Here is a 57,671-nt window from a genome sequence, read left to right as displayed (position 1 = left end):
TCTGAAAGCCCTGACCCAGATCGCGAAGGAAAAAGGCCTGACCAAAGTATATATCCACGCCTTCACCGATGGCCGCGATACAGATCCTAAAGGTGGCCTCGGCTACTTCTCTGACCTGCTGCCTCACCTGGCACAAACTACCGGTCAGGTAGCCAGCATCACAGGTCGCTACTACGCTATGGACCGCGATAAACGCTGGGAACGCGTAAAACTGGCTTACGATGCCCTGGTAAATGGTACAGGTACCCCTGCTACCGATGTACTGGCAGCTGTAAAAGCTTCTTACGAAGCGGGTGTAACTGACGAATTTATCAAACCAGTGATCATCACTGACGCTGCTGGTAAACCAGTGACCACCATCCAGGACGGTGATGCCGTTCTCTGCTTCAACTTCCGTACTGACCGTTGTCGTGAAATCACCCAGGTGCTCACTCAACAGGCTTTCCCTGATTTCGATATGAAACCACTGAACCTGTTCTACACCACCATGACTGAGTATGATAAAACATACAAAGGCGTGCACGTGATCTTCGAAAACGATAACCTGACCAATACCCTGGGTGAAGTGCTGGAACAAAACAGCCGTACCCAGATCCGTATTGCAGAAACTGAAAAATACCCACACGTATCTTTCTTCTTCTCCGGTGGCCGCGAAAAAGAATTTAGTGGCGAACGCCGTCTGATCGTATCTTCTCCTAAAGTAGCTACTTACGACCTGCAGCCAGAAATGAGCGCATTCGAAGTAACCGATACCATCGTAGCTGAAATCAACCAGAAATCAGCTGACTTCATCGCCCTCAATTTCGCTAATGCTGACATGGTGGGGCATACCGGTATCTGGGAAGCCGCTATCAAAGCAGTAGAAACTGTAGATACCTGCGTAAGCAAGGTAGTTGCAGCTGCGCTGGCGAACGATTATACCGTGTTCCTGACTGCTGACCACGGAAATGCTGACTTCATGGTAAACGGCGACGGTACACCCAATACCGCTCACACTCTGAATCTTGTACCTTACTTCATCATCAGCAATGATTTCAAAGGTGAAGTAAAACCTGGTAAACTGGGTGACGTAGCACCTACCATCCTGACCCTGATGGGATTACCTATCCCTAAGGAAATGAGTGGTAATGTCCTTGTTTAATTGATGCACTGACAATACAAAAAGGCCGTTCTGTGAGTACAGAACGGCCTTTTTATTTTTCCCCATTACCTGTAACTATTCACGTAGGTAAACCGTTTTACGTTTTTAGTGCTCTCGACAGATTTGCTCATGCATCAGATGCGCCGTCTTTACGGCGCATTATTTTTTACCGCTTACTTTAGCAGCAGTTCAGTTTGCTGTTCCTTTCAATTCCTCATACTTCGCTACCTTTGCTGCATGAAATTTTTCTGGACATTACTGACTGGCACTATACTCTTTACATCCTGCAAAACCGGCTCTTCCACCCCTTCTCCAACTGGCAGCGGATACAGGGACCTAAAAGGCTTCTTTCAGGATGAGCTCAACGGACTGGAACTACAAAAACCCGGGTTATTCAAAACAGTTTCATTGAATACAAAGCATGATAGTGTCACTATCACCGCACCCGATTCCCTGCAACTACATAATATGCTCGCACCATTTATGGATGTAGACCTCCACAAACCAAGTTTGCAGGGTGCCTACGATACCATTTTGCTGGCAGATCAGTTCACCGGCAAGCGTTCCCTGATGTACAAGGCAAAAGATGATGCGACCCTGCCCCAGGAAATTATTATTGAATTGGACAATGCACAACATATCACTGCCGTACAACTGAACAGACATGTACGCAACCTCGTTTATGAATACGAACAAAACCTCGAGTATCAGCACAATCATCATATCCGGATCACGACAAGACAGCATATCGCTTTCCTGCCCGAAAAAGAACTGGATATTAAGATTGCGATGATGCACCTTTAATGACTTTATTGATCAGATGACAGCAGCGGAGTTTTCACAGATATCACATACCATTCCCCTTCAACCCGGTATTTATAAATACTATAATGAAGGTGGCGAGCTCCTGTACGTGGGCAAAGCGAAAAGCCTGCGGAAACGGGTGAGCTCTTATTTTGCAAAGAATCACGATAGCTTTAAGACCAGGAAACTGGTCGAACATATTCATCATATTGAGTTTACCATCGTTGGCTCTGAACAGGATGCTTTTCTGCTGGAAAACTCACTGATTAAACAGTTCCAGCCTAAGTTCAATATCAACCTCAAGGACGATAAAACATATCCTTATCTCGTGATCAAACATGAGTCCTTTCCAAGGGTGTTATTTACCCGGAATGTGATTAAGGATGGATCGGAATACCTGGGGCCTTATACTTCCGTGTGGAGAGTCAAAGAACTGATGGAAGTGATCAGGTACAACATTCCATTACGTACCTGTACACTGAATCTTTCTCCACAGAATATTGCAAAGGGTAAATACAAAGTATGTCTTGAATATCATCTGGGCAACTGTAAAGGTCCTTGCGAAGGCTTGCAGACAGAAGACGATTACAGAGAAGGCTTGTCGCAGGTAAAGAACATACTGAGAGGCAACCTCTCTCCAATATTGCAACTGTTTCGCACACAGATGCAGGAGCATGCTATGAACATGGAATTTGAGAAGGCAGAGATTATGAGAAAGAAGATTGAAAAACTACAGGATTATCAATCCAAATCCACCATTGTAAATACAAAGGTGGGCCATGTAGATGTCTTCTCTATCATCAGTGAAGGAAACCATGCATATGTGAATTACCTCCGTGTGTTGAATGGAACAATTGCGGATACAAAAACAGTGACACTGGAGAAAAAACTGGAAGAAGAAAATGAGGAGGTGTTGGCATATGCGATCAACTATCTGAGAGATGCTTTCAAGAGTGTAACAAGAGAGATCATTGTGCCCATTGAAATAGAATATCCGGAAGAGAATGTAATAGTCACTGTACCCAAAGGAGGCGATAAGAAGAAACTACTGGAACTCTCTGAGAAGAATGTTAATTACTTCAAAGAAGAGTTGCATCGTAAAAAGATCCTGCACCTGGAAGGCAAGAGTGATATGGAGAAGAAAAAGGTGTTGTATCAGTTGCAGGCAGATCTTGAACTGGTTGATTTACCCACGCATATTGAGTGTTTCGATAACTCGAACTTTCAGGGTGCATATCCGGTATCTGCCTGTGTAGTATTCAAAGATGGTGTAGCGTCTAAAAAAGACTATCGTCATTTCAATGTGAAAACGGTAGAAGGGATCAATGACTTTGCTTCGATGAAGGAGGTCGTATTTCGCCGTTATAGCCGCTTATTGGCAGAGCAGCAGCCATTACCACAGCTGGTGATCATAGATGGTGGTAAGGGACAATTAGGGTCAGCAATGGAAAGTATCAGGGCATTGGACCTGGTGGGTAGTATGACGGTAGTGGGGCTGGCTAAAAATGAAGAAGAGATTTTCTTTCCGGGCGATAAGGATAGTATCAAATTGCCTTATGATAGTGAGAGCCTGAAACTGATAAGAAGAGTACGTGATGAAGTGCATAGATTTGGCATTACTTTTCACAGGAATAAGCGAAGTAAAGGAACGTTTAAAAATGAGCTGGAAGGAATAAAGGGGATAGGGGAGAACACGGCAACGCAGTTGTTGAAAACGTTCAGGTCAGTGGCAAAGATTAAGTTGCTGGCGGAGGATGATCTGGTGAAGGAAGTAGGGGCGGCGAAAGCGAAATTGATTTACACTTATTTCCATCCATAAACCTAAAAGAGAGCGGGAATTGCGAATCGATTCCCGCTCTCTTTTAGCAAGAAAAAAGGGATCGCGCAATGCGATCCCTTTTTTCTTTTAATCTTTATCTGCGAGCAGCTATTAATACTGCCACATATCCTGTTCTTTGTTGAAGATCTTATCCTTAACAGCCTGACCTTCCAACAATCTCATAGTACCGTCTTTGATATAATCTTTAATCTCACGGTTATAAGTATTGTTTTCTTTGGTCACATAGCTGGTGAAGAAACGCATTTCAAACAGATCTTCCCAACTCATGGTAGCCGCATCGTTATTCTGGTTGTATACATCGTATTTAGCCAGGATAGGACGCATATCAGGATAGTACACCCAGAACAGCGGGATAGCCGCGCGGAAGGAACCATCTTCGTTCATACGGGATACCATTGGAGCGATACCGAGGATACGAACTTTCAGTTGGGACGCTTCTTTGTCGAATACCCAGATTTCTTTGATCTTATACTGAACTACAGTACGAGGATCGAATTCATCACGGGTAGTTACCATCTTCTCTTCACCTGTTACAGGGTCGATACTACGGATGGTTTTTTCTTCACCGCTCAGTTTATTCTGGATCTCACCGTAAGCGATAGGGGTAGTGAACCTGTCATCGATAGCGCTGAAGGCTTCTACCTGCTTGCTCTTGATAGCATCGAGCAGGATATTAATGAACAGCTGGCTTGTACCATTTTCATCCTCAACATTATATTGAAAAGGAAGATTCATCTTTTCGCGGGTATCTATCACCTGCCAGATCCTCTTTTCCCAGAATTCGTCATCTGAGCGAATGTGATCATAGGCAATAGGCGTACGGTCCTTGATGAAGTTCTTTTCAGAGATACCATCGGTACGCTGTGATTTGCGCGGTGTATCTACCGCCATACCGAAACCATCCGGGCGCAGTGATGTTCCTGGGGGTGGTGGAGGGGGCGGTGGCGGCGCAACGCTGTTACCTGTAGCAGGATTTACTACGTTAGCATCTTGGGTAGCTGCATCAGGGGTCGCCGATTTACGACGTGTACTACCTCCCCGACGTTGTGCATCAGCCTGAGATGCCAGCAGGAGTACCAGCATAAGGGAACACCAACCAATTTTGTTAAGGATGACTGCTCGCATAGAAATAATATTAGTTTATCTTGAAATTGATATTGCTCATATCTCTTACTTTACCATCCGGACCCTTTACACGAACGTTGTCGAAGTAAACCTGGTCACCTGGTTTCAGGCTACGGATAGCACCCATTACAGAGCTAGGGAAGTAAGCGGAATTTGCCTCACCTTCAACATAATCGCCGGAACGAGGTTGGATACCGATACGGTAACTAACTACATCGTATTTTACACCGTCGAATACGAAGTCTTCCAGATCAGCACGCAGACCGCCCTGTACTTTGAACTCAGCAGCTTTCATAGAAGGGCCTTTGCTCAGACCTACTTTCAGCACTGGATCAGGGATGTATTTGATACGAAACTCTTTGGAACCTAAAGTTTTTTGTTTACCATCGATATTAGCACTTACAGAGATAACTGCTTTACCTGGGGAGCTTACAACTACGGCATATTCACCAGTAGCTTTCTTCGTCATAGAACCCGCAGAGATGCTAGCGCTAACTGCTTCACCTGGTACTCCACCTGCAGATACTGAGATTGGGTTTGATAAACCAATGTACAGTACGTTCATTTTATCAGCAGAGATAGAAGTAGTAGAAGCTCCTACGCTATAAGGCTCATTGAAAGGCAGGGTCTCAGCAGTGCCATCTGGTTTCTTGATCGTTACAGTACCAGAGATAGTTTTTTCACCGATACCGGAAACTGGCATAGTATAAGTACCCAAACCGTCTACCGCAGTAATGTTTTGACCATTCACCACGATGTCTGGATTCACAGTGCTGCTGTAAGCACCAACTGCGATCTGAGCTGTCAGCGTTTGACCTTCCATCAGATTCTTGGAATTCAGGGAAACCAGTGGTCTGATCTTGTCGAAACGAATGATGTTTTTGCTAATCTGGGCCAACAGATCATCGATGATCAGTGACTCAGAGTTTTTAACGTCGTTCTGGAACTTACTCAAAATGGTAACAGCTGCGATAGTTGGCACCATTTCAAAGTGATAGCTGGTCCAGTCCTTCTTTTTTGGTCCGTGGCCGCCGTGAGACTCACCTACAACTATTTTCAGTGGTAAGGATTTGGCAAAAGCGGCAGTATCCTTAGGATCAACATAAGTCAGCAGCTGCGCACGCAGTTCTTTCAGACGTTTTTCCAGTTCAGGTCCTTGTTTGCGATTTTCCATGACGCGTGTTGGAGCGTCCAGGTCAGATTTAGATTTGATGTCACCATATTCGTCCAGTCCACCTGATTCTCTGATGATCGTGTTCTTTAACGTATCGAGATATACATACATTGCCTCAGACAGTTTTTTTACTTCTTCAGCTTTTGTTTTCAGAGGACCTACTTTACCTGGATCAGATTTCATCTGATCTTCGAAAGTGAGGTAGGTGTTTTCATTCTTGTCGGTAATCGACTTATTCGATGTAATAATTGAGTTGTTTACTATATTAAATGCGTTCAATATCTCAGCAGAAACGTTCAATGCAAGCATGGCCGTCAAGACCAAGTACATGATATTGATCATCTTCTGCCTGGGATCTTTAGGTAGTGCCATAGTTTGTTTTCAGATTAAATGATTGTCTGTTGTTAATTCCAAAACTATAAGCGTACCTTATCTACCTGCACCATGCATAGCGCTGAGCATGTTACCGTAAACGGTGTTCAGATTGCTCAGATTTTTAGCGAGCTGGGAGATTTGATCCTGAGTTTTACGCGCGTCATCTACGCTGCTGGTCATAGCTGAAGAAACTTTGAGCAGATTTCCGTAGAAATTGTTCATTGCTTTCAGGTGATTGTTAGTGTCCTGGAGTTCCAGTTCATAGATAGCATTCAGAGAAGCCAGATTCTTGGTCATACCCTGCATTTGCTCATGGAAGTTTCTGGTAGACTCAGAAGCACTGTTGAAAGAAGCAACAGCCGATGCTGCTGTAGTGTAAGCGTGAGCAACGTTTGTAATTGCGCTGGCAGCTTCCCTTGTTTTCTGGGTGTAGTCGCCTGTAGCCGCAACGACGTCGCTAATGTCCCTCATCTTATCGACGGTGGTACCTAATTTCTGGAAGTTCTCGCTCAGGCGTTGTAATGATACAGGAGTGATGTCAGCTTCTTCCAGCATCTTGTCCAGGCCAGCCAGAGCAGGGCTACCACCGGCAACAACAGAAACGTGAGTTTCGCCGCCGTGATCTCCGCCACCACTATCTGGTACGAATGCATATACAAAGAAGATTAATGCCTCAGTGCTCAAACCAACGATCAGGGCGATATCCGCGCCTGGCCAGTGTTGCAGTTTGAACAACGCTCCGATAATTACTACTGATGCCGCGATACAAACAAAGAAATTAAGCCATTTCGATGTAGTAGGATTCATAGCCATAGGTCAAAATTTACTGGTTAAAGTGTTAAAGGTTAAATTGTTGTTATGGAATAGTTGTTGCTCATCGATGATTTGCGGTTTCACTATGTACATCATACGGTTTCTCATGTTGAACATATTTTAAGTTGTTTAACATACACTACATGCCTGTCCCAAAGGCAACCGGAATAAATCCCGGTACAGCTTCGATCTGTGCCTGTGTCCTGCCCATCTATCCGTAATGCTGATTATACTATTGAATACTTGCCAGATTAATGGTGACCAAAATCATTTTTAGAACGGCTCAGGAATGCAATCGTACAACGGAAACCAATGTAAGATTTAGCACTATCCTGATACTCGTAAGAGCGGGTACCTGTTTGAAGGAAATATCCGATGTCTTTCCAGCTACCGCCTCTTACAGCTTTACGCTTCATTTTTGGTGGCGCATCATCCGTTACGTCCATACGGAGGTATGGGTTCATGTCAGATGTGAAGGAGTAGGCATTCTCATAGAAGATATCCTGTGTCCATTCCGCTACGTTACCAGACATGTTGTACAGTCCGTAGTCGTTAGGCCAATAAGCGTCTGCTCTTACAGTGTAGAAACCACCATCTTCAGGATAGTTACCACGACCTGGTTTAAAGTTCGCCAGCAGACAGCCCTTCTTGTTGCGGATATAATAACCACCCCATGGATAAGGAGATTGCTCTCTACCACCACGTGCAGCATATTCCCACTGTGCCTCGGAAGGTAACTGGAATTTATCTTCAGTAAACAGATTCTTAGAGATACGATAGTCTTCCCAGAACTTACTACGCCATTCAGCGAATGCGTTTGCCTGGTGCCAGGTCACGCCTACTACCGGATAATTATCAAATGCCGGGTGCCAGAAGTACATTCTCGTCATAGGCTCATTGTAAGCATAAGAGAAGTCTCTGATCCAACACAGGGTGTCAGGATATACAGCTACATCTTTCTTTACAATGAACTTAGAACGTGGCTTGTTTGCGTTCTCACGCAGCTTTGCCTGCTCCCAGTTGAAAGTTTCTATATGATACACCAGTTTATGTACGTCGAATTCCTTACGACCGTACAGGCGATCCTCCGGAGCATATGTCATTTGCTCCAGCTTATCAATGGTGCCTTTATCTTTGTAATTGATCTTCTGCTTCCAGTCGATCACATCCTGTCCACCATCACTCTTTACATGGCTAAGCAGAATGTGCGCGATAGAGTCTGTCACCCATTGTACGAACTGACGATACTCGTTATTTGTAATTTCCGTAGCATCCATATAGAAGCCGGAAATGGAAATAGACTTGTTACGAGCAGTGTACGCATAGTTCAGATCCTCATCGCTGGGGCCCATATGAAAGGTACCTGACGGTACATACACCATTCCATAGGGTACAGGAGGGAAATACTTCGGTCTGGGACTAACTCCAATCAGCTGTCCTTGTGCATTTTTGGGGGTTTTACTACCACCGCAGCTGGCTAGCAGGCTAACCAGCAATACTGCTAACAGACCACTTGAAAAATTAAGCTTCATAAGGGTAGCTTTCATTGAAAATCATTTATTTCGATACAGCGACGCAGTTCCATTGGCCGAAATGAGACTGCTTGCCGTCGCTAAGTTCTGAAACATGGCCGAAGTCTTCCCGGAATCTCCCGGTTAGACCGATAAGCCAACCAGCCATTCACATTTTTTGAATTTTAAATGACTCTAAAGCTGCTGATTTATAGACAACTCCAGATATAACTGGTTGCTCGCTTGTTGGTTTCTTTAATATCTTGCCCGATCAGGTCGTGTTCTCAGAATCAGCACCTTTTGCCCATCACTCACCCGTTTGAATCTTAAGTAAGATAACAAATGTAACGATTAATTTTAATCCGTAGTTAGTTTTTAGCCAACTTTTTCATTCGCTCATAGGACCGATGACAATTAAATTAAACGTATTTTTTAACATTTTATTATATCTGACGAAAAATCCTTTTTACCGTTTCCTTTTTACAGAGATATGGTCATGCAAGATACATAAATATTATTTCAAATTAATAATTTCGTCTATATAATTCACAGGTTTAATGCAATGATAATCTTCGCAAACATAGATCAGCGTCTCATCCGCCCGCTCCCTGTGTGACAGTAAGGGTTTTTCAGGATCATCATGCGTTGCTCCCAACAGTACCTTAAACGGAATATAACGCTTATTAGTATCCTCCATTCTCAACTTATAATCCGGCCCTACAATCGCAATTTCTTTCACGCCTTGTACCCTTTGCAACAGCAGTCCAGACCATACCCCCAATGACGTAGGATACCTCACCGTAGTTTGTGCCTGACCCGCCTGCATTTTTAAGGATCTTTCCGCCCATTCTTTTTGGTCGAATACAATACTCAGGTACCATAAGTTGGCTGCCATTACTGCATTGCCACTTGGCGTAGCTCCGTCGTATACTTCCTTCTTTCTGACAATCACATCAGATTGACTCTCAACAGTATAAAAGCAATATACACCGGTTTCGTCAGAAAAATGCTGCAAGACAAAACTTGTTAGGGAAAAAGCCTTGTCCAGCCACGTTTTGTCTCCGGTTACCTCCTGCAGGGCAATCAACGCCCTGATCAACCAGGCATAGTCATCCAGAAATGCCGGATATTTTGCCTGTCCATTTTTATAGGTATGATAAAAGGAGTCCTCTCCATCCTTCCGGAAATGTGTCCAGCAAAAATCTATCGCCTTCAGAGCCATGTCCCTGTAACTTTCTTCTCCTGTTGCAGCAAAGGCTTTACAGCAGGCATGTATCATCAGGGCATTCCAGCCTAATAGGAGCTTATCGTCCAATCCCGGCCTTATACGTTGGCTTCTTACCTCCATCAATTTGGCAAGGCCAATGGCCAGCTGTTCGCTCAGCGCTGTCTCATCCACCTGATTTTCAGCAGCAAAGGCCGACAGCGACTGTTTAATCCATAGTATGTTGGTCTCTTCCCAGTTTCCCTCTTCACTGATATCGTAAAAGCGACAAAATGCGTCTGCATCTAATCCTAATATTTCATCTATCTCTGCCTTGCTCCAGGTATAAAACTTACCTTCCACCCCTTCCGAATCTGCATCCAGCGCGGCGTAAAAAGCACCACCCGCATCCGTCATTTCCCGCTGTACAAAAGTCAGTGTTTCTGCTATTGTAATGGAATACAACGGATTGCCTGTTACCTGGTAAGCTTCACTCATCACATCTACCAGCAATGCATTGTCATAAAGCATCTTCTCAAAGTGCGGCGCCAACCATTTGGCATCGGTGCTATAGCGGGCAAAACCGCCACCGGCCTGGTCATAGATACCGCCCTGTATCATTTTGTCCAGCGACAGCAGCGCCTGATCCAGGGCCGCCTGTTCTCCGAAACTATGATAGTAGCGCAGCAGGTACTGAATGATAAAAGTGCCGGGGAACTTTGGAGCATTTCCAAATCCTCCCCATTCCTTATCAGCCTGTTGCATTATGTTGTTGAAAATAATATCACATTGGTTGCGAGTGAATTGTTCTTCTTTGGGAAGCAGGTTGATTGTGCTACCAAACTTGCTGGCCTGTACCAGGTGATCACGCATGTTAATAGCCTGTGTCTCAATGTCTTCCCTTCTGTTTTTGAACGCATCAGACAGGGCCAGCAGCAGTTCCTGCCAGGAGGGGCGGTTGTAAGCTTTCATGGGAGGGAAGTAGGTACCTCCATAGAATGGCAGTCGCTCCGGGGTCAGGAACATATTCAGGGGCCAGCCGCCAGATCCGGTCATAGCCTGCAGGGCGTCCATATAAATATGGTCCAGGTCTGGTCGTTCCTCTCTATCTATCTTGATATTAATGAAGTGTTCGTTCATGATCCGCGCAGTGGCTTCGTCCTCGAAGCTTTCGCGTTCCATGACATGGCACCAGTGACAAGCGGCATAGCCAATGCTAACTAATATTGGTTTGTCTTCTGCTATTGCCCTTTGTAAAGCCTCATCGCCCCAGGGGTACCACTCTACAGGATTGTGCGCATGCTGTAGGAGATACGGGCTCGTCTCGTTAGATAGTTTGTTCACGGTTATGGTCTTCCAGTAATTCCTTTTTCCAAAAATAAGAAGGGACAGCGATTGCTGTCCCTTAAGGTATATTAATTTCCTGTTTTTTTTACAGATTATTTTTCTATTTACCCTGATTAACAGGTAGAAAGCTGTTATTCTCAGTTAATTCTACCTGAAATTAGGAAGATTTATTTCTTGTTGGTAGTAGCCAGGTATTGTTCCAGGGCAGCTACCATAGAAGGAGCTTGTGGCGCAGGTGCTTTTACATCCAATCTGAGACCGGCCTCTTCTACCGCAGCAGAAGTAGTAGGACCGAAGGCCCCTATATGAGTGCCATTCTGCTCAAACTTCGGCATATTTTCAAATAGCGACTTCACTCCGTACGGGCTAAAGAACACAATCATGTCGTAATCTTTGCCAGACAATACTTCCTTTACATCGTTCGAAACGGTTTTGTAAAGGGTAGCAGTTGCGTATTCACATTTGTTGGCTTTAAGCCACTCTTCAATGTCTTTCCGCTGGCTGTCAGAACTAGGGAAAAGGAATTTCTCGTTATCGCGATGCTTATTCATCACTTCCAGCAGACTTTTGGTAGAACCATCAGCCCCATAGAATACCTTACGCTTGCGGTAAAGGATGAATTTTTGGAGATACAACGCAATTGCTTCTGTAATGCAGAAATACTTGCAATCCTGCGATACTTTGATTTTCATTTCTTCGCAAATGCGGAAGAAATGGTCTACAGCATTACGGCTCGTAAATATCACGGCTGTAAAAAGCTGTATGTCAATCTTCTGTTTCCTGAAATCTTTCGCGGACAGTCCCTCCACCCTTATAAACGGATAAAAATCCAACTTCACATTGAATTTTTTCGCTAGTTCAAAGTATGGTGATTTTTCTGTTTCAGGCTTAGGTTGGGAAATTAGAATTGACTGAATCTGTTTCGCTTGCAAATCTTTTTTTGGCCCGCCTTTAATCATACGTTTTTTTGCTCTTGTGTTAACAATAGGAGATCAATGACCGCCAGTTAACCAGACCAGCAGCACCTTTGTAATTATTAATACCGGCGCTACTTCGAATGCGCAAAGGTAAAGAAAAAAATGTAATCTGCTGAAAGATAAGTATTGCTTTACCACTGAATAGGACCTGATATACCTGTATGCGACCAATATTACTATAAAAAAAACGGATATGTACAGGAAGGCTTTTGCCAGTTCAGGCCTGCAAAAGGCCAGAATAACGAGGAATGGCACTAGCAGAATTCCCAATACTTTGTTGATCAGATACAAAATAAAAATATATGCATCTGCCAGCTCCACACTACCGAATAACCAGCCACAAAAACGCAACATCACATATTTTATACTATAGACCAGGGCAACCAAAACGATCAATGCCGGTATCACCATCCATGCATTACTGCCGGGTATATAGTTTTGGCGATACATGAGCAGATATAAGTACATGGCCAGGCTAATCACAAAAAATATATTCAGCAGCAAGTTGGGGAAAGGGCTCTGTGACAACTGATCTTTCAGCTGACGCTGGCTCAGGGTTGGGTTCAGAAAGGCCCTGAACAGATCTGTGAAATACTTCAGGTAGCTCAACCGGATTATTCCCAGTAATAAAACGACTCCTCCCATTACATATACCAGCCAGTCAAGGTCTCTGTATGCACGGACTGGATTGAGGTCCAGCCTGTGGGGCTTGTTCAGTTTCAGAAATATATTGCTGGCGGTCAATGTCTTTAGATACTTCTCATAAATCGTTTCCTGATGCAAAGGTACGGCCGGTACCTGCGGAATCGTATCAGTACGCAGGGTGTCAGTGCCGGCTATCACAGGGGTAGCAGACGCTGCCGGTTTTACACCCACACTATCTTTTTTTATTACAGGCACCTTCTTCTTCACCGGCTTCACGATTCCTGTATCCTTACGGACAAGGCTCTCTGTTGCCACAGGAGTCGTAGGCCTGACTGCCGCACTGTCTTGAGCAGCCATCCGTAAACAGGGTAATATGAACAGGAACAATAACCAGCTTCGCACCTCAAATATTTTTTTATGCTGAAATATGATTGCTGGCAAAGATATAAAATAAGTCCATCGTCTATAGGTGCTCTGCATCTTTTCTGTATGATCCGGGCTGTATCCCTTTGCGCTGTTTGAAATAATGTGATAAATGACTGGCATCCGTAAAGCCGAACTCGAAGGCAATCTGCTTCATCGTTACTGTACCCGAAGCTATCCGGTTTTCTATTAGCTTAATCCGGTAGTCGTTGACATAATCCCGGTAACTGACATCGAAGTTTCGCTTGAAATAAGCACTGAAATAATTAGGGCTTATGTTGAAGTGGCTGGCGATATGCCTGATCTTAGTTAATGAGGGGTCGTAGATATGCTGATGAATATATGAGATCATTTCCTCTTTGTCGGGCTGTCCCTGGTCGATTCTCACATTCATACGAATCATCGCCTCTCTGATCAGCCCGAAAACCGACAATACCTGGAAGTACATCAACGGTGAGTTCGATATATCCTTCTCCTGTTTCCAATAAATGAGCAGGTTATCGATCGTATTACGCAGCACCACTTTCCCAGCCTCATCCATTACCGGCTTCATTTCCTTGAGAAGGGTAAGGCGCATGATCTTTTCAGGAGAAGCAGACAGGGAAAGATAACTTCGTCCACTGAAATAACTGTCTGTAAATTTTATAAAAATAAACCGGCTCCGCTGGCCGATTTCAAAATAATGCTCATCCTCAGGAGAGATCAAAAACAGGTCTCCCACCTCATATGGAATTCTGTTATTGTTATGCTGGTGGATGCCATCACCCTTATATACATAAATCATTTCGTAATAAGTATGGCTATGCACCGGCAAATGGTAGACGTCTGTATCCATTTCGTCTATTTCAAGTGGCTCAAACTGTCTCCGCTTCATCTATTAAATTTACAATAATATATCCTACATATACCATTTTCGCCAAAGAATACTACAGGAACTTTGCAGATGAATACACCTGAGTGTAATGCTCTTTTAGCCTGTACTACTTACACTCCTATTGTTAATTAAATAATTAAATATGCAAGCAGCACAAAATGCTGGTGTTTCGTTGTCGAGAGTCCGTTCGACCATAGCGGAATTCGTTGCTTTTACCTTTATTGGATACTTTACCATTGGTCTTGCACTGGCGGTATTACCATTCTTTATTTATCACGACCTGGGTTTTAGTACAATGACTGCAGGTGTAGTGATCAGTCTTCAATACATTACGACTTTCCTTTTCAGAGGGTATGCTGGTAGCATCGTTGACAAACAAGGACCTAAACCCGCTGTGATAATGGGGATGATTGGTTTTGGCGTGAGCGGAGCGCTCCTGGTTGTCGCTTATTTCTTAAAAGGTATTCCTGCGCTGAGTCTTTCTTTGCTCATTGTGACCCGCCTTACGACTGGTTTTGCTGAAGGGATGATTGGCGCGAGTCCTATTAACTGGGCCATCCTCGCTGTAGGAGATGAACATACCAGCAAGGCGATCTCTTATAATGGTATTGGTAGCTATGGCGCATTGGCCATCGGCGCTCCTTTTGGTGCTATACTCCACCACAATTTTGGAATGAGCACTATGGCTGGTCTGATTATGATATGTGGTATCGTGGGATATTATTATGCCAGGGGTAAAACACCTTTGAAATCTACATCTACCGCCCCAAGACAACCTTTCATGGATGTATTCAAAACGGTGACACCGTTTGGTGTGTGCCTGGCGCTGGGAGGTTTAGGTTTTGGTACCATTTCTACTTTCATCACTTTGTATTATTCTCAACTGGGATGGCAGGGTGCTGTAATGTGCCTGTCTACCTTCAGTATCAGCTTTATACTGGGTCGTCTGTTCTTCGAAGATTACATCAACCGATATGGTGGTATGAAGACGGCGATCTTTTGTCTGCTCACAGAAGCCATTGGTTTGGCCATTCTCTGGCAGGCATATAGCCCGCATATCGCACTGGTAGGCGCTTGTATTGCCGGGTTTGGTTTTTCGCTGGTATTCCCTGCACTGGGAGTAGAGGCGGTGAAACTGGTGCCTGCATCCAACAAAGGGGCGGCTTTGGGTGGCTATGGCTTATTTATTGACCTTTCTCTGGGCATTACCGGCCCACTGGTAGGCCTTGTGGAGAGCACTTTTGGCATGGGACATATCTTTATGTTCAGCATGGTGATGGTGTTCACCGGGTTTATCATTGCCGTGCTCATAAATTACTGGCAGCATAAAGGCGAAATTCCTGTGCGCTAAAATCGCGGATAAATACCCACCTTTGCAGAATGGCGGGTATTTATTTGCATATTCCTTTTTGCAAGCAGGCTTGTTACTATTGCAATTTTCATTTCTCTACTTCATTGGCGCAGGAGCCAGCAGTAGTAACAGCCTTATTAAAGGAAATTGAGTTACAAACAGCATATCTGTCTGGCGAACCTATTAATACAATCTACTTTGGAGGCGGTACGCCAAGTTTGTTACCTGAAAAAGACCTGCTCCGCTTATTAGAAGCAATTCATAAAAACTTTACTGTCAATACTGGTGCCGAAGTGACGCTGGAAGCCAATCCGGATGATCTGACTCCTGAAAAGCTGCATATGCTGCAAAATGCGGGCGTCAACAGACTGAGTATTGGTATTCAGTCCTTTCACGAGGAAGACCTGAAATGGATGCATCGCGCACACAATGCTAAGCAGGCAAAAGAGTGTATTCTCCACGCGCAGGATGCAGGATTTGAGAACATGACAATTGACCTGATTTACGGCGGCCCAACCCTGACTGATGCAGGGTGGGAGTACAATGTACAGCAGGCAGTGGATTTGAAAGTTCCTCATCTTTCCTGTTATGCACTGACGGTGGAAGCAGGTACCGCATTAGATCATTTTATCAAAAAGAAGAAGATACCTGCCATAGATGCAGATAAAGCAGCCAGACATTTTGAGCAATTATTGAAATGGACAGAAGATGGTGGATATGAGCAATACGAGATTTCAAACTTTGCCTTAAAAGGATGGCATTCACGGCACAATAGCAGCTATTGGCAAGGGGCGCCCTATCTGGGTTTAGGTCCTTCAGCTCATAGTTTTGACACAAAGTCAAGACAATGGAATGTGGCTAATAATGCATTGTATATAAAAAGTCTGGAACACGGGAAATTGAACTTTGAAAAAGAGGAATTGACACCCGTAATGATGTTGAATGAATACTTAATGACATCGTTAAGAACTTCAGCAGGATGTGATCTAACCACCATTGCCGACAGATTCGGAAATGACAAAAAAGAAAAAATTCAAAAAGAGGTTGCTAAGTATTTGTATAAAGGCTGGATGCGTCAGGAAGGAGAGAAGCTAATGCTAACACCAGCAGGCCGGCTATTTGCAGATGGTATCGCCTCCGAATTATTCTTCTAAAAAAAACGCCCCCCAGGGCTGGGGGGCGGGAAAATATTTATTTAACTCCAAATTTGTAAATACACTCAGAAGTATAAGTAGCACCTGGTTTCAACACCACGCTTGGAAACGCCGGCTGATTCGGAGAATCAGGAAAATGCTGTGTTTCCAGACAGAAAGCTCCACGATGTACATATGTCTTATCATCCTTACCCTTATCGGTACCATCTAAGAAGTTACCACCATAGAACTGTACACCTGGCTCAGTTGTCCATACTTCTAAAGTACGGCCACTGGTAGGATCTTCTACCTTCGCTGCCAGAGACAACTCATTACCTTTCTTGTTAAGTACATAGTTATGATCATAACCACGACCAAATTTCAGCTGCTCAAAGTCTGCATCTACTCTCTCTCCAATCTTGGTCGGAGTTGTGAAATCCATTGGCGTACCTTTTACTGCTTCTAATTTACCAGTAGGAATCAGCGTGCTATCTACAGGAGTAAACTTATCTGCATTGATGGTCAGGATCAGATCATTGATATCACCATTACCAGCACCATGCAGGTTAAAGAAAGAGTGGTTAGTTAAGTTAACAACAGTTGCTTTATCTGTAGTAGCTGAATAATCGATTTTCAGTTCATTACTGTCAGTCAGCGTGTAAGTGAGGGTGATATCCAGGTTACCAGGATAACCTTCTTCACCATCTTTTGATACGTAGTGGAGTTTCAGTGAGTTAGGGGCAGTTTGCTCAGCATCCCAAACCACATCGTTGAAACCTTTTTTACCACCATGCAGGTGATTTTGGTTATTGTTGGTTGCCAGTGTATATTCTTTGCCATCCAGTTTGAACTTTCCCTTTGCAATACGATTACCGTAGCGGCCTACGATACCACCATAGTATCTTTCTTTGGTGCTAACATAGCGGGAGATGTTGTCATACCCCAGTTCTACATCTTCCAGCTTGCCCGATTTATCAGGCGCCAGCAGACTTACGATTTTACCGCCATAGTTTGTAATGGCAACCTGCACATTACCTTTACTTTTCAGGTAATACAATTTTGTCTGTTTACCGTCTACCGTGCTGTCGAAACGTGCAGCAGGTATCTTCCCTTCGATTGAAAGGCTGTCTTTAGTGGTCTGCATACTGTCTACTGAATTATTATTGGATTTTGTACCAGACTGGCAGGCGCTTAAGCTAACAGCGGCTGCCACCGTGAGTAGTGGAATAATGTTTTTCATGCATTGGAAGTTATAAGGGTACAATATACGCTTTTCTGTCTAAAAGCAAAGAGGGCCCGACATAATGATGTCGGGCCCTTTAACTATTTTTCAAGGTAGTAATTACCAACCCAGCAAATAAGAGAATATCAGCGGTGCTACGATCGTAGCATCAGATTCCACGATAAATTTCGGTGTATTGATATCCAGTTTACCCCATGTGATCTTCTCATTAGGTACTGCACCTGAATAAGAACCATAAGAGGTAGTAGAATCAGAAATCTGGCAGAAGTAACCCCAGAAAGGAACATCATGCCATTCCAGATCCTGGTACATCATTGGTACCACACAGATTGGGAAGTCACCAGCGATACCACCACCAATCTGGAAGAAACCTACACCTTTACCACCGGAGTTGTGTTTATACCAGTCAGCCAGCCAGATCATGTATTCAATACCGCTCTTCATAGTAGAAGGCTTCAGTTCACCCTTAATGCAGTAAGAAGCGAAGATATTACCCATGGTGCTATCTTCCCATCCTGGTACTACGATAGGAATATTCTTTTCAGCAGCAGCAAGCATCCAGCTATTCTTTGGATCGATCTCGTAGTGTTCTTTCATCACACCACTCAGCAGCAGCTTGTACATATATTCGTGCGGGAAGTAACGTTCACCTTTATCTTCCGCATCTTTCCAGATCTTGTGGATATGTTCCTGTATGCGGCGGAAAGCTTCTTCTTCAGGGATACAGGTGTCAGTTACACGGTTGAAACCATCCTGCAGCAGGTCCCACTCTTCCTGAGGGCTCAGGTCACGGTAATGAGGAACTCTCTTATAGTGCGTGTGCGCTACGAGGTTCATGATATCCTCTTCCAGATTCGCGCCGGTGCAGGAGATGATGTCCACTTTCCCCTGACGGATCATTTCCGCGAAGGAGATACCCAACTCGGCAGTACTCATCGCACCCGCCAGAGATACCAGCATTTTGCCCCCTTCCAGTAAGTGAGCTTCATATCCTTTAGCAGCATCCACCAGTGCAGCCGCATTGAAGTGGCGATAGTGGTGCTGGATAAATTGAGAAATTGGACCTTTGTTCATTTCCGTTGTTGAATAAGTTTAAATCTTGAAACAGAGGGGCAAAGGTAAGGATTTTGAAAAGATTTCAATTCAGGCGCAACAGGGGAGCAGGTTATCATTTTGCTAATGACTATAAAAATTTTGCTAGTGCCTGTAAAAACAAAAACCGGGGTAATAAATACCCCGGTTTCCAAAAATTAACAATAGTCTTCTTTAACTTAAAAGCAGGTTATGCTTTTTTCAGGCGCTGGTGTACGCTCAGGTCGCCGTTAGCACTTGCTTTGATCACCTTCCAGGTATTGTTACCTTCCAGTGTTACATAATACGCTGTATTACCATCACTCTGGAACTCTACTACCCAACGGATAGCTTCGTTTGGATAACGCTGCGCCAGTTTTGAAGCAACAGACAGCGGGAGGTTGGCTGCGTCAACATAACGACGCGTAGCCAGCAGATGACCTTCTCCATCAAAATAAGCCGTTACGTTACGCTCATTCAGCATGAACTTAGCCATAAAGGTCTTGTTGTCATCACTGTACCATTTGATGGCGGATGCTCCGGTAAACTCCTTATTCAGAGCGGTTTTCAATGTACTGGATGCTTCCAGCTCATTGGCGCCGGTACCTGCAAAAGAGTAGATCGAGGTAAATAAAGCAATTGCTACCAGGAGCAACAGCTTTTTGAAATGGCCAAAAGGCCTTACACCCACAGGTGCAATGTGGTTACTGATTTTTGAACTGAATTGTTTCATGGCGGAAACTTTATTTTGTTTGATGAGTCAAAGGTACATGGTTCCTGGCTGGTAGGTCAAGGCTTTTGTTACAAATGGAGAGTCACTGGATAAGATGTGCGCAATCTCCTGTAATGTTGGGGCGATATTCCTTTACCGGACACGATATACAAGCGTTACCATAGAAGAGTTGCACTGGAAGAAGGAAAGTTGCAGGCGTCACCGTTAAGCTTTTGTTAAACTGGACAAGGAAAATAAAATCTATCTTCGCTATATGAATTTTCTCGCTCATGCATATTTATCATATCACCAGCCTTCCATCACTATCGGTAATATGATTGCCGACTTTGTGAAAGGAAAGCACTGGCAGGATTATGATACAGGTCTACAGCAGGGCATTCGGTTGCATAGGCTTATAGATTCTTTCACGGATACACATCCTGTCACACTGGAAGCGAAGAGATTCTTTCAACCCGGCTGTGGCAAGTACAGCGCCGTATTCATCGACATTGTCTACGATCATTTCCTGGCCAACGATACAACCCGGTTCCCCGGCAATACACTGGCCGCCTTTGCACAGGAAGTATATACTACACTAAAGGAACGATATTACCTGTTACCCATTGGTTTTCAGGAAGTATTCAGGTATATGAGTGAACAAAACTGGCTGTTGGGTTACCAACACAAGGATGGTATTTACAAAACTTTCAGCGGCATTGTCAGAAGAAGCCGTTACCTGGAAGTAACTGCCGACGTACCTTTTGCAGCACTGGAAGCAAACTATGATGCACTCGCTGCCAGCTACCAGACCTTTTTTCCGGACCTTGTCACCTTTGTGCAAAATGTACCGCCAGCACCTACATCTGTATAACTTTAATCGTAGGTTTGCGCAACTATATTTTTTGAACAATTAAGAGCTATTAATGAAGCAAGTATTCATCGCCACACTGATTACCCTGTTTGGTTGGAGTGCTGTGTTTGCACAGGACAAAAAACTGCCGCCACTGGATTCCAGCCCTATGGACATGGCGTATTATCCCGTAATGTATCCTTATGTTGTGAGAGTAAAAGGAGAACCAGGCGCCCTCGTGGCCCGCGTGATCTACAGCCGGCCACAGAAGAAGGGAAGAAAGATCTTTGGCGATCTGGAACCATACGGTGAACTCTATCGCCTGGGTGCGAACGAAGCTACTGAAGTGGAATTCTACCGCCCGGTTTCAATCGGTGGCAAACTGGTGCCAAAAGGTCGCTACACCATGTATGCCATTCCCAACGAAACAAAATGGACCATCATCATCAACAGAGATAGTGACATCTGGGGAGCATTCAAATACAGCGAAGCAAAAGATGTAGTAAGGATCGATGTACCAGTGACCAAAATGGATACCCCGGTAGAACCTTTTACCATGGTATTTGAGAAAGCTGATTACGGTGCTAACCTGATTATAGCATGGGATGTAGTGAGTGTAAGCCTGCCTGTGAAGTTTAGCAATGCTGCTCCTGTAAAAAAATAAAAGGCGGTAAGAATACCGCCCACGAATTTTAACCATATCCTATGAAAAACCTGAACCGAAATTAGACGGAAATACTGCGGGAATACTACGGTATCCGCTTAACGTATAAATTTAGTTCGTGAACGTAGCGAATTCATCCGTGTAAATGATTCAGATGGCTGTTTTTGATTATATGGCTTTTTGGTATACGTAGTTCTACGCATTTTGCCGTTTGTGGGATGTACTGAGGATCGTTACCTTTGGTCCTTTCCTAATAAACTACAAAATCTTACAGGCATGAAGCTGGGAACTAAACTCATTCACGCGGGAGTAACGCCGGATCCGTCTACCGGCGCCATTATGACCCCCATATTTCAGACCTCCACTTATGTTCAAAGCGCCCCCGGCCAACACAAAGGATATGAGTATGCCCGTACCCAGAACCCAACCCGTGACGCCCTGCAAAATGCACTGGCAGCCATAGAAAATGGGAAATTCGGTATCTCCTTCGGTAGTGGCCTGGCCGCTACTGATGCAGTCATGAAACTCCTGAACCCCGGTGATGAAGTCATTGCCAGCAATGATCTTTATGGTGGCACTTACCGCATCTTCACAAAAATATTTGAGCGCTATGGCATCAAATTCCATTTCATAGGTATGCAGGATGCGCAGAACATCCGTAATTATGTCAATGCCAATACAAAGCTGATCTGGATAGAAACACCTACCAATCCGCTGCTCAACATCATTGACATTGCCACCTGTGCACAAATTGCCGGCGAACATAAAATACTGCTGGCGGTAGATAATACCTTCGCCTCTCCATACCTCCAGAATCCACTGGATCTGGGTGCGAACATCGTTGTACACTCTGCGACCAAATACCTGGGGGGCCACAGCGATGTGGTGCATGGCGCCATCATCGTGAAAGATGAAGACCTGGCCAAACAGCTATATTTCATTCAAAACAGTTGCGGAGCAGTACCTGGTCCACAGGATTGTTTCCTCGTGCTGCGTGGGTTGAAAACCCTGCATGTACGTATGCAAAGGCATTGTGAGAACGGGGCTGCGGTGGCACACTTCCTGCGCCAGCACTCCAAAGTAGCCAAGGTATACTGGTGCGGTTTTGAAGACCATCCAAATCATGCTATTGCTAAAAAGCAGATGCGTGGTTATGGTGGCATGATCTCATTTACGCTAAAAGATGATAGTATAGAAGCTGCGACAAAAGTATTGAGCGGTACCCACCTGTTCTCCCTGGCGGAATCACTGGGTGGCGTGGAGTCCCTGATAGGGCATCCTGCGTCTATGACGCATGCCTCTATTCCCCGTGAAGAGCGTATCAGCAATGGTTTAGTTGATTCGCTGATTCGATTGAGTGTAGGTATTGAAGATGCGGACGACCTGATCGCAGACCTTTCAAAAGCTATTGGATAATTGAAATCGCTTCTGCCTCAGGCAGGAGCGATTGTTTTTTGGGGACATTTGTTTTCACAATTTTACTTATTTTCAATGCGTCATGCTGCAATCTTATGCGAGCCAACAGACAAACCTAACCGAATAACCACCATGAAATTCCAGCAACTGAAGGCGTTTTTGGATACCAAAGCGGCATATTACAATACTCCGGATTTTATAGCCGGAGATCCTATTACGATACCGCACAGGTTTTCCAAACTACAGGATATCGAGATCGCAGGACTTTTTGCAGCCATACTTGCCTGGGGTAACCGAACCACCATTATCAATAAATGCACTGAACTGATGAAGTTGATGGATAACGAACCCTACGACTTCATCAAAAACCACCAACCCAGAGAACGTATAAAGCTCATGCAGTTTTGCCACCGGACATTCAACGGGATAGACCTGCTCTATTTCGTCGAGTTCCTGCAGCACTACTATAGCAACGTCACTTCCCTGGAATTTGCCTTTAGCGGCCACATAACCACTAAAGACGAAACCGTTGAAAATGCCCTCATAGGGTTTCATAAGATATTCTTCGCCATTGAGCACCCGGAAAGGACCCGGAAACATATTTCCACCCCTGCCAGGAACTCCGCCTGTAAGCGCCTGAACATGTATTTGCGCTGGATGGTCAGAAAAGATGAAAATGGCGTGGATTTTGGACTATGGAAACACATCCGCCCTTCACAACTGGTATGTCCTGTAGATGTGCATGTAGGAAGAGTCGCTACCAGGCTGGGATTAATCTCATCAGCCAAGTCAGACTGGCGTACTGCACTGGAACTGACAGAAAAGCTAAGGCAGCTGGATCTGGAAGACCCTGCCAAGTACGACTTTGCGTTGTTTGGCCTCGGCGTAATAGAAAAATATGTTTAAAATATATAGCGTAATGATGAAGCGATTTTTTGTGTCAATGGCTCTGGGCGCTACCATAGCCATGCCGGCATTTGCACAACAACAGGATGATAAAAGAGATTATGTAGATCTGAGCTACAATTTTCTCAAAGGCCAACAGTTCGAGCTGAAACAGGAAAGCCGCAGCGAAACCTATACGACAGTAGATGATGTCATGCAACGCGTAACACGCGATTTCAATAATACCATTGCTATCGAGGTGACCGAAACTTCAGACGGACATGCTACCCTGACTTTCAAATACAAAGAGCTGAAGTTCAATTTCAATGCACGCAATCAGAACATCCTGGTGGATGCTGCCGTGCCTAATGAAAAAGAACCTTTCCAGGCTGCCCTGAAAAGTATTATCGATCAGCCATTCTCTGTCGATATATCGTCCTCAGGATACATCAATAAAGTAATGGGACTGGACGATCTGCTGGACAAAGCATCGGCTACCTTCACGAACCTGAAACCAGATGAGCAGACTGCTTATAAAAAGCTAATGAAAGACCAGTTTGGTGGCAATGCATTCCGTACCTGGTTAGAACAACTGCTGGTGATCTATCCGTTGCGTAGTATCAAAACAGGTACCCGCTGGGAAGAGAACGTACCTATCCGTACCGGATTGGTAGGCGATATTTCCCTCTACTGGAACCTGCAAACATGGGATAGCCAGACGGCAAAGATCAATGGTACAGGTAAGGTCAACACAAATAAAGTAGAGACTTTTACAACCGATGATGGTATCGAAGCTACTGCTGAAATCAATGGCGATATCATGACGAATTATCTCATAGACCGCACATCAGGATTCCCTAGTATTGCTTCGCAGAATACAGAGATGAATGGTACGTATACTTACAAAGCGAATAAAGCGAAGAAGATTAAAAGTGATGTGAAAGTACCGGTGAAGATTGTGACGAATGCGTCTTATAAAATTAAAAGAATGAAATAACTAAATAAAGAAATTAAAGCAATTAGCAGAACCATTTTGCTGAAGCAAAATGGTTCTGCTAATTGCAAAAAAATTGCTGCTGCCAATGGCAGCAGCAATTTTTTTAAAGAATAAGATGAATAAATTAATACGGATACAATGCAGCTTTTACCAGAAACAACATTACAACTTGCCGAAGATACTTCCCTCACAATTCCTGATCACATTACCTACGAACAGTTAAAAACATTACTCGCTGCAAAGCTTGAAGCCATGATCAATCAAGACTTTCAGCAGTTCTTGCTATTGCTGTATAAAATCGATGTGGCAGAAAATAAAATAAGACAGGTACTGGCTGATGATACAACCGGAGAGGTCTATCATAAAATTGCGGCCTTGCTCATAGAGCGTCAGCAGCAAAAAATTATCTCCCGCAAAACCTTTACCAGACCCGCCAGCGATGACGATGAAGAAGAAAGATGGTAACCTATTTATCAAACATCAGTTCACGCACTTTCGCTTTATCTTCTTTCTCTTTCTCTAATTCAAATGATGTTTTGAATACCCAGTCCCACAAAGAAGAACTCACACCAAATCCTTTCTCTTCTGCCTTATAGTGATGCAGATGATGATTGCGCCACAATGGTTTCATAAATTTAAACGGTGGATTCCATGCATGAATCGCATAGTGCATGCTGCCATAAATCAGGTAGCCTAACATAAATCCCGGAAAGAACATATAAGTATACTGTCTCAGGAAAATATACTGCACACCAAATATCACAGATGCCAGTATCAGACTGGGCACAGGTGGCATAAACAACCGTTGCTTGTCGCGTGGATATTCATGGTGATTACCATGCATCACATAGATAAACCGTCTTACTTTGGGATTCTCACTACTGAAGTGAAACAAGTAGCGGTGCATGATGTATTCAAAAAATGTCCAGAATAACATTGCACCAAAAAAGATCGTTAATACATTAGTGATGTTAAATCCTAATGAGGTGTTACTATAATAAAGGCTATACCCGATAATTGGGATGTACATGCCCCAAATCACCAATGGATGTGTTTTGGTGAGCATTTCTAAATATCTGCTCTCAAAAAGCCTCGCCTGTCCTTTGTTCTTAATCTTATCAAACTTCATGACTCCCTTTAGATTTATTTGCAAAATTAAAAGCCTTAAAACCCTTTATTCTTCTCGTTATATCATTTGCCAAAAATTCATATCCGCTAATATTATGCCGATATTGCCTCCCCTTTTCTGTATGTATTTATGAATTACATCAGGGTCCTTTTTCTTCCTTATTCATATTGATAAATTATCTCACCTGTATTTAAAAAAAGGGATACCTTGTATATCCATTCTCAGTCCCTGCGGGTATTATTAAAGATTCTCACATATGATATTGATCGTTCCTTTTTTATCCTTAAAGAAGAAAAACTTAACATCCCTATCACAATAAATTGCCGTGTCATAATGTGGATTTGCTACCTCAGCAGGGTAGTCTGATAAATATGTATACAGCAAAAGATCATCAATTGTTGAGAGATTGTCCTTTCTCAATTTCGATATTCTCACTGAAATCACCTATCAATCCACTGCGGGCAGATGACCCATTAAAATGTATAAGCTATATTTACAAATCATACAACCAGAACGTTAATTTTATGAAACTTGTTACTTACCTCCGGGAAGAGAGCGACCAACTGGCAATATTAGTAGACAACCAGCTCTACAATACCCAGGACCTTCACCCAAATCTCCCCAGCAGTATGCAAATGTTCCTACTCATGTGGGAAGATGTGATCGACATTGCAAAGGAAGCCGACGCACAATTAAAAGCAGGCAAACACGTAGGCATCGCTAGTCCCATTCCACTGGAAAAAGTTACACTGATGGCCCCTGTGCCATTCCCCAATTCCTGCCGTGATGGTTACGCATTCCGTCAGCACGTTGCTTCTGCACGCCGCAACCGCAGGGTAGAGATGATCGCAGAATTCGATCAGTTCCCGGTTTTTTACTTTACCAACCACAATGCTATTCAGGGACCCGGTAATGTATATTGCATGCCTGATCACTTCGAAAAACTGGACTTTGAACTGGAAGCTGCTATCGTAATCTGTAAAGCAGGCCGCAACGTTCCTGCTGAAGAAGCAGATGAATACATCGGCGGTTACATGATCATGAATGATATGAGCGCCCGTACCCTGCAAATGGATGAAATGAAACTGAACATGGGCCCCTGCAAAGGCAAGGATTTCAGCACCGTGATCGGTCCTATGCTGGTGACACCCGACGAACTGCAACACCTGCTCACAGAACCTAAACCCGGTCATACCGGCAATGCTTATAACCTGAAAATGACCTGTCACGTAAATGGTGTGCAGGTAAGCGAAGGCAATATGGCAGATATGGACTGGACCTTTGCCGAAATCGTACAGCGCTGCTCTTATGGTGCGAATATCATGCCCGGTGATGTAATTGGTAGTGGTACCGTAGGTACCGGCTGCTTCCTGGAACTGAATGGCACCGGCAAACTCAATAATCCTGATTATCCTGAACAATGGCTACAGGCCGGCGATGTGGTAGAACTGGAAATTGAGGGGCTGGGAAAACTGACCAATACCATCGTTGCAGAAGAATCAGATTTTTCGATCCTCAAACTAAAGAAATAAATGCAGATCATTCCGGGGCAGGTAACCACCGCCGTACTGCAAGGTTATTTACAGGGCGCCATCGCTCCCAGACCTATCTGTTTTGCAAGCACTGTCGATAAAGAAGGAAGACCTAATTTATCGCCATTTAGCTTCTTCAATATCTTCGGAACTAATCCTGCTACGTTGATTTTTTCACCTTCGCGCAGGGTCAGGGACAATACGACCAAACACACACTGGAGAACCTTTACGAGGTAAAGGAAGTCGTGATCAATATGGTGAATTATGCCATGGTGCAGCAGACTTCTTTGGCCAGTTGTGAATACCCGAAAGAGATCAGTGAATTTGAGAAAGCGGGGTTTACAGCAATTGCTGCTGAAAAAGTACGGCCTTTCAGAGTAAAGGAAAGCCCGGTGCAGATTGAGTGTATTGTTAGGCAGATTATTGAAACCGGTACTGAAGGAGGTGCGGGTAACCTGGTGATTTGTGAACCTGTCATGATCCATATTAGTGATGAAGTGCTGAATGAGAAAGGAGGGATTGATCCGCACAAACTGGACCTGGTAGCGAGAATGGGAGGGGACTATTATTGCAGGGCTTCCGGCGATGCGGTATTTGAAGTGGCAAAGCCGAATACATTATTAGGGATCGGGATTGATGCCCTGCCCTTGCATATCCGGAATAGCAGCATTCTGACCGGTAATCATTTGGGACAATTAGCAAATGTGCATGAACACCCGGTGATAGATCCGGCATTTGAGGATGAGCACCTGAAGAATATTTTCCAGTATTATAGTATTACACCTGATGAGATGGAGCGGGAGCTGCATGCGTACGCCCAACGGCTATTAGACAAAGGGAAAGTAGCAGAAGCGTGGCAGATACTACTTGCTGTATAAATCAAAAGGGTTGCAGTCTCCGGCCGCAACCCTTTTGACACCAGGAGATCAGGTTTGCCAGAGCAAACCCGATCTCCTGGTAATAATTATTTCGCTACACTTCCAAACACCTTCTGCAACAGCGCACTCGTTCTCGCCGTTGAATTATTCCTGATATTCTTCTCTTCAATTTTAATCTGATCAAACAGTGCATTCACTGCCATTCCTGTCACATAATCCTGCAAATCCGGATTTGCCTTTTTGAATGTAGTCGGCAGCTTATTGTAGGAATTAATGATGTCAGCATAATACTTAGTAGCGTTAGTGCTATCCAGCGCACCTTTTACTACTGGCGCAAATGCAGCTTTCAGGTCAGTAGTGGTTTTACCCTTGAAATATACTGTAGCAGAACTATCCGTTCCTTTCAGAATGTTTAGCGCATCAGCAATAGACATTCCCTTGATAGCAGATACAAAAATTGGCGCTGCAGAACCTACTGCTTTTTCAGCTGCACGGTTGATAGACAGAATTGCCTGATCTACCTGTGCACCCAGACCAACACTTCTCAATGTATTCCCAATCTTAACGGCATCAGGAGGTAATAACAGTTTGTATACCTCACTGCCAAAGAAGCCATCTGTTTTGTTCAACACTCCGATACCTGAAGTCACACCTTTAGAAAGTGCTTCTTTGATGGCACTACCTGCATCACTCTCAGAAATCCCGGTAGTACTACCTGATGCACTGCTGGCTGCACTACTTACTGCCTTACTCAAATTCTTCAGTATCTGCGCCTGAGATACCGTCCCTAAAGAAATACCTGCCAAAAACAGAAGACATAGTTTCTTGTACATATTGATTGAAGTTGTGGTTTACATGCAAATTAGTAACAATATTTAATCTACCAATTCAATTAATGATGAAGGGTAGCTCATCGCACAGCAGCCCCGGATCGCAATGCGATCCGGGGCTGCTACAGGCTATAAATGTAACGTATTTTCCTATTCGTGTATTGCCAGCAAAGGGATATGACTGTGAAAAGCCAGCTGAGTAGTCCGGCTCCTTCTGAACATGCCTTCAAAAAGCCCATGTTTCCGTGGGATAATAAAGATCAGATCGGCGCCTTCCTTTTCTGAAAAATCCATGATCCCATTCACCACATTCTCATTGTCTACAAAATGGTAAATTGGGTTATACCCTTCCAGCAGGGTATCCAGCAGTAAACTCTCCATAGGTGTTTCACCTGCCAGCCCTTTCCCGGAATGATCGATGTTTAACACATGCAGTTCTGCATTAAAGGTACTGAGCAAACTCTTCAGGGTTCCAATGGGCGTATTTTCCCCCATATGTTTAAAATCACACGCGAATACGATCTTCCGAATAGGGTGGTACACGGCATCTCCTGGTACAATAATCACCGGACAAGCGGTATGCCTGGCCACATCTACCGAATTGGAACCAATGAGAATCTCTTCGAAATGACTGCCCCCTTCCGTACCCATTATAATTAGATCGGCTTGCTGATCAATGCAAAATCCATCAATATTTGCTGCCAGCAGGTGATTTTCTGCCCGCAAATCCAGTATTACATTAGCAGGAATTTCGGTTGCCAGCTCCCTTTGCATCTTTTCCAGCCCTTCTTCACTGGCCGCCTTCAGGTCCGCAGGATCTACCATCGGAATAGCCGAAGGCATATCCGGCACCGGCACTACCAGCTCATATGCATGGTACAAAACAACCCGGGAAGCCCCCATCTGGCTTGCCAGTCCCAACGCATAGCGGGCGGCATTATATGCTGCTGCTGAAAAGTCCGTAGGAACAATAATAGTTTTCATCTCATTACTGTTTTTAGTGTGGAATATGTAGAACCTATGGAATAAAGAGAAAAATTAATGCCAAAGGGGAGAAAACAGTTATTTTTGCACTCCATTATTGTAATTCAGTATTTACATGACATCACTATCTGAGCAAGAGATCATACGCAGGGAAAAACTGCAGGAATTGGAGAAACTGGGCATCGACCCTTATCCGGCGGAAGAATATCCCGTAAACAATACCGCAGAAAAAATTAAAGCGGTATATAGTGAAGAAACCAAAGAGCAGTTGCAGAACCTCTGCATCGCTGGCCGTATCATGAAGATCCGTGACATGGGTAAAGCAGCTTTCATAAAGTTGCAGGACCATACAGGATATATTCAACTGTATGTACGCCGCGATGACATCAGCAATGGCGAGGATAAGTCCATGTACGATATTTTAGTCAAAAAGATACTCGATATAGGCGATATCATCGGTGCAAAAGGCTATGCCTTTGTTACCAAAACAGGCGAATTGTCTATACACGTAACCAAGCTCGATTTTCTCGCTAAATCCCTCCGCGTGCTTCCTGTAGTAAGCGAAAAGGATGGTGAAGTATTCGATGCCGTAACCGATCCTGAATTCAGATATCGCCAACGCTACGTAGACCTGATCATCAACCCGTCTGTCAAGGATACCTTTATCAAGCGTACGAAGATCATGCAGACCATCCGTGATTTCTATAACGACCTGGGTTACCTGGAAGTTGAAACACCGATCCTCCAGCCTATTCCTGGTGGCGCCACTGCACGTCCGTTCAAGACACATCACAATGCACTGGATATTCCATTATATATGCGTATCGCCAATGAGCTTTACCTGAAACGTTTGATCGTAGGTGGTTTCGATGGGGTGTACGAGTTTGCCAAAGACTTCCGCAACGAAGGTATGGACCGTACCCACAACCCGGAATTTACCGTAATGGAAATGTACGCCGCTTACAAAGACTACGAGTGGATGATGCGTACCACAGAAACCCTGCTGGAAAAGATCGCCCTCGCCCTGCATGGTACTACCCTGGTACAGGTAGGAGAGAAGGTGATCGACTTCAAAGCGCCTTTCCGCCGTGTCACTATGTTTGATGCGATTAAAGAACATACCGGTATCGACATTTCCGAAATGGACGAAGCACAGCTGCGTGATACCTGTAAACAACTGGGTATCGGCGTTGCACCTAGCATGGGTAAGGGTAAACTGATCGACGAGATCTTTGGCGAAAAAGCTGAACACAACTATGTACAGCCGACCTTCATCATTGACTATCCGGTGGAAATGAGCCCGCTCACCAAGAAACACCGTAGCAAACCAGGTCTGGTAGAACGCTTTGAACTGATGGTAAACGGTAAGGAACTGGCCAACGCTTACAGCGAGCTGAATGATCCTATCGACCAGCGCCAGCGCTTCGAAGACCAGGTGAAACTGATGGAAAGAGGTGATGACGAAGCGATGTACATCGACTACGACTTCCTCCGTGCCTTGGAATACGGTATGCCACCAACCTCCGGTATCGGTATTGGTATCGACCGTTTGACCATGATCATGACAAACAACCTATCTATCCAGGATGTGCTGTTCTTCCCACAAATGAAACCAGAGAAGCTCCAATAGTCTTCTCTTTCAACCTTATATCCAAAAAATCCGGCTCTTAATGGCCGGATTTTTAATTTACAACAAATCCGATCTATGCAATTACGTCACTTTACCCGCTACATGGCAGCCCTGGGTCTGTTATCCGCGCCACTATGCGCCCAGGATAAAAAAGACCTTACCTACGAGCAGATCTGGAAAAATGCCCCTTCCGGCATTTCCCAGCCACTCCCCAACATAACCGGTTGGGCTGATGACACACATTATATCGAAGTGCGCAATGGCAAGTCTTACAAAGTAGATGTAAAGACGGGTGCAGCGACCGACTATTCCCAGGCCGGCATTGCCGTATCTGTTCAGGATCACGATATTATCTACACAGCTGCTGATGGTACGACCACACAACTGACAAACGATACGCTCACAGAAAAGAATCCTACGATCTCTCCTGATGGGAAATATGTGGCCTTTACCCGCCACAATGACCTCTATAGCGTAGAAATAGCCACCAAAAAGGAAACCCGCTATACCAGCGACGCTTCTGACGTGGTATACAATGGTTACGCCTCCTGGATCTATTATGAAGAAATTCTGGGCCGTGCCTCCCGCTACCGTGCTTTCTGGTGGAGTCCCGATAGCCGCTACCTGGCTTACATGCGTTTTGACGACTCACAGGTACCCATATTCCCTATTTACAGCGAAAAAGGGCAGCACGGCTTCACAGAAAACACCCGTTATCCAAAAGCCGGCGATAAAAACCCGGAAGTGAAAGTAGGCGTGGTACCCGTAGCTGGTGGTGCTACCACCTGGGCAGCTTTTGACGAAAAGGCAGATCAGTACTTCGGTACCCCTTACTGGACAACCGACAACCACCTATGGATGCAATGGATGAACAGGGGACAGGATAACCTGAAGATCTACGATATCAACCTAACCACCGGCGCTAAAAAGGAAGTGTACGATGAAAAACAGCCTACCTGGATCGACTGGAAGGATGGAATGACTATTCTTGAGAAAGGTAAAGGATTTATCATGAGAAGTGATAAAACAGGCTGGTCCCACCTGTACTGGTACAATATGGACGGCTCACTCAAAAAGCAGCTCACGACCGGCAACTGGACGGTGAACTATACCGTAGCCCTGGATGCAAAACAGGAACAACTCTACTTCGTAGCAAGAAAAGAAGCTTCTACCCGCACAGATCTTTATAAGGTAAACCTGAATACAGCGGCAATTACCCGCCTTACCTTCGGCGAATACTACCATGCTGCGACCGTAAGTCCCCATGGCGACTACTTCATTACCACCTATTCGAACCTCAATACACCTGGCCGCATTGCGCTGGTAGACAATAAAGGCAAGGTAATCAGAGAATTGGGCGATAGCAAAGGCGCTCAATTAGCCAGTTACAACCTGGCCCTGCCCAAATTAATGACTTATACTACCCGCGACGGGTTGACCCTGCCAATGACGGTTACCATGCCACTACATATGCAGGAAGGCAAAAAATACCCTGTACTCATCAGCATCTATGGTGGGCCTGATGCAGGCACCGTATACGATCGCTGGAATGGCAACCTGACCGCACAATGGTGGGCCGAAAAAGGTATTATCCAGGTGGTAATTGATAATCGTAGCTCTGGCCAGCTGGGTAAAATGGGCATGAACTACATCCATCGCAAAACGGGTATCTATGAAATCGAGGATTATATGGATGCCACCAAATGGCTCCGTTCCCAGGCTTATGTAGATACAAACAAGGTTTGCATAACCGGTGGCAGTTTTGGGGGGTATATGACCTGTATGGCACTGACCTATGGCGCTTCCGTATTTAACTATGGTATGGCGAACTATTCGGTGACCGACTGGCAGCTCTACGATAGCCATTATACAGAAAGATATATGGATACCCCTGCCGAGAACCCGGAAGGTTACAAGATCACTTCGCCTATGCATTACCTGGACCGCTATAAGGGATTAATCAGGATCGTACATGGCACCATGGACGATAATGTACATATGCAAAACAGTATCCAGTTGGTCAATATGCTGGAAGACATGAATAAGCATTTTGAATTTATGTTAGTTCCGGGAGAGCGTCATGGGTGGAGAACCAGTATCAAGATGAAGCATAGTGATATGGAGATGTACCGGTTTATCTATCGCTATTTACTGGAAGAGCCGTTTCCGGCAGAGTTATAAAAAAAGAAACGGGGCTGCAAGACTACAGCCCCGAAAAATTTTAACCATATCTTTATTGAAAAACCTATACCAAAGGTGCACGTATTTTGAATACACGCAAACCCCATTCTGGTGAATGCTATATTTTTGTTTGGGAACGTAATAAAAAGGAAGTTAAACGTACCGGCTTTTGAAGGGGAAAATCAGTTTTTGAGGGGTGAACGTAACAGATGAGCCGTTAATGGCTGTACCTGCCTAAAATATAGAAGGGCGGTAAGAATACCGCCCTTGTAATAATTTTAACCATATCCTATGAAAAACCTGAGTCAAAGATATAGTCTACAAAAATGAGTTATCTTCCTATTTCCGTGAACGTTATAAAATAGTTCGTAAAACAGTAAGAATGAAGAGGTCAGCTGATATATATCAAATAAGATAATATTAATTAATTTTTAAATTGTAAATATTCTTAATTACTAGTCAATACACCATTATCATCCTACTTGCAGGCCATTCTGGACCGCCCTGTCTGGTTGTAACAACACTACTTCTTTATCCGCGCCCACTACACCAAGTACCAGACACTCAGAGAAAAAATTAGCCACCTGCTTCACTGGAAAGTTCACTACAGCAACCACCTGTTTGCCGATTAACGTCTCTTCACTATATAATTTGGTGATCTGAGCAGATGAACGCTTAATGCCCAGCTCGGGACCAAAGTCAATTAATAACTGGTAAGCAGGGTTCTTTGCCTTGGGAAAATCGGCTACTTCTATAATGGTTCCTACCCGAATGGCTACCTTTTCAAAATCCTGCCACGTAATCTGTTCCATAATGTTATGATATTGAGGTATTAAGATAATAAAAACCTTCATGAAAGAGGGAATTCACCAATGGGGGATGAAAAACATTTTCAAAGAAAAAAGGCGGTAAGAATACCGCCTAATAATTTAACCATATCCTATGAAAAACCTATTGTAAATATATACTGACCGCTTTGTAGAAAAACCTGCCATTTAGTGAATGTTATAATTTTCCCGGTGAATGCACGATTTAGTGATTATTCGAACATATGCCAGAGTATCATTATATTATAAAATAGATGGCTACATGCACATACTTAATGGCATGGTTCTTGCGTTTTATAAGTACAAAATTTTAGGTTAAAAAATAGGTTAAAGCGAAACGGCCCATCATTGCATACGCAATGATGGGCCGTTCTCGTTGAGCGAATATCTTTAGTCCAGCATGGTGGTATCCTGTACCACAAACGGACCTGTAGGATGCAGGATGGTGTAGTTTGTAAAGTCCTGATTGGAAATCAGCCCGGTACCATATAAGGTATCTGTTTCCGTACTTATCCTCACCGGCGTATTGGAAATAAACTGTTGCTTTTTAGAATCCCAGTTCAGCTCCTCGCAGTCCAGCCTTTCTCCTTTCTTGTTGATAACCACCACGTGGTCTTTGAGAAAGACATTGGCGTCATTCTCAAAGTATTTGCCATAGCGGGCTGTCAGGGTGCTCTCTACGCTCAGGGTATCGTTGTAAAACAACACCTTCAGTCCGTTATTGAACTCCACATAGATAGGTACCGCCAGGTGGCGCAGCATAGTGGGGGCTGTCAGATTGGCTTTTACGTGCCCATCCTGACTGTACAGGGAGTTAATATTCTTCCCTTCCTCCACAGCAGCGGCTTTTTTATCGAGGTTCATCACAGCCTCCATATCGTTTTCGCACGATACGGTAGCTATCAGGACCCACAGGAACGCTAAACGCGTAATGATTTTCTTCATATATGTGCTTCGGGCAGCAAAATTATGCAATTCCTAAATATCACCTGCTGATAGGTTTCGAAAATGCCCATTCAAATTCACCCGGTCCTTCAACCGTTCCATTTCCGCCATGACAGGCACGACCTTTAGCAGGTGTCGCTTCAGGTATTCCAGCCGCTGCATTTCCTGGAACAGGTGAAGCAACTCATACTCCTCATGCAGTGACAATCCCGCATGATGGGCCAGGTCGTAAGAAAGCAGGTCAGCATCTTCCTTTTTAAAGCTCTTATTCACCTGTAGCAGGTTGTGCAGCTCTCTTACAGCCTGCAATACCTGTTTTTGTAAGCGCTCGCTTGAGTTAAATTGATTTTCCGGGTAGTTGACTATAGCGCCTGAGTATAGCTTGTCAGGAATGGATTTGATCACTTCCAGTACGCGAAACACCTTTGTGCCCCTGGTTACGACATCCAGCTCCCCACTTTCGTAAGACTTTTCCACTCGTACTACCTCTACCAATGTACCGTACTCTACTATCTTATGGTTAATCACTGCTGGAATTCCAAAAGGTTTCTGCTCGGCTATACATTCCCGGATAAGCTGTTTATATCTCGGCTCAAATATATGCAGGTTTAGCTGCTCTTCAGGATAAACCACAATACCAAGCGGAAATATTGGAATGAAATTCGTCATGGTTTCTAAATTATAGAATATATCTTTAACCCCAAATTATTAGCAACTGCTTAACTTATATGCCACAACTATTATTCGACTGTGAGAAAATGAAATACCCCAATACAGGACTCTTTGAATTCTGCAAACAACTGGGATTGGCTCTACTTAATAATAAAATGGCAGATGAGGAAATGGTCTATTATGTTCCGGCACAGTATACCGGTTATTTTGGAGAGAATGCGACTTATATCAAAAAGAATTCCCTCCATAAGCTCTGGATGCCGACCTACTTTAAACCAACCATATGGCATACCACTTTTCAGACGTCAAGATACATGCCATCAACAGGTAGAACTAAAAAAGTATTGACTATCCATGACCTGAATTGCATTCATGAAAAGATCCATCCAAAACAAATAAAAAGAACCTTAAAGGCTATCCAGGAAAATATTAACCGGGCAGATCATGTTGTAACTATTTCTCAATTCGTCATGAATGATGTGAAAACACACTTGCATTTGAAAGACAAATCTGCAAGTGTAGTGCTGAATGGATGCCACTTAGAAGAATATCCTGACTTTAATGCACCGGCTTATCATCCTACTAAACCATTTCTCTTTACCATTGGAGGCGTCAATGCCAAAAAGAATTTTCATGTATTGCCAGCGTTACTGGTTGGTAATGATTATGAATTGATCATAGCAGGGCCTATTTTCGATGACAATTATAAGCAGCATATCCTGATGACAGCACAGGCACATGGTGTTGCCAGCAGGGTAAAAATAATAGGTGCCATATCCTATCCCGATAAATACTGGTATCTTCGCCATTGTGTCGGTTTTCTATTTCCTTCTATTGCTGAAGGTTTTGGTCTTCCCGTCATAGAAGCTATGAACCTGGGTAAGCCATGCTTTCTTTCTGACAAAACAAGTTTACCTGAAATAGGAGGACCTCTTAGTTACTATTTTCACGATTTTGAACCAACCACTATGCAGGAAGTTTTCAGGAATGGCATACAGGATTACCTGAAAAATAATCCTTCCGAAGCTATAAAGGCATATGCAGCACAGCTAAGCTATGATAATACGGCCAAAAACTATCTGAGTATATATCGCAGCCTTTATTAAACGCAACTTTCATTTTTATGCACCGCATCGGTCTGGATTTCGAAAAATTAAAGTATCCACACAACGGTCTTTACACCTTCTGTTTACAATTAGGACAACGACTATTGAACCTGCAGCGGCAGGATGAACAACTGCTGTATTATATGCCCGAATCCTTCACTGAATTCGATGGCAGATTTGAAACCATTCCTTATAAATGGTATGACAGATATGCCTTCTATCCTGAAAAGATGGACGTATTTCATGCTGTGCACCAGACAGGGAATGTCTGGCCCAGAAGGCAGGCGAAAAAAGCACTGGTCACTATTCATGATCTGAACTTCCTGTTTGATCAACGGCTCAGGAACTGGCAGAAACAGCATCACCTGCGCCAGTTGCAGAAACAGGTAGATGAAACGGATATAGTCGTTTCTATCTCCAAGTTTACATTGAGTGTGATCAGGGAACATATCAATGTGCCGGAAAGTAAATGTCATATCGTATATCAGGGATCTGAAGTAAAACAGTTTCCGGGGTTCGATGCTCCATCTTATAAACCACAAAAGCCTTTCCTGTTTTCTATCGGCATGCTGACGCCAAAGAAGAATTTCCATGTGCTGCCTTCATTGCTGATAGGGAATGATTATGAGCTGATCATCGCCGGCAGACAACAGGGTGACTACATCAAAAAGATTGAAGCAACAGCGGCAGAATTAGGTGTGAGCAACAGGTTGAAACTGGTAGGAGGTATTACAGACGAAGAGAAATACTGGTATTATAGTCAGTGTCTGGCATTCCTGTTTCCTTCACTGGCAGAAGGCTTTGGCGCACCTGTGGTAGAAGCCATGCACTTTGGCAAACCGGTGTTTTTGTCTGACAAAACGAGCTTACCCGAAGTAGGAGGGGCCGTCGCTTATTACTTCCGTGATTTTGCACCCGATGCTATGCAGGAAGTTTTTGCGAAAGGGCTGGAACACTTTGCCGGCAATGATCGTGCAGATGCTATAAAAAAACATGCCCTGCAATTTAGCTGGGATGCTAATGCAAGCGCATATTTTGAATTATATAGGAGCCTCTTTTAAAGCCGGCCACAGGCCCGCCCGCTCCAAACAAAAAGAGCTTTTGCCAGCGGCAGAAGCTCTTTTTGTTTCTAAATTTTTATATAGTTCCGGTAATCGAACAAACGCTTCCCGGTCCTTTTCTCTATCCAATACAGGATGCTATCCTTGAAACCAAATTTCTTCCTGCTGATATCGTGCTCAAACTTCCAGCCTTTCTCATCAATCCTTGACTGCATCACAGATGGATGTGTACCCTTGAACAGTTCCAGACTATCTACCACTCCATAATCAAACTCCTGGATATTCACCCTCTTCTTCATCTTCTCATCATTCCCGCCATGGTACAACTGGTATGAATTATTCAGCTTCCGTGCCTGTGCTTCCGGATCCTTTACCCATCCATAATGATAGATGTTGGCATCGATCTGTTTTACATGCAATTTCTCTCCTTCTTTTCTGAAACCCTGTGCATCGCGGTAAGAAGAGATCTTCTTATCATTTCTGATCACTCTTATCTCATTCTTATACCACACTCTTGAATCACCAATATAATCGTAGCTACCAAAAAAGTGCATGTATTCAAACAACAAACCTTCTACTTTAGGATCATCTTTATATTTCTCCATTGCAGCCCTTATCGCCGCATAATCTCTTTCATGCACCACCTCATCTGCCTGGATATAAAAACACCAGTCTGCATCGGGACTTACATGTGCAAATGCCTTGTCTGTTTCTACAGCCAGAATACGTCCTCCTTCTTTCAGCGAATCGTCCCATACAGAATGTGTAATCTTAATTTTAGGAGAATCGATTGACTGAATGAGTTCCAATGTTCCATCGTCAGAATCACCTACACTGACAATCACCTCATCGCACAGTGGCAGGATTGACCTGATAGATGCCAATACAGGATAGTCATATTTAACGGCATTGCGAACAAAAGTGAATCCGGCTACTTTCATATAATAGTTATATTGGCTGCGAAGATAATCCGTTATTCGTAATTTAGAAGATGCGTTCTCTATTGACAGACCTCTTACAGGGCTCACCCAGGGCATTGGCCCGATGTATTACCCTGGTGGAAAATGAAGCCAGTGGGTACGAAGGACTGTTGGCAGACCTTCCTGCCAATAACCATACCCGGGTGATCGGCATTACCGGCCCTCCCGGTGCTGGCAAAAGTACGCTCGTGAATGGCTTAATTGAACTGCTGCTGAAACAAGGGAAAAAGGTAGGCATCATTGCCGTTGACCCCAGTTCTCCCTTTAATTACGGCGCATTGCTGGGAGATCGGGTACGTATGGCCCAGCATTTTAACAACGACCATGTTTTTATCCGCTCTATGGCGAGCAGAGGGGCATTGGGAGGATTAAGCCCAAGGATCATTGAAGTAAGCGACCTGATGAAAGCCGCTGGTTTTGACTATCTCTTTATAGAAACAGTAGGAGTGGGGCAGAGTGAAGTGGAAATAGCCGGAATTGCTACCACCACAGTAGTAGTGGTCGTACCGGAAGCGGGCGATGAAATACAAACCATGAAAGCAGGGTTGATGGAGATCGCAGATATCTTTGTGGTGAATAAAGCAGATAGAGATAATGCAGATGCATTTGTAAAAAACCTGCGCATACTGGCCCATAGCCGTGTACAGGAAACAGCCGTTTTAAAAACAGTCGCTACTACCAACGAAGGCTTAACTGCATTGATAGCAGCCATTGACCATCATCAACAACAACTGACCCAACATCCGGAAAAACACGCACAATTACTCACCGAGAAAGCCTGGCAACTCATACAACGCCAACGTATGCGTCCCTTTAACAGGCAGGAATTGTTTCAGCAAATAAAAGCAGCACTTGAAAAAGGAGACTTTAATTTGTACCGTTTTTTACAATCAGTTTACGGAGTATAAAAGCAGGTATTACAGCTACTATCACAGGTAGAATGAGCATCCATTGATGTGTAATTTCTATGGATAGTATAATTGCTGCCAGTATGATGGGGAGTCTTCCCGTGAGCAATGCTGCGACACCCACTATGGCAGCCACTCCAAATGTCGTATCATGCACACCAAACAACATCGAAAACAGCAATATACAGCCTGTTCCCAGTGCACCACCTATGAGCACCAAAGGTGTAATCATCAACGCACTGCCAGGTGCACCTGAACCTGCTGCCAAAGCAAGCATTGCAAAACGTACCAATGATAATCCCAGGCAGATCTGCAGATTCATCTGACCGTTATACAGCACTTCTAAAAAGTTATTCCCCGTGCCCAATCCTTCAGGTCGTAGCCAACCTAAATAACCAATGATCACAGCAGCAACGACCGGCAACCATTCCCGTTTGTAAGTGATCTTTTCCATCACCTTTATCAACCCCGTTAGTAAAATGCCAAATAGCGATACGACTATACCCGTTATAAAGTATATAGTTAATCCTGAAATCGTAATAGCGCCTAATTCATGTATGGGAAAAACAGCTCCCCAGCCATGAAACAAAAAACAACACAACGCACCTGTTGCAGCCGACAATAACATGGCGACAACATTCAATAAGGTAAACTCGATAAAACCCAGTTCAAAGACTAATACTGTCGCTGCCAGCGGTGCATGCATCATATATGCCAATGCACCTGCAAGCGCCGCTGCTTTGAGCAACTTCTTTTCACCCAATACAAATAATCCACTTACAAAAGTACCTTCCACACCAAATGGAAAACCTGTGCCGGTCATCAACAGCGGACTGAGAGGAACCAGCATTTTCTTTCCGAACTTTGCAATCAGGGCACCAGCTACAGCACCTGCTATTGGAATAAGGATGATCCACCCACCTAATCCGGAATTAGTAATATCAGGTATATCCGTTTTGAATGCTCCTAAAAAGCAGACCCAGGTGATGAAGTTTATCAGCCGCGCGAGGCTTTCAAACACCAAAGCGGCAAGTACAGCAGTCAACACAGCTAGCCCAATGTTTTTCATATTCTTAACTTCCAGTTATGTTAATGACTCGTTAACAGAAAAGAGTGTTTCTTTAAAATCAATTTAATTCCTCATTTATTACAATCTAATAATAAAATTATTAACCTGATAATCACTAATTCATTTTTGTGAGTAATCGTTCGTCAATAGCATGTTAAAAATTTCACGCCGTATCCCCCCCTACATACATTTGTGTCAACCTAGATTACTGTTATTGATAAATTGATAATTAACCACATATCCATGGAAGTTGCTATTTTCGACACCTATGTGAAACGCCGTGAAGGAGGCTATATGCATTTTGACATTATCGTCTCCGTTGATACTAATTACGAAAGCGTCCTCACATTTGGTAATGCTTACCTCAAATCCCGCTCATTGACTGCGCCAGTGATTTCCTCCCGTGATTGCAGGTTCTGCCATATGCAGGAAACAGTTCCTTCATGGGAAAAGAATATCCAGCAGCAAGGCTATCATATTTACGAACTGGAAGGTTGCAGGTAAAATCTTTAAATACAAAGGGCTGACCATCGCTGATCAGCCCTTTGCTAATAATGATTTGTAATAGTTTATGCCTGTTGTCTGTTATTCCTGTAATAACGGAAACCCAGAAATGCAATAATAATGAGTGGCGTTACTGCCAGCATCAAAATACCCGCATTCAATCCTTTCGCAGGCCCTTCTCCCAGTTGCTGTGCCGTCTTGGTACAAAGAGAACACTGTGCCATGGTTTGTGTGCTCAGGGCAAGGAGTATCAATGCTATTTGTCCAATCTTTTTCATACCTCAAATTTACGAATTTTAATTGCATCTGCCTTTGGCATAAGATGTAGAGAATTGATTTCTTCAGCGAAGATTTAATCAATTTTCGTCCATTCCCATTATCAATAATAAGGCGCGATCATTACATACACAATCACCCCGGTTACCGCTACATAAAACCAGATCGGCCATGTAATTCTCGCAATCTTCTTGTGCTTCTCAAAGTCATTCTGGAACCCACGCAGCAATGTAAACAACACCAGCGGAACTATAATTCCAGCCAGGATAATATGCGTGATCAGGATAAAGAAATATACATACCTCAATCCACCTGCCGCTGCTTTCTCTGCTTCTGTTACAATATAGTTATGATCTACATCACCATACATAGTAGACTTTACAAAGAAGTGATACGTTACATACGATACCAGGAATATAGCTGACAGCGCCACCGCAATCAGGTTCGCCACCTTGTGTGCTTTAATCTGCTTCATCTTGATAAAATACAGACTTGCCAACAACATCACTGCCGTAGCTGAATTCAGCGCCGCATGGAACAACGGCAATACCGAAACATTAAACCCCGCTTCCATATGCTGGCGCGGCAAAAACATCAGGAGCGCCACGACTACCGGTATCGCTACGGATACAATCGTAATAGGCAGGTTTAGATTTTTGTTTGTAAGACTCATATCAGGATATTTAAAGCAAAAAGTGAAACGGAAACGCTACACCTTAGCGTCTACACATTTCACTTTTATGCTTACTTTTCATTTTCTTAATTTTCTTATTCAGTACCTGGATTCAGAATCCTTTGCAGGAAAGGAGGACGATGCTTTGCCTTCTCCAGGTGCAATACAGCGATATCATTTGCGACCTGACGAATTACATTGCTGTCTGTTCCATCATAATACCCCCTGATCTGGCGATCCTTGTCCAGTAAGATCAGTTTCTCTGTATGGATAAAATCATCCGGTCCGCCATCTCCCTCTGTCACACTTACAAAAAACTCATGTCGGGCCAGATCATAAATATCCTTCTTACTACCGGTTAGCAACCACCAGTTATCAGGATTAATATTGCGTTTTAACCCATATTGGCGTAAAGTCTCAGATGAATCTCTTTCCGGATCTACTGTCAGCGACAGCAGTTGCAGTAAAGTATCACTCTTAATATACGCTTTTTGTAGCTTTTCCAGATTTGCCATCATCTTTGGGCAAATGCTGGGACAGGAAGTAAAAAAGAAATTTACCAGCACCATTTTGTTTGGCAGGTCATGTAAGGATACCTGCTGGCCCATCTGGTTGGTAAATGTAAAATCCTTTACCGTATGGTACACCGTATCATACGTTTGCTTCCCATCTTTCATCACAGTATCTACACGCTCCGCAATATAATGGCGGGGGAGTGGTACTGCATCCTCCCGATAGTGATCTACTATCAGGTAGCCCACCAATGGCAACAGCACGGCGAGTACTAATCCTAAAAGTCCTTTCTGTGTGATGGCGTATGGTATTAATTGTGAACAAAAAATTACGCTTTACAATATCCGCATCGCTGGGGACAATGTAAAGCGTAACAGTATAAAAGTAATGAATTATTCGTGGTGTCCCTCTCCGCCTTCGATAACCTGTACTTTCTCAACTGGTTTTGGAGTACCAGGAGCCAGGTTCTTACGCATGTTCTTCCATGAATCACCATCAGCCAGGAAGGCGATGATAAACCAGACAAACAGGAGCAGCGGCATGAGGATCGTCATGATCAGATTCTTGATCTCGTGACCAAGGTGCATGAACTCAGCTACGATAAAGAATGCCTTCACAATGGTCAGACCAATGAAGATAGAGTTTACCAGCAGCTTAGGAGGAAAACCTGTGTTCAGGTGAACCAAAGCCAGCGCGATTTCAACAACTGTAATCGCTAATAAAATCCAAAACGTTTTCCAGATGCTCTTGGTAGAGCTATCAGCTACATGAACATCGTGACCCGCGTCTGTATATGTTGTATTTGACATGTGTTCTCTTTTTAAAATTCCAATTTACTAAATTCCCAATTCCGATTAGAGCAGGTAGAAACAGGTGAATACGAATACCCAAACCAGATCCACAAAGTGCCAGTACAGACCTACTTTCTCAACCATTTCATAGTGACCTCTGTCTTCGTAAGTACCTTTCAGTACGTTCGCCAGGATAAGGATGTTCAATATTACACCAGAAGTTACGTGCAAACCGTGGAAACCGGTGATAGTAAAGAAAAAGTTAGTAAAGTTAGGAGAACCAGCAGTACCATCAGCATTTGCAAAAGGATTACGACCCCACCATGCACCTTCGTGCCACAGGTGTGTCCACTCCCATGCCTGACAGCTCAGGAACGCGATACCACCGATAATCGTCCAGACGAGCCACTTAGCTACATCCTGCTGACGACGCTGGTGACCGGCATGTACAGCCAATACCATGGTTACAGAACTCATGATCAGAATGAATGTCATCAAGCTCACAAATCCCATTGGAACATTTGCATGTCCCAAACCTGGGAACGAACGGAACACCTCGTTAGGGTCAGGCCATGAAGTACTCATGAAGCGGATCGTTCCATATGATATCAACAATGCTCCAAAGGTGAAGGCATCTGACAACAGGAAGTACCACATCATCAACTTTCCGTAACTCACATTAAAAGGAGAATGTCCCCCGGACCACCATTTTTTCTTCGCTGTAACTGCTGTATCCATTGTTTGTTTTGTAAATTAATTTTTAGAAAGTTTATCTGGCGATACTCAGAAAAATCAAAAGGTAAATCCACAGAATGTCTACAAAGTGCCAGTAAGTAGATGCTACCTCAATCGGAACTGAACTGTAGCTTAATACTTTGGTTCTAAAGGCTCTTCCAAACAAAACCAGCAAAACGACTACTCCCCCCAGTACGTGCAGCAGGTGTACACCTACAATCACATAAATAAAAGAAGCAGATGCCGGGCCATTTAAAGGCAGCCCATTATGTGCCATCTGTGAAAATCCAATCCACTGACATACCGCAAATGCTATTCCTAACAGAGCGGTCAGCGTGATCAGCTGTTTGTATGCCTGCATATGTCTGTTTCTGAATTGCTTTACAGCCATCTGAACAGTTACACTACTGGCCAGGATTACTGCGGTGCTCACCCAAAAGATCATAGGCAGCTCAAAAGTGATCCAGTTTGCTTGCGATCGCTTTACTACATACGCACTGGTGAAACCAATAAACATCATCGTAATACTCCCCATAGCAATCCATAGGGAATATTTGTGTGGATGTATCTTTTTACGTTGTTGTAAACTCATCGCCTGCATCACTATTTATTCTTTAAAACCTTATTAAATGTTATGCACTTTGTCAGCTAATAATGCCAACTGCATGATTGTAAGATAAATGTAAGATCCGAACATCAGCTTACGTGCTGCTGCAGCATCACATTTTCTATACAAGTTAATCGCACGGTAAAGGAAGAAGAGCGTGGCCAGAAACACAATCACTGCTGAAATGGCACCGCTGATCCTAAACAGATAGGGGAGACCACCCAGTGGAATCAGGAGGAATGTATACATTACTGCCTGAATAGCGATCATCCTGTTTGGCTCTGAACCGTTTGGTAATAATTTGAAACCGGCGTTTTTATAATCTTTATGTCCAACCCATGCAATCGCCCAAAAGTGTGGGAACTGCCATACGAATTGAAGCGCATATAAAGACCATCCGCCAGCGCCCAGTTCATCCGCTCCAGCTGCCCAGCCAATCAACAGTGGCATCGCTCCCGGGATTGCACCCACAAACACCGCCAGTGAATTCCATCTTTTCCAGGGTGTATAGATAAATGCATACACTACCAGCGATAACAGGCTTAAACCAGCACTCAGCCAGTTGAATGCCCATGCCATGATCAATACACCGGAGATAGCTGTTGCATAGGCCAGGATTCTGGCTTCTGTTTCAGAAACACGGCCAGAGGGCAGGGGCCTTACAGCCGTACGTGCCATCAGCTTGTCTGTCTCTACTTCCAGTAACTGATTGATTGTATTTGCTGAGCCGGATACTAATAAACCACCGGCAAATAATTCAACGATTTTTATCAACGAAAACTCCACCCCAGGAACGAGTAAGTAACCCACTACACTGGAAAACACCACCATAAAGGTCAGGTTAAACTTCATCAGCTGAGAATAATCCTTCACCTTACTGGCTACAGCATACGACAACGACAATTTTATGGAGTTTGCTCTTATCATTTCTTAGTCCAAATCTGCGAGGTGCGCGCTCACAGGGGTCCAAAAATATCAATCTTCACTTTCGTTTTTGAGCTGCCCTCCCTTTTAGGGGGGAGGGCAACCGGCAGGTCAGGATTAGTGACCGCCGTTAGCTTGTTCTTCCGGAGACAGTGGAACGACCTGAGGAATGAAATCCTGACCATCCTTGCTGTAATCGTAAGCCCAACGGTGAACCTCAGGGATCTCACCAGGCCAGTTACCGTGACCAGGATTAATCGGAGTCGTCCATTCCAGGGTAGTTGCATTCCATGGGTTCTGAGTTGTTAACTTACGACCCTTGAAGATGCTATAGAAGAAGTTGAATACAAACAGGAGCTGAGTAGCAAATACCAGGATCACCACGATAGAGATGAAGTGGTTCAGATCAGCGAACTGTTTGAAAGACTCCCAGTTAGAGTAGTCATAATACCTTCTTGGCATACCCACCAGACCTTCATAGTGCATTGGCCAGAAGATCAGGTAAGCACCACACAGGGTGATCCAGAAGTGGATGTAAGAAAGGGTATTGTTCATGTAACGGCCAAACATTTTCGGGAACCAGTGGTATACACCGGCGAAAGTACCGAAGAAGGCAGATACACCCATTACTATATGGAAGTGCGCGATTACGAAATATGTATCGTGCAGGTGAATATCGATAGAGGAGTTACCCAGCCAGATACCAGTCAGACCACCGGAGATGAATGTGCTCACGAAACCGATGGAGAACAGCATACCAGGAGTAAAACGGATGTTACCTCTCCAGATCGTAGTGATCCAGTTGAACACCTTGATTGCAGACGGTACCGCAATCAGCAATGTCAACAGTACGAAGAAGGCACCAAGGAATGGGTTCAGACCAGTTACGAACATGTGGTGCGCCCATACCAGGAAAGCCAGGATAACGATCGCGAACATGGAACCAACCATCGCCAGGTAACCGAAGATAGGTTTGCGGGAGTTAACCGCCATTACTTCAGATACCATACCCATTGCAGGGAGGATGATGATATATACCTCAGGGTGACCCAGGAACCAGAACAAGTGCTGGTACAGGATAGCAGAACCACCTTCGTTGCTCAGTGCTTTACCATTTACGAACAGTTCGCTCAGGTAGAAGCTGGTACCACCATGGCGGTCGAACAGCAGAAGGATAAAACCTGACAGTAATACAGGGAAGGAAAGTACACCCAGTACAGCTGTGAAGAAGAAGCCCCAGATAGTCAGTGGCATCTTGGTCATAGTCATACCTTTGGTACGCATGTTCAGAATAGTAGAGATATAATTCAGACCTCCCAGCAGCTGAGACACTACGAAAAGTGCCATTGCCGATAACCAGAGGTCCATACCAATTTTAGAACCGATTGACGCATCGCCCAGCGCACTCAATGGCGGATAAGCAGTCCAACCACCAGATGCAGGACCAGTCTGTACAAACAGAGAGCTCATCATCACCATGCTAGCCAGGAAGAAGAACCAGTAGCTCATCATGTTCATGAGAGGAGAAGCCATATCGCGGGCACCTACCTGCAAAGGAATCAGCAGGTTGGAGAAAGTACCGCTCAAACCGGCAGTTAATACAAAGAATACGAGGATTGTACCGTGCATTGTTACCAATGCATAGTAAGCTTCGTCAGTAATACGGCCACCTTTAGCCCATTTTCCCAGTATGCTTTCCATCCATGGGAAAGTAGCATCAGGGAAACCCAGTTGCAAACGGAACAGTACAGAGAAGAAAGCACCTATGATAGCCCAGATAATACCGGTAATCAGAAACTGCTTAGCGATAGTTTTGTGATCCAGACTGAAAACATACTTCGAAATGAAGCCGCCCTCATGGTGCTCATGGTCATCGTGACCGTGGCCATGATCGTGCCCGTGGGCGCCGTGCATTAGCTCCTGTTGACTGTGCAATGTTGCTTCGTTACTCATAATCGGTGCTATTTATATAAAACTGATGTGCGTTCAGTTTTTCTTATAATTATTTAATGTCCTGTGCGTCTTGTGCGTCTAAAAATTCTTCTCTGGCTACAAAGTTACTACTTCACTAGTTTTTAGCCACTGCCTTTTGGGTGCTGTCAGCAGCAGTTGCTGCAGGAGCGGGAGTCGCGCTTTCATGTGCAAGATCAAACTGAGCCTTCTGCTTAGCAGCCCAGGCATCGAATTCTTCCTGAGTTTCTACCACGATGTTAGCCTTCATAGAGTAGTGACCTTTACCACACATCTGATCGCAGGAAAGTTCGTACACATAATCAGGATTGTCCATCTTCTGTCTCATTTCCTTTGTGGTGAACTTTGGAGTTACCCACAGTGTAGTTGGGATACCTGGAACAGCATCCATCTTCATACGGAAAGCAGACAGACCTACGTCATGGATTACGTCGCGGGAACCAATGATGAATTTCACTGGTTTGTTTACTACCAGGTGAATGTCGGTTGTCATGAAGTCATCCTTATTCAGCTGATCGTCCCAATCCTGACCTACAGGGTTGTTGGCATCGTTGATGTTTTTGAAGAACTTACGGCCCAGCTGACCATCTTTACCAGGGTAACGAACCAGCCAGTTGAACTGCTTACCAGTTACTTCAACTACCATTGCATCTTTCGGTGCATCGGAAGTGAGGCGGAACCAGTGTCTTAAACCGAATGCTACCAGGATTGTCAAGGTGATAGCAGGTATTACGGTCCAGATTAATTCCAGTTTATTATTGTGAGGAAAATAGAAAGCTTTCTGGCCTTCTTTTTCCTGATATTTAAATGCGAACCAGAAAAGGAGGATCTGGGTGATAACGAAAACGATACCAGTGATAACCAGTGTCCATTTAATCATGCTGTCGATACCTTCACCCTGTACAGATGCTGATTCAACACCAATTTTACCTTTCAGTAACTCATTACAGTAGTAAACACCTATCAGGCCCACCACCAGGAACACGATCATCAGGAAGCCGTTCACCTTGTTAGATTGCTGGCGCGACTTCTTTTCTCCCTTTAATATCGACACATATTCGCTGGCCTTCGCAATCTGGAAGATGACTACGAATATGAGCACAACTACTAAGACTGCTAAATATCCTGACATTGCTATTTTGAATAATTAAGTTATCTAATGCTTTACGATTTACCTAAATCTATCTCTCAGTATTACGGCCAATTAAACCTGGTGTATAATACTTTCTTTCAGATAAGGGTGGTTCTTTGGAACCAGCGGAGCCTTAGTCAGATTTCTTGACACGAGGAAGATGATCAGACCAACAAAACCTACGCCAATACCAAGCTCATACCAAGGGAACACCAGGTGCTGATAAGTACCAGGACCAACCATCTGCCAGAAGTCCATCCAGTGACCAGCGATGATCAGCACAGTGATGAAAGTCATAGAAGACCAGTTACGTTTGTTATCTCTGCTCATCAGGAACAACAGCGGAGTGATGAAGTTGATGATCAGGTTCAGGAAGAAAATAGGTCTCCACTCACCCCACAGACGAGGTTTGAAGTAAATAATTTCTTCAGGCATGTTAGCATACCAGATCAGCATATACTGGGAGAACCAGAGGTAAGTCCAGAAGATACTGAAACCGAAAGCGAATTTACCCAGGTCATGCAGGTGCTCTTCATTCACATTTGGCAGGTAGCCATTACGTTTCAGATAGATAACCCACAATGCGATCAGGGAAATACCAGATACCCAGCTACTCACGAAGGTATACCAGCTATACATAGTAGAGTACCAATGTGCATCGATACTCATTAACCATAACCAGGGAGAGGTAGAACCAACGCTCAGTGCGTAGATTACTACGAAACCACCGCACATTACAGTATTTCTCCAGAGAATGCGTTTACCGCTTTCTTTAGAGAGATCCCATCCATCTTCTTCGATGGACATGTTGCGGAGTTTAACAGTGAACAGTATCCAGAGACCAATTGTCAGGATAGCAGCTACTGTGAAGAAAGTAGGATTCAGGAATGCCTCTTTCCATTTCAGGATTGGATCGTGTTGCACATGTTCTTTGTCAAGCCAGTGGTAAATATGACCAGCTTTACCATAGACCAGGAACATCAGAATTACGAAAAAGATACCACCTAATACAGGAACAGCCATTGAGATGGCTTCCGGTACGCGACGGAAACCAACTTGCCATGCACCATGTGCCAGGGTAGTGGCACCAATAAAGAAGGCACTGGCTAATACTACAAGTAGAAAGAAAGAGCTGTTCTGCAGGAGGCCAGCCCAGAAACGTGTGGAGCCATGCTCACCACTAAATGCGAAAAATCCGATCAACAAAGTCAGCAAGCCAATCCCCATTAACACGAAGCTGGTCGTCTTTAATCTTGCCGGTACTACAAATTGGTCCTTCATTACTGTATATTAAAATACTTAATTAATGCTATTATATTCAATTACTTATGTGCAGTGCTGTCCGAAGTAGGTGCAGCTGCTGCAGGTGCAGGAGTTGCAGCTGGGGTACTTGCATCACCATCTACCAGGGTAGGAGGGTTCGCACCACCGTTCTGCACACTGCGGATATATGCAGCTATTTTCCAACGCTGTGTTCTATCCAGCTGGCTGGCGTAGCTACCCATCACGTTGTAACCATAAGTCATTACGTGGAACAGGCGACCTTCGCTGTAGCTGGCTTTCGCACCGCTGGCCAGGTTGGCAGGAGCTGCTACATAAGGACCATTACCATCCTTATACAACGGACCGTTACCATCCAGTTTAGTGCCATGGCAAATACCACAATAAATATTGAATAAACGTTTTCCTTCCTCCAGATCCGCTTTCGCCAGAATCAGTGGATTTTTAACACCGTTAGCTAACGCAGTATCTTCTGCTTTCAGATGGTAAGGCAATAACTCTCCTCTCTTCACGGTGCCATCTACAGGTTTCATAGATGATACCTTCTCATTATAGAACTCATAAGCACGGGATTCATACATGTCAGGCATGTAAATCCTTCCGGGCTTTCTGTTATTCTCTCCCCTGTTGCATGATACCGATACCAAAGCTCCACTTACCAAAGCAGCTGCGATCAATATGTTGGAAGTCCTTTTCATCTGTTTATTATAATTCAAGCTTATATTCTGTATACTTCTCTGTAAGTCTGCTTTACAGCGAAGTTTTAAAATCGTTGTTTACGCGTTTACAGGTGCAGTCTGTGCGTTCTTGTACAGGGTAGGTTCATCATCCTCATCGAAACGACCGTACCACCATCCTGCTTCCGCACGCTGTTCGTTGATTTCCAGTCCACCAGCTTTTGCCAGCAGGGCTTTCACTTCTTCAGCGTTTGTTTTAGCAGTTACCTCGATAGCCATTACAAACAGATCGTCTGTCTGACGTGGATGGAAGATGTGTTTCTTCACACCTGGCATCAGGTTACACAGGTAGCAGAAGGTCATTACCATACCTACCGCAGCGAACAGTACTGTCAACTCGAAGGTAATAGGTATGAACGCCGGTAATGGAAAGTGTGGCTTACCACCGATGTTCAAAGGCCAGTCTGATGTAAAGATCCAGCTCATGCAGGATAATGCTGTCGTAGTACCACAAACACCATATATGAAACCGGCAGTGTGCAGGCTGGTTTCACGAAGACCCATTGCATGATCAAGACCATGTACTGGAAATGGTGTGTATACATCATGGATTTTGTAGCCCGCAGTTCTTACTTTTTTAACTGCCGGAAATAATACCGCCTCATCATCAAAACTTGCTACAACGAAATTTTTAACCGCCATATGTTTAAAAAAATTCTAAGTCTAAAATGTCTTTGTCCAGATTTCTTACAGCTAACAATTAATTGTGAGCGTGTGCTACGGCATGACCTGCATGTCCGTGGTCGTCATCATGATGACTATGAGCGATGTGCTCAAATTCCTCTGCGGAAAGTGGCTCCAGTTTCTCCATGTTGTCTCTCTTGAAGCTCTCACCGGAAGTTTTCAGTACGAACTTGATTTCCGCTACTGCAATTACCGGGAAGTATTTAGCAAACAGGAAGAAGCAGGTGAAGAACAGACCGAAGGTACCCATGTAGAAACCAACTTCTGGCCAGGATGGACGATAGTAGCTCCAGCTGGATGGCAGATAGTCACGATACAGGGAAGTACAGATGATTACGAAACGCTCGAACCACATACCGATGTTCACAATGATTGACATCACGAATGTTACTACAATGTTTCTTCTCATTTTACGGAACCAGAACACCTGCGGCGTAATTACGTTACAGGTCATCATGATCCAGTAAGACCAACCCAGCGGACCAGCTGCGCGATATTTATAGAATGTTGCAAACTCGTAAGGTACAGCTGCATACCATGCCATGAAGAGCTCAGTCAGGTAAGCACAACCTACTACAGAACCGGTCAGTACGATCACTTTGTTCATGGCTTCCATGTGGCCCATGGTGATGTAGTCTTCCAGTCCTAATACTTTACGTACTATGATCAGCAGTGTATTTACCATCGCAAATCCGGAGAAGATCGCACCCGCTACGAAGTAGGGAGGGAAGATGGTAGTATGCCAACCAGGTATTACTGAAGTTGCAAAGTCAAATGATACGATAGTGTGTACTGAAAGTACCAGTGGGGTAGACAGACCTGCCAGTACCAGAGACAGGGCCTCGTGACGCTGCCAGTGTTTTGCAGAACCGGTCCAACCGAAAGATGCTACACCATACAGCAGTTTACGCAGTTTGGTCTTTGCTCTGTCACGCACAGTTGCAAAGTCAGGCAGCAAACCTGAATACCAGAACAGCAGAGATACTGTGAAGTAAGTAGAGATCGCAAATACGTCCCAGAGGAGTGGAGAGTTAAAGTTCACCCACAGTGGACCACGGGTATTTGGATAAGGCAATACGAAGAAGGCCATCCATACACGACCCATGTGGAAGATTGGGAACTGACCGGCACACATTACCGCGAAGATCGTCATCGCTTCTGCCGCACGGTTTACCCCTGTACGCCATCCCTGACGGAACAGCAGGAGGATCGCAGAGATCAGCGTACCCGCGTGACCAATACCTACCCACCATACGAAGTTGGTGATATCCCAACCCCATCCAATTGTTTTATTCAGGTTCCACACACCTGTTCCATAATAAACTTCCCAGGTCACGGAGAAAACACCCCATAACAACAACGCTACGGAAATGAAAAAGCCTACATACCACAGTTTACCAGGTTTCCCTTCAATAGGGCTGATGATATCTTCTGTTACCTGGTGGTAATTCTTCTCCCCATCAACTAATGGTTCTCTTAGTGTGGATTCGTACTTTAAATGCATAATTCTTTAAGCTTTAACCCCTAACCTTTACTTGCGCTTCAGAATAAGGAGCTTTTATTGTTCTAAACTTAAAACTTTATCTCTCTGTTAATCTTTCGTTCTCGTTAGCAAAAAGCCAGCTTACGCTGACTATGCTTCATGATGAGCAGCTTCTTCCTTCTTACCTTCTGCCTTAGGCTCAGCATCTTTGTTTCTGATCTTAGCCAGGTAGTTGATGGAAGGCAGCACGTGCAGTTGTTCCAGTACATAGTACATTCTGCTCTTCTGCTCTTCGTTACGCACTTTATAGATACGGCTTTCCTTATCGTTCACGTTACCGAATACGATTGCATCTGCGGAACAAGCCAGTTGACAGGCAGTTCTTGCTTCACCATCCTTCATTGGACGACCAGCTTTCTTTGCAGTCAGTTTAGCATCCTGTAATTTCTGTACGCAGAAAGAACATTTTTCCATTACACCACGGCTACGAACTACTACATCAGGGTTCAGTACCATACGTGTCAGATCATCGTTCATACCACCTACATCGTACAGGTTGTTCTCGAAGCTATCTGCACCATTCCAGTCTCTCCAGTTGAAGCGACGTACTTTGAACGGACAGTTGTTAGCGCAATAACGAGTACCGATACAACGGTTGTAAGCCATCTGGTTAATACCTTCAGAGCTATGGTTGGTAGCTGCAACCGGACAAACGTTTTCACAAGGAGCGTTGTCACAGTGTTGACACAGCATAGGCTGGAACACTACTTCCGGATTGTTCTCATCACCGCTGAAGTAACGGTCGATGCGGATCCAGTGCATTTCATGCGCCTTGATCACCTGCTCTTTACCAACTACGGATACGTTATTTTCAGCCTGGCAGGCAATGGTACAAGCACCACAACCGAAACAGGTGTTCAGGTCAATTGACATACCCCATTTGATACCCTGATACTGGTGAACATCCGGGTAGAGGGTACCATTCTTAACAAAGTTGCTGGTGCTATCCTTTGGATTAGAAGCATCGTAACCAAACTGGTCCAGTTCTCTTCTATCTTCGTTCACTTCTTCTGGGTTCTTGATGAACTCTTCCAGGGTAGTTTCCTTAACGATAGGACGACCTTCGTAGCTATTGTGGGTCTGGGTTACACCAATCTCATAAGTCTGACTGGTTTTTTCAACAACCACTTCAGGAGCGTAAAAATCGCGGGTTGTACCGTTGAAGCTTACAAAGTTGTAAACGTTCTTACCTACACCAGCAGCAGCTTTACCTGCGTTAGCGTTACGGCCATAACCAACTGCGATCGCGATCACTTCAGGATGGATACCTGGCAGGATCAGCAATGGTAAAAGCACCTCTTTACCATTGGCTTTTATTTTCAGAACGGTCTTATCATTGTTGATTTCGTAATCATCACCCAGCTCACTACCGAAAGTTTTAGCCAGTTTGTTGGAGATTACAGCGTAGTTATCCCATGTAGAACGGGTGATAGGGTCAGGCATTTCCTGCAACCAGGGGTTGTTGGCTTCCTTACCGTTACCAATTGCGACTTTTTCATACAGTACCAGTTCCAGGCCATCTTTGCTGCTTTTCTTAACGCTACCGATTTTAGCAGCTGCATCAGCTACATTGCCAGCGAAAGAAGCACCACCTAATGCAGGAGCAGTAGCTGGTTCGATCACACCATCCTGCAGCGCTTTGTCCCATGCTTCCTGGCTACCCAGTTTAGCAATCCACTCATTCTTCAGGAAATCTTCCCAGGCAGTCGTGTTGCCACTCCATGCCAGGAGGGTAGATTCAAATGCACGTGTTTTGAACAGCGGCGCAATGGTTGGTTGTATGAAGGAGAAATATCCGGTGCGGCCTTCAGCATCACCCCAGCTTTCAAGGAAGTGGTGAGCCGGAGCAGCGAACTTAACGTTCTCGGAAGTTTCGTCTTTGTGAGAGTTGAAAGAAACAGTCAGCTTCGTTTTCTTCAGACCTTCTGTGAAAGCGGCTGCGTTGTAGTAATCATAGCTAGGGTTCACACCGTAGATGAACAGACCGCCCACAGTACCTGCGTTCAGATCTTTCACCAGTGTTTCCATTTCGCTATCGATACCCTGACGGTAACCTACAGTAGCATTCCAGTCGATAGTCGTACCGTTAGCGCCGATCTGGCTGTTGATCGCATTTACGATAACCTGTACGTTTACATCGTTGGAACCTGCTACTACGATGGATTTACCATTGTTTGCCTGCAGGGCTTTCGCAGCTTTCTGAATACCTTCTGCCAGACGTTTGTCAGTGATGGCAGGAGCGCTAACGTTACCACCCAATGCATTCAGCAGGGCCAGCGCAACGTCACCAGTTTGAGAAGGCTTGTGTGTATATCTTTCGTCAGCATTTGCACCGGTTACACTCATCATGCTCTCGAAGTGGAAATGTTTGCTCATTTCCGGCTTCTTCTCATCGATTTTACGAGTAGAACCGTATTGCTTAGCATATTCAACAGGGTTTAACCAGGTACCCAGGAAGTCAGCATTCAGGCTCACGATCACTTTGGCATTTTCAAAGTGGTAAGCAGGAAGTGCGCGCTTGCCATAAGAAGCTTCGTTAGCCAGCAACATACCGGAGTATGAAACTGCATCGTAAGTTACATGGCGGAAGCCTGGATATTTAACCTGGAAACCAGCGATTACTTTTTTAGTAGAAGGACTGATGATAGTAGAAGTCAGCAGTACAACCGGTGCACCTGCCAGACCGGCGAGGGCAGCGCCTACCTGTTTGTCCAGTTCGGACCAGGTAGCCTCAGCGCCTGCGATAGTTGGGAAACGCAGACGGGCCGCATCGTACAGGCTCAGAACAGAACCCTGTACTCTTGCAGTAGAGGAAGTACCAGTGATAGAAGACAATTCGTTACCATCCACTTTAATTGGACGACCTTCACGGGTTTTCACCACTAAAGGAACGAACTCCCCATCAACAGCGTATGTAGAAGCGTAGTAGTTAGGTACACCTGGAGTGATTTCCTCTGGCTTATTTACATAAGGTATTGCTTTCTTCACAGGTATCTCACAACTGGCAGCGATAGTAGCAGCTGCAGTAGTGAACCCCAGGTACTTCAGGAAGTCCCTGCGTGGGGTAGTAGCATTCAACAGGCTTTCACTCTCCTCAAAAGGCAGATCCTCTCTAAATTCGTTATTCACAATCTCCTGATGTTCCTTGGTATTGTGCAACTCCTCCAAGCCTTTCCAATACTTTTTTTGCTCCATGTTATTTATACTAACGAGTTACGGATTATAATTAGCATTATGAAGAACGATGTATGAAGCTGGTATGATAACGATCTGTTTTACGCTACTACTTTGCTTCCTCCACCAGATTTATCTTCACTTATTATATTAATAGTGACATTTCTGACATTCAGTACCACCAACCATTTCAACAGTCACGCTGTCGATCTTGCCATCTTTCACATCCTGGTGGAACTTCTCGAAAATGCTATAGTATTTGTTGTCAGCAAACTGCACCTTGGTAGTACGGTGACAGTTGATACACCAACCCATTGACAGATCCGCGAACTGATGAACTTCATCTTCTTCCGTGATCGGACCATGACAAGTCTGACACTGTTGCTTACCAGCTACTACGTGTTGAGAGTGGTTGAAGTAAACGTGGTCAGGCAGGTTGTGGATCTTAGTCCATGGAATAGGTTTGCCTGGTTTAGTGTACGCTTTCGCTGTAGCATCCCAACCTACGTAGTCGTACAGTTTGGCGATTTCTGCTGTACCATTGATCTTCTTGCCTTCGGCATTGAAGAGATCACCACCACTGTATTCGCTGATCACTTTGTGACAGTTCATACAAATGTTTTCAGAAGGGATCATTGCATGCTTACTCTTCTCAGCACCAGCGTGGCAGTACAGACAGTTGATCTGGTTCATACCCGGGTGAACTTTGTGAGAGAAGAAGATTGGCTGCTCAGGCATGTAATCTTTTTGACGACCCAGACCGATTGCACCATTGATAGTGAAATAACCACCAACCATGAACAGGAGCAGGATCACCA

General features: G+C 44.4%; 53 protein-coding genes (2 of these 53 cut by a window edge). 19 read left to right on the top strand and 34 right to left on the bottom strand.

Going from position 1 to position 57,671, the window contains the following annotated elements; translation table 11 throughout:
- The 3 genes from gpmI to uvrC all read left to right on the top strand — a co-directional run.
- Positions 1-1,141 carry the 3' portion of a 2,3-bisphosphoglycerate-independent phosphoglycerate mutase gene (gene gpmI / locus BW716_RS12990; protein ID WP_083722989.1) on the top strand. 383 nt of this gene lie to the left of the window's left edge, so 1,141 of the gene's 1,524 nt are visible here — the last part of the coding sequence; its start codon lies off the left edge, out of view; its stop codon occupies positions 1,139-1,141.
- Between the two features lie 237 nt (positions 1,142-1,378).
- A complete protein-coding gene (locus tag BW716_RS12985) occupies positions 1,379-1,945 on the top strand; it encodes a hypothetical protein (protein ID WP_083722988.1) in 567 nt (188 codons plus the stop codon).
- A 16-nt stretch (positions 1,946-1,961) separates the two neighbouring features.
- Positions 1,962-3,764 carry an excinuclease ABC subunit UvrC gene (gene uvrC, locus BW716_RS12980; protein ID WP_083722987.1) on the top strand — a complete coding sequence of 601 codons (1,803 nt, stop codon included), beginning with the start codon at positions 1,962-1,964 and terminating at the stop codon, positions 3,762-3,764.
- A gap of 111 nt (positions 3,765-3,875) precedes the next feature.
- On the opposite strand, the gene gldN is transcribed toward uvrC, so the two are convergent.
- The 8 genes from gldN to BW716_RS12940 form a co-directional block, all read right to left on the bottom strand.
- Positions 3,876-4,910, bottom strand: coding sequence for a gliding motility protein GldN (gene gldN / locus BW716_RS12975; RefSeq protein WP_083722986.1), 1,035 nt, complete (start codon positions 4,908-4,910; stop codon positions 3,876-3,878).
- A gap of 10 nt (positions 4,911-4,920) precedes the next feature.
- Positions 4,921-6,456 (bottom strand): gliding motility protein GldM, encoded by a 1,536-nt coding sequence (gldM, locus tag BW716_RS12970; protein WP_083722985.1) that lies wholly within the window; start codon positions 6,454-6,456, stop codon positions 4,921-4,923.
- Positions 6,457-6,513: 57 nt separating this feature from the next.
- Positions 6,514-7,272 carry a gliding motility protein GldL gene (gene gldL / locus BW716_RS12965; RefSeq protein ID WP_083722984.1) on the bottom strand — a complete coding sequence of 253 codons (759 nt, stop codon included), beginning with the start codon at positions 7,270-7,272 and terminating at the stop codon, positions 6,514-6,516.
- Positions 7,273-7,523: 251 nt separating this feature from the next.
- Complete coding sequence (locus BW716_RS12960) at positions 7,524-8,819, bottom strand: SUMF1/EgtB/PvdO family nonheme iron enzyme (protein ID WP_235643675.1); 1,296 nt, start codon at positions 8,817-8,819, stop codon at positions 7,524-7,526.
- Between the two features lie 478 nt (positions 8,820-9,297).
- Positions 9,298-11,331: a thioredoxin domain-containing protein gene (locus tag BW716_RS12955; RefSeq protein ID WP_083722983.1), complete on the bottom strand. Its 2,034-nt coding sequence runs from the start codon at positions 11,329-11,331 to the stop codon at positions 9,298-9,300.
- Between the two features lie 170 nt (positions 11,332-11,501).
- The gene (locus BW716_RS12950; RefSeq protein ID WP_235643657.1) at positions 11,502-12,173 is read right to left on the bottom strand and encodes a uroporphyrinogen-III synthase; all 672 of its coding nucleotides are present in this window, start codon (positions 12,171-12,173) and stop codon (positions 11,502-11,504) included.
- A 153-nt stretch (positions 12,174-12,326) separates the two neighbouring features.
- Positions 12,327-13,313 carry a DUF4271 domain-containing protein gene (locus tag BW716_RS12945; RefSeq protein WP_179091112.1) on the bottom strand — a complete coding sequence of 329 codons (987 nt, stop codon included), beginning with the start codon at positions 13,311-13,313 and terminating at the stop codon, positions 12,327-12,329.
- Positions 13,314-13,419: 106 nt separating this feature from the next.
- The gene (locus tag BW716_RS12940; protein ID WP_083722980.1) at positions 13,420-14,253 is read right to left on the bottom strand and encodes an AraC family transcriptional regulator; all 834 of its coding nucleotides are present in this window, start codon (positions 14,251-14,253) and stop codon (positions 13,420-13,422) included.
- 142 nt (positions 14,254-14,395) lie between these two features.
- Between BW716_RS12940 and BW716_RS12935 the strand changes: the two genes are divergently transcribed.
- Positions 14,396-15,604, top strand: coding sequence for an MFS transporter (locus BW716_RS12935; protein ID WP_083722979.1), 1,209 nt, complete (start codon positions 14,396-14,398; stop codon positions 15,602-15,604).
- A 29-nt stretch (positions 15,605-15,633) separates the two neighbouring features.
- Positions 15,634-16,758 (top strand): radical SAM family heme chaperone HemW, encoded by a 1,125-nt coding sequence (hemW, locus tag BW716_RS12930; RefSeq protein WP_083722978.1) that lies wholly within the window; start codon positions 15,634-15,636, stop codon positions 16,756-16,758.
- Positions 16,759-16,795: 37 nt separating this feature from the next.
- Here the strand turns inward: hemW and BW716_RS12925 are convergent, their stop codons facing one another.
- The 3 genes from BW716_RS12925 to BW716_RS12915 all read right to left on the bottom strand — a co-directional run bounded on the left by BW716_RS12925 (position 16,796) and on the right by BW716_RS12915 (position 19,784).
- Entirely contained in the window at positions 16,796-17,977 is a 1,182-nt protein-coding gene (locus tag BW716_RS12925; protein WP_083722977.1) for an aldose epimerase family protein, read from the bottom strand.
- Between the two features lie 102 nt (positions 17,978-18,079).
- Positions 18,080-19,054 carry a deoxyhypusine synthase family protein gene (locus BW716_RS12920; protein WP_083722976.1) on the bottom strand — a complete coding sequence of 325 codons (975 nt, stop codon included), beginning with the start codon at positions 19,052-19,054 and terminating at the stop codon, positions 18,080-18,082.
- A 208-nt stretch (positions 19,055-19,262) separates the two neighbouring features.
- Positions 19,263-19,784: a hypothetical protein gene (locus BW716_RS12915; protein WP_083722975.1), complete on the bottom strand. Its 522-nt coding sequence runs from the start codon at positions 19,782-19,784 to the stop codon at positions 19,263-19,265.
- A gap of 253 nt (positions 19,785-20,037) precedes the next feature.
- Between BW716_RS12915 and BW716_RS12910 the strand changes: the two genes are divergently transcribed.
- From BW716_RS12910 to BW716_RS12885, 6 genes are all read left to right on the top strand, one after another.
- The gene (locus BW716_RS12910) at positions 20,038-20,634 is read left to right on the top strand and encodes an ACP phosphodiesterase (RefSeq protein ID WP_083722974.1); all 597 of its coding nucleotides are present in this window, start codon (positions 20,038-20,040) and stop codon (positions 20,632-20,634) included.
- Positions 20,635-20,686: 52 nt separating this feature from the next.
- On the top strand, positions 20,687-21,277 hold the full coding sequence (locus tag BW716_RS12905; protein WP_083722973.1) for a DUF2911 domain-containing protein: 591 nt from the start codon (positions 20,687-20,689) through the stop codon (positions 21,275-21,277).
- A gap of 276 nt (positions 21,278-21,553) precedes the next feature.
- Positions 21,554-22,693, top strand: a complete 1,140-nt coding sequence (locus BW716_RS12900) for a cystathionine gamma-synthase (protein ID WP_083722972.1) — start codon at positions 21,554-21,556, stop codon at positions 22,691-22,693.
- Positions 22,694-22,825: 132 nt separating this feature from the next.
- Positions 22,826-23,599, top strand: coding sequence for a TIGR02757 family protein (locus BW716_RS12895; RefSeq protein ID WP_083723013.1), 774 nt, complete (start codon positions 22,826-22,828; stop codon positions 23,597-23,599).
- A gap of 13 nt (positions 23,600-23,612) precedes the next feature.
- On the top strand, positions 23,613-24,575 hold the full coding sequence (locus BW716_RS12890; protein WP_143708841.1) for a DUF6263 family protein: 963 nt from the start codon (positions 23,613-23,615) through the stop codon (positions 24,573-24,575).
- 138 nt (positions 24,576-24,713) lie between these two features.
- Positions 24,714-25,040, top strand: a complete 327-nt coding sequence (locus BW716_RS12885; protein ID WP_083722970.1) for a hypothetical protein — start codon at positions 24,714-24,716, stop codon at positions 25,038-25,040.
- Position 25,041: 1 nt separating this feature from the next.
- Here the strand turns inward: BW716_RS12885 and BW716_RS12880 are convergent, their stop codons facing one another.
- On the bottom strand, positions 25,042-25,704 hold the full coding sequence (locus BW716_RS12880; protein WP_083722969.1) for a sterol desaturase family protein: 663 nt from the start codon (positions 25,702-25,704) through the stop codon (positions 25,042-25,044).
- A gap of 524 nt (positions 25,705-26,228) precedes the next feature.
- Between BW716_RS12880 and BW716_RS12875 the strand changes: the two genes are divergently transcribed.
- Positions 26,229-27,236, top strand: a complete 1,008-nt coding sequence (locus BW716_RS12875) for a fumarylacetoacetate hydrolase family protein (protein ID WP_083723012.1) — start codon at positions 26,229-26,231, stop codon at positions 27,234-27,236.
- Entirely contained in the window at positions 27,237-28,115 is an 879-nt protein-coding gene (locus BW716_RS12870) for a flavin reductase family protein (RefSeq protein WP_083722968.1), read from the top strand. It abuts the gene before it with no gap.
- A gap of 86 nt (positions 28,116-28,201) precedes the next feature.
- On the opposite strand, the gene BW716_RS12865 is transcribed toward BW716_RS12870, so the two are convergent.
- Together BW716_RS12865 and BW716_RS12860 are read right to left on the bottom strand one after the other, a co-directional pair.
- Complete coding sequence (locus BW716_RS12865) at positions 28,202-28,948, bottom strand: DUF4197 domain-containing protein (RefSeq protein WP_083722967.1); 747 nt, start codon at positions 28,946-28,948, stop codon at positions 28,202-28,204.
- A 147-nt stretch (positions 28,949-29,095) separates the two neighbouring features.
- Positions 29,096-29,929, bottom strand: a complete 834-nt coding sequence (locus tag BW716_RS12860; RefSeq protein WP_083722966.1) for a universal stress protein — start codon at positions 29,927-29,929, stop codon at positions 29,096-29,098.
- Positions 29,930-30,044: 115 nt separating this feature from the next.
- Here BW716_RS12860 and lysS point away from each other — a divergent pair, with 115 nt between their 5' ends.
- Both lysS and BW716_RS12850 read left to right on the top strand, forming a co-directional pair.
- Positions 30,045-31,559 carry a lysine--tRNA ligase gene (gene lysS / locus BW716_RS12855; RefSeq protein WP_083722965.1) on the top strand — a complete coding sequence of 505 codons (1,515 nt, stop codon included), beginning with the start codon at positions 30,045-30,047 and terminating at the stop codon, positions 31,557-31,559.
- 75 nt (positions 31,560-31,634) lie between these two features.
- Positions 31,635-33,740 (top strand): S9 family peptidase, encoded by a 2,106-nt coding sequence (locus BW716_RS12850; protein ID WP_083722964.1) that lies wholly within the window; start codon positions 31,635-31,637, stop codon positions 33,738-33,740.
- A gap of 473 nt (positions 33,741-34,213) precedes the next feature.
- Here BW716_RS12850 and BW716_RS12845 read toward each other — a convergent pair whose 3' ends face one another.
- From BW716_RS12845 to BW716_RS12835, 3 genes are all read right to left on the bottom strand, one after another.
- Positions 34,214-34,552, bottom strand: a complete 339-nt coding sequence (locus BW716_RS12845; protein WP_083722963.1) for a tRNA-binding protein — start codon at positions 34,550-34,552, stop codon at positions 34,214-34,216.
- A 405-nt stretch (positions 34,553-34,957) separates the two neighbouring features.
- Positions 34,958-35,512: an LPS export ABC transporter periplasmic protein LptC gene (gene lptC / locus BW716_RS12840; RefSeq protein ID WP_083722962.1), complete on the bottom strand. Its 555-nt coding sequence runs from the start codon at positions 35,510-35,512 to the stop codon at positions 34,958-34,960.
- Between the two features lie 33 nt (positions 35,513-35,545).
- Positions 35,546-36,181 (bottom strand): LON peptidase substrate-binding domain-containing protein, encoded by a 636-nt coding sequence (locus BW716_RS12835; protein ID WP_083722961.1) that lies wholly within the window; start codon positions 36,179-36,181, stop codon positions 35,546-35,548.
- 59 nt (positions 36,182-36,240) lie between these two features.
- Here BW716_RS12835 and BW716_RS12830 point away from each other — a divergent pair, with 59 nt between their 5' ends.
- Both BW716_RS12830 and BW716_RS12825 read left to right on the top strand, forming a co-directional pair.
- Positions 36,241-37,290 (top strand): glycosyltransferase family 1 protein, encoded by a 1,050-nt coding sequence (locus tag BW716_RS12830; protein WP_083722960.1) that lies wholly within the window; start codon positions 36,241-36,243, stop codon positions 37,288-37,290.
- Between the two features lie 17 nt (positions 37,291-37,307).
- Positions 37,308-38,351, top strand: a complete 1,044-nt coding sequence (locus BW716_RS12825) for a glycosyltransferase family 1 protein (protein ID WP_083722959.1) — start codon at positions 37,308-37,310, stop codon at positions 38,349-38,351.
- 68 nt (positions 38,352-38,419) lie between these two features.
- On the opposite strand, the gene BW716_RS12820 is transcribed toward BW716_RS12825, so the two are convergent.
- Positions 38,420-39,292: a glycosyltransferase family 2 protein gene (locus tag BW716_RS12820; RefSeq protein ID WP_083722958.1), complete on the bottom strand. Its 873-nt coding sequence runs from the start codon at positions 39,290-39,292 to the stop codon at positions 38,420-38,422.
- A gap of 50 nt (positions 39,293-39,342) precedes the next feature.
- On the opposite strand from BW716_RS12820, the gene meaB reads away from it, so the two are divergent.
- Positions 39,343-40,239, top strand: coding sequence for a methylmalonyl Co-A mutase-associated GTPase MeaB (gene meaB, locus BW716_RS12815; protein WP_083722957.1), 897 nt, complete (start codon positions 39,343-39,345; stop codon positions 40,237-40,239).
- Here meaB and BW716_RS12810 read toward each other — a convergent pair.
- Entirely contained in the window at positions 40,199-41,308 is a 1,110-nt protein-coding gene (locus BW716_RS12810) for a chloride channel protein (RefSeq protein WP_083722956.1), read from the bottom strand. The two genes, meaB and BW716_RS12810, sit on opposite strands and share 41 nt — an antisense overlap.
- A 243-nt stretch (positions 41,309-41,551) precedes the next feature.
- Between BW716_RS12810 and BW716_RS12805 the strand changes: the two genes are divergently transcribed.
- Entirely contained in the window at positions 41,552-41,812 is a 261-nt protein-coding gene (locus tag BW716_RS12805) for a DUF2024 family protein (protein WP_083722955.1), read from the top strand.
- A gap of 65 nt (positions 41,813-41,877) precedes the next feature.
- Here BW716_RS12805 and BW716_RS12800 read toward each other — a convergent pair whose 3' ends face one another.
- The 15 genes from BW716_RS12800 to BW716_RS12730 all read right to left on the bottom strand — a co-directional run.
- Positions 41,878-42,090 (bottom strand): hypothetical protein, encoded by a 213-nt coding sequence (locus BW716_RS12800; RefSeq protein ID WP_083722954.1) that lies wholly within the window; start codon positions 42,088-42,090, stop codon positions 41,878-41,880.
- Between the two features lie 101 nt (positions 42,091-42,191).
- Positions 42,192-42,761 (bottom strand): DUF420 domain-containing protein, encoded by a 570-nt coding sequence (locus BW716_RS12795; protein WP_083722953.1) that lies wholly within the window; start codon positions 42,759-42,761, stop codon positions 42,192-42,194.
- A 95-nt stretch (positions 42,762-42,856) separates the two neighbouring features.
- Positions 42,857-43,537 carry an SCO family protein gene (locus BW716_RS12790; protein ID WP_083722952.1) on the bottom strand — a complete coding sequence of 227 codons (681 nt, stop codon included), beginning with the start codon at positions 43,535-43,537 and terminating at the stop codon, positions 42,857-42,859.
- Positions 43,538-43,666: 129 nt separating this feature from the next.
- Positions 43,667-44,083: a cytochrome C oxidase subunit IV family protein gene (locus BW716_RS12785; protein WP_083722951.1), complete on the bottom strand. Its 417-nt coding sequence runs from the start codon at positions 44,081-44,083 to the stop codon at positions 43,667-43,669.
- Positions 44,084-44,128: 45 nt separating this feature from the next.
- The gene (locus tag BW716_RS12780; RefSeq protein WP_083722950.1) at positions 44,129-44,803 is read right to left on the bottom strand and encodes a cytochrome c oxidase subunit 3; all 675 of its coding nucleotides are present in this window, start codon (positions 44,801-44,803) and stop codon (positions 44,129-44,131) included.
- 31 nt (positions 44,804-44,834) lie between these two features.
- Positions 44,835-45,392, bottom strand: coding sequence for a cytochrome c oxidase subunit 3 (locus BW716_RS12775; protein ID WP_235643655.1), 558 nt, complete (start codon positions 45,390-45,392; stop codon positions 44,835-44,837).
- Positions 45,393-45,425: 33 nt separating this feature from the next.
- The gene (gene cyoE, locus BW716_RS12770) at positions 45,426-46,310 is read right to left on the bottom strand and encodes a heme o synthase (RefSeq protein ID WP_235643645.1); all 885 of its coding nucleotides are present in this window, start codon (positions 46,308-46,310) and stop codon (positions 45,426-45,428) included.
- A gap of 138 nt (positions 46,311-46,448) precedes the next feature.
- Positions 46,449-48,284 (bottom strand): cbb3-type cytochrome c oxidase subunit I, encoded by a 1,836-nt coding sequence (locus tag BW716_RS12765; RefSeq protein ID WP_083722947.1) that lies wholly within the window; start codon positions 48,282-48,284, stop codon positions 46,449-46,451.
- A gap of 115 nt (positions 48,285-48,399) precedes the next feature.
- Positions 48,400-49,434: a cytochrome c oxidase subunit II gene (locus BW716_RS12760; RefSeq protein ID WP_083722946.1), complete on the bottom strand. Its 1,035-nt coding sequence runs from the start codon at positions 49,432-49,434 to the stop codon at positions 48,400-48,402.
- Between the two features lie 72 nt (positions 49,435-49,506).
- Complete coding sequence (locus BW716_RS12755) at positions 49,507-50,715, bottom strand: quinol:cytochrome C oxidoreductase (protein ID WP_083722945.1); 1,209 nt, start codon at positions 50,713-50,715, stop codon at positions 49,507-49,509.
- A 41-nt stretch (positions 50,716-50,756) separates the two neighbouring features.
- Entirely contained in the window at positions 50,757-51,413 is a 657-nt protein-coding gene (locus BW716_RS12750; RefSeq protein WP_083722944.1) for a cytochrome c, read from the bottom strand.
- A gap of 78 nt (positions 51,414-51,491) precedes the next feature.
- Positions 51,492-52,094, bottom strand: coding sequence for a DUF3341 domain-containing protein (locus BW716_RS12745; RefSeq protein WP_083722943.1), 603 nt, complete (start codon positions 52,092-52,094; stop codon positions 51,492-51,494).
- Between the two features lie 58 nt (positions 52,095-52,152).
- A complete protein-coding gene (nrfD, locus tag BW716_RS12740; RefSeq protein ID WP_083722942.1) occupies positions 52,153-53,640 on the bottom strand; it encodes an NrfD/PsrC family molybdoenzyme membrane anchor subunit in 1,488 nt (495 codons plus the stop codon).
- Positions 53,641-53,769: 129 nt separating this feature from the next.
- Positions 53,770-56,874 carry a TAT-variant-translocated molybdopterin oxidoreductase gene (locus BW716_RS12735; RefSeq protein ID WP_083722941.1) on the bottom strand — a complete coding sequence of 1,035 codons (3,105 nt, stop codon included), beginning with the start codon at positions 56,872-56,874 and terminating at the stop codon, positions 53,770-53,772.
- Positions 56,875-57,003: 129 nt separating this feature from the next.
- A protein-coding gene (locus tag BW716_RS12730; RefSeq protein WP_235643644.1) for a c-type cytochrome crosses the window boundary here: on the bottom strand, positions 57,004-57,671 show its 3' portion. 607 nt of this gene lie beyond the right edge of the window; only the last 668 of its 1,275 coding nucleotides appear in the window; its start codon lies beyond the right edge, outside the window; its stop codon occupies positions 57,004-57,006.

This window comes from [Flexibacter] sp. ATCC 35208 (assembly GCF_001975825.1).
Taxonomy (GTDB): domain Bacteria; phylum Bacteroidota; class Bacteroidia; order Chitinophagales; family Chitinophagaceae; genus Chitinophaga.
This window is presented reverse-complemented; position numbering and strand designations above follow the sequence as displayed.

Bases quoted from the DNA above. Each gene is read 5' to 3' on its own strand.
- BW716_RS12985 (WP_083722988.1), top strand. From the start codon at position 1,379: ATGAAATTTTTCTGGACATTACTGACTGGCACTATACTCTTTACATCC.
- uvrC (WP_083722987.1), top strand. From the start codon at position 1,962: ATGACAGCAGCGGAGTTTTCACAGATATCACATACCATTCCCCTTCAA.
- gldN (WP_083722986.1), bottom strand. From the start codon at position 4,910: ATGCGAGCAGTCATCCTTAACAAAATTGGTTGGTGTTCCCTTATGCTG.
- gldM (WP_083722985.1), bottom strand. From the start codon at position 6,456: ATGGCACTACCTAAAGATCCCAGGCAGAAGATGATCAATATCATGTAC.
- gldL (WP_083722984.1), bottom strand. From the start codon at position 7,272: ATGGCTATGAATCCTACTACATCGAAATGGCTTAATTTCTTTGTTTGT.
- BW716_RS12960 (WP_235643675.1), bottom strand. From the start codon at position 8,819: ATGAAAGCTACCCTTATGAAGCTTAATTTTTCAAGTGGTCTGTTAGCA.
- BW716_RS12945 (WP_179091112.1), bottom strand. From the start codon at position 13,313: ATGGCTGCTCAAGACAGTGCGGCAGTCAGGCCTACGACTCCTGTGGCA.
- BW716_RS12940 (WP_083722980.1), bottom strand. From the start codon at position 14,253: ATGAAGCGGAGACAGTTTGAGCCACTTGAAATAGACGAAATGGATACA.
- BW716_RS12935 (WP_083722979.1), top strand. From the start codon at position 14,396: ATGCAAGCAGCACAAAATGCTGGTGTTTCGTTGTCGAGAGTCCGTTCG.
- hemW (WP_083722978.1), top strand. From the start codon at position 15,634: ATGGCGGGTATTTATTTGCATATTCCTTTTTGCAAGCAGGCTTGTTAC.
- BW716_RS12925 (WP_083722977.1), bottom strand. From the start codon at position 17,977: ATGAAAAACATTATTCCACTACTCACGGTGGCAGCCGCTGTTAGCTTA.
- BW716_RS12920 (WP_083722976.1), bottom strand. From the start codon at position 19,054: ATGAACAAAGGTCCAATTTCTCAATTTATCCAGCACCACTATCGCCAC.
- BW716_RS12915 (WP_083722975.1), bottom strand. From the start codon at position 19,784: ATGAAACAATTCAGTTCAAAAATCAGTAACCACATTGCACCTGTGGGT.
- BW716_RS12910 (WP_083722974.1), top strand. From the start codon at position 20,038: ATGAATTTTCTCGCTCATGCATATTTATCATATCACCAGCCTTCCATC.
- BW716_RS12905 (WP_083722973.1), top strand. From the start codon at position 20,687: ATGAAGCAAGTATTCATCGCCACACTGATTACCCTGTTTGGTTGGAGT.
- BW716_RS12900 (WP_083722972.1), top strand. From the start codon at position 21,554: ATGAAGCTGGGAACTAAACTCATTCACGCGGGAGTAACGCCGGATCCG.
- BW716_RS12895 (WP_083723013.1), top strand. From the start codon at position 22,826: ATGAAATTCCAGCAACTGAAGGCGTTTTTGGATACCAAAGCGGCATAT.
- BW716_RS12890 (WP_143708841.1), top strand. From the start codon at position 23,613: ATGATGAAGCGATTTTTTGTGTCAATGGCTCTGGGCGCTACCATAGCC.
- BW716_RS12885 (WP_083722970.1), top strand. From the start codon at position 24,714: ATGCAGCTTTTACCAGAAACAACATTACAACTTGCCGAAGATACTTCC.
- BW716_RS12880 (WP_083722969.1), bottom strand. From the start codon at position 25,704: ATGAAGTTTGATAAGATTAAGAACAAAGGACAGGCGAGGCTTTTTGAG.
- BW716_RS12875 (WP_083723012.1), top strand. From the start codon at position 26,229: ATGAAACTTGTTACTTACCTCCGGGAAGAGAGCGACCAACTGGCAATA.
- BW716_RS12870 (WP_083722968.1), top strand. From the start codon at position 27,237: ATGCAGATCATTCCGGGGCAGGTAACCACCGCCGTACTGCAAGGTTAT.
- BW716_RS12865 (WP_083722967.1), bottom strand. From the start codon at position 28,948: ATGTACAAGAAACTATGTCTTCTGTTTTTGGCAGGTATTTCTTTAGGG.
- BW716_RS12860 (WP_083722966.1), bottom strand. From the start codon at position 29,929: ATGAAAACTATTATTGTTCCTACGGACTTTTCAGCAGCAGCATATAAT.
- lysS (WP_083722965.1), top strand. From the start codon at position 30,045: ATGACATCACTATCTGAGCAAGAGATCATACGCAGGGAAAAACTGCAG.
- BW716_RS12850 (WP_083722964.1), top strand. From the start codon at position 31,635: ATGCAATTACGTCACTTTACCCGCTACATGGCAGCCCTGGGTCTGTTA.
- BW716_RS12845 (WP_083722963.1), bottom strand. From the start codon at position 34,552: ATGGAACAGATTACGTGGCAGGATTTTGAAAAGGTAGCCATTCGGGTA.
- lptC (WP_083722962.1), bottom strand. From the start codon at position 35,512: ATGAAGAAAATCATTACGCGTTTAGCGTTCCTGTGGGTCCTGATAGCT.
- BW716_RS12835 (WP_083722961.1), bottom strand. From the start codon at position 36,181: ATGACGAATTTCATTCCAATATTTCCGCTTGGTATTGTGGTTTATCCT.
- BW716_RS12830 (WP_083722960.1), top strand. From the start codon at position 36,241: ATGCCACAACTATTATTCGACTGTGAGAAAATGAAATACCCCAATACA.
- BW716_RS12825 (WP_083722959.1), top strand. From the start codon at position 37,308: ATGCACCGCATCGGTCTGGATTTCGAAAAATTAAAGTATCCACACAAC.
- BW716_RS12820 (WP_083722958.1), bottom strand. From the start codon at position 39,292: ATGAAAGTAGCCGGATTCACTTTTGTTCGCAATGCCGTTAAATATGAC.
- meaB (WP_083722957.1), top strand. From the start codon at position 39,343: ATGCGTTCTCTATTGACAGACCTCTTACAGGGCTCACCCAGGGCATTG.
- BW716_RS12810 (WP_083722956.1), bottom strand. From the start codon at position 41,308: ATGAAAAACATTGGGCTAGCTGTGTTGACTGCTGTACTTGCCGCTTTG.
- BW716_RS12805 (WP_083722955.1), top strand. From the start codon at position 41,552: ATGGAAGTTGCTATTTTCGACACCTATGTGAAACGCCGTGAAGGAGGC.
- BW716_RS12800 (WP_083722954.1), bottom strand. From the start codon at position 42,090: ATGAAAAAGATTGGACAAATAGCATTGATACTCCTTGCCCTGAGCACA.
- BW716_RS12795 (WP_083722953.1), bottom strand. From the start codon at position 42,761: ATGAGTCTTACAAACAAAAATCTAAACCTGCCTATTACGATTGTATCC.
- BW716_RS12785 (WP_083722951.1), bottom strand. From the start codon at position 44,083: ATGTCAAATACAACATATACAGACGCGGGTCACGATGTTCATGTAGCT.
- BW716_RS12780 (WP_083722950.1), bottom strand. From the start codon at position 44,803: ATGGATACAGCAGTTACAGCGAAGAAAAAATGGTGGTCCGGGGGACAT.
- BW716_RS12775 (WP_235643655.1), bottom strand. From the start codon at position 45,392: ATGAGTTTACAACAACGTAAAAAGATACATCCACACAAATATTCCCTA.
- BW716_RS12765 (WP_083722947.1), bottom strand. From the start codon at position 48,284: ATGAGTAACGAAGCAACATTGCACAGTCAACAGGAGCTAATGCACGGC.
- BW716_RS12760 (WP_083722946.1), bottom strand. From the start codon at position 49,434: ATGTCAGGATATTTAGCAGTCTTAGTAGTTGTGCTCATATTCGTAGTC.
- BW716_RS12755 (WP_083722945.1), bottom strand. From the start codon at position 50,715: ATGAAGGACCAATTTGTAGTACCGGCAAGATTAAAGACGACCAGCTTC.
- BW716_RS12750 (WP_083722944.1), bottom strand. From the start codon at position 51,413: ATGAAAAGGACTTCCAACATATTGATCGCAGCTGCTTTGGTAAGTGGA.
- BW716_RS12745 (WP_083722943.1), bottom strand. From the start codon at position 52,094: ATGGCGGTTAAAAATTTCGTTGTAGCAAGTTTTGATGATGAGGCGGTA.
- nrfD (WP_083722942.1), bottom strand. From the start codon at position 53,640: ATGCATTTAAAGTACGAATCCACACTAAGAGAACCATTAGTTGATGGG.
- BW716_RS12735 (WP_083722941.1), bottom strand. From the start codon at position 56,874: ATGGAGCAAAAAAAGTATTGGAAAGGCTTGGAGGAGTTGCACAATACC.